This is a genomic window from Catenulispora subtropica, assembly GCF_039531675.1.
Classification (GTDB): Bacteria; Actinomycetota; Actinomycetes; order Streptomycetales; family Catenulisporaceae; genus Catenulispora; species Catenulispora subtropica.
Map to the genome: position 1 here is coordinate 1 of NZ_BAAAQM010000011.1, position 57671 is coordinate 57671.

Below are 57671 nucleotides of genomic sequence, written 5' to 3' on the forward strand. Positions count from 1 at the left end.
TGCCCGCACCCTGGCTGAACCCCAGATGCCCGCCGGAACCCATCCCGAACACCGTGGTCTTGTTGGTGTTCGGGTTGTAGACCGACCAGCTGCTGTCGGAGTTCGGCGTGTAGGCGGCGGCCGTGGACACGTTCTTGTAGCGGAGGCCGACGTAGCCGGACTTGGGCCAGCCTTCGAGGGTGGTGTTGTTGATGTTCGCGGCGGTGGGGCCGTGGGTGGGGTCGTTCGGGTTGCTCTCGGCGTAGTAGGTGAAGTCGCCCGCGGCCTTGTTCGTCCACGAGTCGAAGAGCCAGATGTGGTCGTGCGGGTAGGCCATGGCATCGCCCTGTTGCAGGTTGCTGAAGCTGCCGATGCCGACGTCGTAGTTGGTGTTGGGGGTGCCGTCGGTGTTCGTGAAGTCGGCCGGGCCCGGGTCGGTGACGACCAGGCTGGTGTTCAGGTGCCAGGCCATCGAGACGAACCCGGAGCAGTCCTCGCGGTAGGTCGCGCCCTGGGGGTCGGCGGCGTACGCGGTCTGGTCGTAGGGGACGTGGTGGTCCACCCAGAACTGGGCTCGGGCCATCATCTCGGCGGGGCTGATCGGGCCGCCGGTCGAGCTCGTGGCCTGAGCCGACGGGCTGAGGGCCACCAGAGCGGCGGCGGTGCCGACGACGGCGAGCGCGGCGATTCCGCGGCGGGTCTTCGGAGCGGGCATGGTCTTTCCTTCCTCGGATGGGTAAGCGGTGCGTCAGCTGCCGGCGTTGGCCGTCAGCATCGTGAGGACGGCGGGATCGCCGGCCGTGTCGTAGGGAGTGGGGGGATGGGCGCCGAACTCGCTGAAGCCGGCGAGGATCACCGTGGCGCCGCGCTGGACGAGGTAGTAGTGGTTGATCTGCGGGCCGGCGGCGGACTGGCCCGCGACTCCGGTCCACTTCCGCGACCAGGCCTGGGCCTGCTGCGCGGTGGCGGTGGTGACGACCGTCGCGTCGAGCGGTGCGCCGCCGCGGCGCTGGGCGTCGCGCGTCGTCTGGGCGCAGCCGTCGAGCGAGGCGGTGATGCTCTGGAACGCCCGGGTCGCCGACTGCGGGTCGCCGAACCCGAAGACGTCCTCCTGGGCCGGCGTGTGCTGGGCGCTGACGTATCCCTGCTCGTGCCACGCGGCGGCGCCGTGCACCGAGGCGCACTCGCTGATGCCGATGTCCCGGCCCTCCGGCACGGTCATGGCGACGAGTCCGCCCATCGGCTGCCAGTCCGCCACGGCGGCGTTCGGCAGCGACGGTGCGGGGATCGGCGGCGGCGCCGGGGGAGCGGGCCGGCTCGACGGCGCGCCCGGGCCGGGGCCCGCGGGCGACGAGGGTGCTGACGGGGCCGAGGACGCCGGCCCCGGACGTGCGGCGGCAGAGGAGACGGCTCCGGGACCCGCCGGCGGATGCGAGGTGACCCCGGCGAGGTCGCCCGCCGGACCGTCGGCTCCCGGCGCCTGCGGGCCGGTCGCGGTAGTCGGTGCCGCAGTGGACGCCTCGGCCGGAGCGGCGACGGAAGCCGTGGTCGGACCCGCCGCGGCCGGGGACCCGGTGCCGCCGCTGTGGCTGGAGCAGGAAGCGGCCGTGAGGCCTACACCGGCCGCTGCGAGGGCGGCGAGCAGAGTCGGCAGGCGGTGCCGCGGCTTGATGTGGTCGTTCACAAGGTCTCCCAAGGTGTCGCGTGTGAGGGCATGGCTTGGAGGTCGACGTACCAACCGGCCAGCGCCGGCGCCGAACCGACGGCCCGGAGGCACAGGCACAGCGCGGTACGGACGTCGGTCTCGGAGTCGGCGTCCGGCACGGCGAGGAAGATGGCGGTGTCCACCCCCGCCTCGCCGGGCTCGGAGCGCGCTCGGACGTGTTCGAGGAGGTCTTCCGGAACCGCGGCGGCCCACAGGATGTCGACCACCGTCTCCGGACTCAGATGCCTGGTCCTGGCCTGCGGGCCGGGGCGTAGCCCGACCAGGATCATGTGCATGTCAGGTGCCGCCTCCACAGGAGATGCACGGCCCGCCGGCGACCTGCTCGGCGGAAACGGCGTGCGCGCCGGTTCCGGTCAGGCCTGCCATCGCGAACACGGCGATCGCCAGGAGCGCCGGCGCGGTCACGCGGCGGGCGATGCGGGCAGCCCGGTCGGCGCGGTCGGCGCGGTCGGCGCGGGCAGCCCGGTCGGCGCGGTCGGCCCGCTTGGTACTGACGGTTTCAGGCATGGCGGTATCCCCCATCGGCACTGACATCGGTGATCGTCGTCGGACCGGTGAGACCGGTCCGGTGCGCCTCCCCGGTGTCGTCCCGGGCCGGCAAGAAGAACTCTTCCAAGCCCTGGCCTGCGTCGGAAGGGAAAACCGGCGGCACCAAGATGCGTGGCACCTTGGTGCCACTTCCGGTGCAGGTGGGTGGAAACGACCCGATCGAAGCAACCCTGTAAGCGCACGAGCGTCTTCCTTACGTACTTCTCCGGGACGACGCGAACGGCGGGGTGGGGATGCTGACAGACACACGGGTGGAAGTGGCGACGCTGCTGGCGCTGGGTCTCGAAGAGCGGTTGGCCGAAGTGTGGACGGCGATGTCCGCGGACCCGGGGGTCGGGGTGCCGGAGCTCAGCGAGACGTTGGGGATCAGCGAGACGCAGGTCCGTGCGCACTTGGACGAGCTGGCCGACCGGGCTCTGGTCCGGGCCTCGCAGCAGGTGCCGGGGCTGCTGCTCCCGATCACCGCGGAGGCGGCCATGGCGCAGTTGCTACGCCGTCAGGAAGAGGCGCTCACCGAACAGCAGCGCCGGATCGAGGCCCACCGGGAGCGGATCGCGCGGGCCGTCACCGCCGGACTCGGTGCCCACGACCGGGACCGACAGGTCGAGCAGGTCTCCGGCGCCGACGCCGTCCACGCCCGGTTCGAGCAGCTCGCCTACGGCACGACTTCGACCATCGACTCCCTGATGCCGGTCGTCGGCCTGCCCGAGGCCATGCTGCGCGACGCCTGGCCGCTGGACGCCGAGATCCTTCGCCGCGGCGTGGCGGTGCGCTCGCTCTATCTGGAGGCCGTCCGCAACGACGCGCCGCTGGCCGCCTACGCTCGCCGGATGCAGGCCGCCGGCGCGCAGGTGCGGACCAGCCCCACGCTGCCGCAGCGGCTGTTCATCTCCGACCGGCGCATCGCCGTCGTCCCGATGACGCCCGGGGCCCAGGGCGAGGGCGTCGCCATCGTCAGCGCGCCCGGTATCATCGCCTCGCTCCTGGAGCTGTTCGAGACGGCGTGGCGGAGCGCGGCGCCGCTGGACGTCGGCAACGCCGTCGAGGCCGCCACCGGCCTGTCCGACACCGAACGCACCCTGCTGACCATCCTCGCGGACGGGGTCACCGACGAGAGCGCGGCGAAGCGCCTCGGTGTGTCCCTGCGCACCGTGCGCCGCATCATGGCCGACCTCATGCGCCGCCTCGAAGCCGGATCGCGGTTCGAGGCCGGGATCAAGGCGGCCAAGCGGGGATGGCTGTAAGGCCTCTGATCCTCGACGCGCGGGGGCGCCGGGGATCAGAGGCCTTGTCGCATCGAGCCGGAAGCCGGCGCCGGTGCTACCCCTCGATCCGGTGCGCGGTCCAGAACGAGGTCAGGTCGACCGATGTGGCCGCCTGGGCCGCCGCCTTGAAGTCGGCGACGGTCGAGATGCCGTACCAGTGGGACTGCGCGTAGTTGCGCAGCATGGTGTTGAACGCGGTGTCGCCCATCGTGCGGCGCAGGTCGTGCAGGGCGCACTTGCCGTAGTCGTAGACCACCGTGCTGTACCGGCTGGAATGGGCGTCCCAGTAGGCCATCGAGTTGGTGATCTTCTCGTCGGCGCCGGCCCACGACCCGGTCCAGCAGCCGTCGCCGGTGATGCCCTCCTGGACGTCGGTGATGTAGTCGGTGAAGCCCTCGTCCAGCCACGGCGTGTTGTACTCGTCGTCGCCGACGATGCCGTAGAACCACTGGTGGCCGAGCTCGTGGATCAGGGCGCCGGCGCTGGTGGTGTCCAGGGTCAGGCCCGGGTACTCCATGCCGCCGAACCAGAAGTTGTCGTCGAGCACGACGTCGACCTCACCGTACGGGTACGCGCCCCAGCGGGAGGCGTGCCCGACCATCGCGGAGGTCGCGGTGGTCATCAGGCTGGCGGCGGTGGACGCGGAGACCCCGGAGGTGCGCCACATGTTCACCACGACGCCGGTGGAGGTGGTCGCGGTGGACTTGATGAAGGGCCCCGCGACCCAGGCGAACTCCCGGACGTTCGTCGCCGTCGCGGTGGTGACGGTGCGGCCGGACGCGCCGGGGGCCTCGGTGGCGGTGCCGGTGGTCGGCGTCAGCACCGAGGTCGGGTGGTCCAGGGTCACCGAGTAGTCGCTGATCAGCTGGTAGAAGCTCTCACCGTTGTTCGTGTACGGGTCGAGGTGCCAGCCCGCGGCGTCGCGCACCGCCAGCACCGGAATCGCGTTGCCGATCATGTTGTACGCGCCGTCCCGGCCGAACCGGTCGCTGCTGCCGGGGACCGCGATCGACAGGTCGAAGCCGACCGATCCGGACTGGCCCTGGGCCAGCGGCGCGGGCAGCGTGATCTTCAGGGCGGTGCAGCCCACCTCCAGCGCGCCGGCGGTGCCGCCGGTGACGTTGGAGACCTGGATCGGCTGGTCCGAAGGGCAGGAGCCGTGGTAGTTGTCCCACAGCCGCAGGTAGACCTCGTTCAGCGGGGTGGCCGCGACGTTGGTGAAGGAGATGCCCTCGTGGCCGCTCCAGTTCGAGCCCGTCGAGTCGCTCGTCAGGTTGAGCGTGTAATGACCCTGAGCAGGGGTGCGGGTGGGGTCGGGGGAGCCGCTCGGGTTCACGGTCCACACGAAGCCGGCGGTCCCGGTGTTGGAGCCCGGGTCCGTCGCGGTCACCGTGACGGTGCCCGATCCGGCGGTCGTCGGCGTGCCCGATATCAGCCCGCTGGAGGCGTTGACGGACAGGCCCGCCGGCAGTCCGGTCGCGGAGTAGGTCAGCGGGTCGTTCTGCGGGTCGGAGGCCTGGATCTGGAGGCTGACCGCGGTGCCCGCGGTGGAGGTCTGGGCGCCGGGGTTGGTCACCACCGGGTTCTGGCCGGTCGACCCGCCGCCGACGTTCAGCGCGAAGTCGTCGACGACGAAGCTGGTCTGCAGGCTGGAGTCCTCGACGCCGGTGAGGTTCAGGGTCGCGGTCTGGCCGGCGAAGGCGGAGACGTCGAAGGTGCGCTGCTGGTAGCCGTCGGCGTGGTTCAGGTTCGAGTACGTCGCCAGCGTGGTGCCGCCGAACTTGACCGTGAGCTTGTCGTACTGCGTCGACGTCGTGGTCTCGGCGGTGTCGATGTGCAGCCAGAAGGTCAGGCTGGCGGTGGTGCAGCCGGCCGGGATCGTCACCGACTGGGAGAGGGACTCGGTGGCGGAGCGGCCGTTGCCGTCGATCCAGGCGTCGCGGCTGCCGCCGTGGGCGGGCTGGCCGCTGAACGATCCGATCAGGCCGGACGGGGACGCGGTCCAGGGAGTGCTCCCGGACTCGAAGCCCGGGTTGCCGATCACCTGCGCGGGGGTGCACGTCGCGGCGGCGGCCCGGGCGGTCTGGGACGAGCTCCACGCTGTGGTGAGGAGCGCGGCGGTCAGGGCGAGGATGGTCCCGGCCGCCCCCAGACGTGTGCGTGCTGATCTCATGGTGCCTCCGGTGGGGGGACGATGAAGCGGCATCACGGAGAAGGTACTGACGGATCATCTCCTTGGCGATGACATGGCAGGATAAAGACAGGCAAAGACTGCAATGACAGGGTTCTGACGAGGGTCGGACCAGGGTGTCACGGTTCCAAGGCCGCTCCCGGAGGACCTGACCACACGTGGGCGCGCGGGTGCGGCGCGTCATCGGCGGCGGACATGGACTGTCCGAGGAACCGTGTTGTCCAGCGGTTACCGATCTGTTGCCGCCTCACTCCATGATCGATGGCGTCGGTCCGTCAGGGCCGACTCGAAGGAGAACGCATGCAGACACCGCCGGGTGGGGCGCCCAGCGGTGGCGGGCTTCCGCCGACCGATGCCGGAGGTGTGCTCCCTGCCCGGGTGCCGCTATCGGGGGTGCGTCGTTCAGCGGGCTTCGGCCGCCGCCAGTGCGGCGGTCACCTCCTCGTACTGCGGGTCGCCCAGCTCCTTCCAGAGCTGGCCGGCCTGCTGAAGGCGTTCGCGCGCCTCGGCGTGGCGTCCGAGGGCTTCCAGGGCCTGGCCCTGGTGGGTGAGGTTCTCCGCCTCGCCGATGCGGTTGCCGAAGGAGCGGGTCACGGGGAGCACCTCCTCCAGACATGCCAGGGCCTGCGCGAAGTCCCCGCGGTGCAGGAGGACGGCGCCGATGTTGGCCTGGGCGAAGGACTCGCCGTCGGGGTCGTCGAGTTCGCGCCAGACGGCGCGGCAGGCGGCGAGGTGGGACAGCGCCGCGTCGTAGTTTCCGAGGCGGTCCTCGACGGTCGCCAGATTGTTGAGGACGTTCGCCTCGGCCGATCTGCGCCCGATCTTCCGGGCCAGGGCGAGGACGTCCTCGTAGTGGGACCGCGCGAGCTCGTCGCGGCCTTGCCGCTCGTAGACGATGCCCAGGTTGCTGAGCTGCGCGAGTTCTCCCACCGCGTCGCCCATCGCCCGCCGCAGATAGAGCGCGGCGCGGATGCAGACCTCTGCTTCGTCCGGCTGGTTCAGCTGCAACAGCATCGAGCTGCGCGCGGTCAGCATGCGGGCCTCGCCCTCCCTGTCGCCGAGGGCGCGCGCACTGGCCAGGCCGATGGTGTTCAGGGCCGCCCACTCCGGATAGCGGCAGCTCGCCCGGAGGAAGCCCATGGCGAAGGCGGGGATGAGCCAGGCCAGGGTGTGCAGACCGCGGGCAGCCGCGACCGCCGTCGTCGCGGTCAGCGCCTCGGCCTCGAGGTCGAACCAGGCCAGGGCGGCTTCCTGGTCCGCGAACTCCGGGGCGGGGTGGTCCGGATCCGGCGCGGGCAGCTCCGGCCTCCGGTTGTTGGGGAACGTCGCGGCGTCCGCGCCGGCCAGAGCCGCCAACGTCCACCGCGCCAGCCGCTCCACGGCGGCGACCTGCTCGGCTTCCGGCTCCTCCTCCGCCGCCCGCTCGGCGGCGTAGACGCGGAGCAGGTCGTGGAGCCGGTAGCGGCCGGGCATCGGATGGTCCAGCAGGCACGCGTCGACCAGGACTTCGAGCGCTTCTTCCGCGACGTCCGGCGATCGCCCGAGCAGCGCGGCGGCGGCGGGAAGGCTGATCTCCGACGATCCGCACAGACCCAGCAGGCGCAGGGCTCGCGCCGGATCCACGCGGTCTGCGTCGCGGTTCCGCCCGGTCGGGAAACCGGCGCCGAGGGAGTCCGGCGCCTCCAGACTCGTGTAACTGACCTGGAAGCAGCTCCGGACGGCGACGTCCGCCAGCCGCAGCTCGTCCAGTCGCCGGCGTTCGTCGGCGAGCCGGTCCGCCAGCGTCGCGACCTTCCAGCGGGCGCGGCTGGCCAGCCGCGCGCCGGCGATCCGCACGGCGAGCGGAAGCCCGGCGCAGAAGCCGAGGACGGCGTCGGTCGCTTCCGGTTCCGCGTCGATGCGCGCCTGCCCGATGATGCGGCTCAGCAGCGTGCGCGCCTCGTCCGCGTTCAGCTCGTCCAGGTCGAGATGGGACGCGCCGTCGAGGCCGGGCAGCTTGTGGCGGCTGGTGACGAGGACGGCGCAGCTGCCGGAGCCGGGCAGGAGCGGGCGGACCTGGGCGGCGTCGCGCGCGTTGTCGAGCACGACGAGCAGGCGGCGGCCCGCGGTCAGCGTGCGGTAGCGGGCGGCCTTGGCGTCCTGGTCGGCCAGTGCCGCCTGGTCGGCCACGCCGAGGTCGCGGAGGAAGCCGCCGAGGACCTCGTCGGGCGTGCGCGGTGTGGCGTCACGACCGCGGAGGTCGATGTAGAGCTGGCCGTCGGGGAAGCCGTCCTTGACGCGGTGCGCGGTGTGGACGGCGAGGGCCGTCTTGCCGGCGCCGCCCATGCCGGTGATGGTGCAGACCGGGAGCGCCGCGGCATTGGCGGGATCGGTGGGCGTCAGGAGGGCGCACAGGTCGCGGACGTAGGCTTCGCGGCCGGTGAAGTCGGCCAGGTCGGCGGGGAGATGCGCGGGAATGTGCGGGGGAACGTGCGCCGGCCCGGGGTGCGACGCGGGCGTCGGCTCGGGTCCCGTGCTCGCGTCGAGGATCTGACGCTGGACCGTCTGCACCTGCGCGCTCGGCTCCAGCCCGAGTTCGTCCACCAGGGTCCGGCGCAGCCGCTGGTAGACCTCCAGCGCCTCAGCCGACCGGCCGCTTCCGTGCAGCACCTGCATGAGCTGCATCGAGAAGGTCTCGACGAGCGGGTGTTCCTCCACCGCCGTCGCGAGGCGTGCCGCCAGTCCGTCGTGGACGCCCAGCCGGATCGCCGCGTCGAAGTGCCACTCGAGCATCTCGCGGTGGGCTTCCGCGAGGTGCCGCGATTCGAGATGCACGGCTTCCCCGGGCACGTCGTCCAGCGGGGTCCCGCGCCACAGCCGCAGCGCCTCGCTCGTCGCCCGGTGGACCCGGGACCAGTCCTGCCGCGCCCGCGCGTCCCGGCCGTCGAGGATCAGCGCCCGGAACTCCTCGGTGTCGAGCTCCCCGTCCTCCACCCGGAACAGGTAGCCCGACGGCACCGTGCGCAACCGCTCGCCGGTCCCGTCCCCGAGGATCCGGCGCAGGCGGCTGACATGGTTCTTCAACGAGGCGGCGGCGGTCGCCGGCGGGTTCTCGCCCCACAGCACCGCCTGCAGCGCCCCCTGCGCCACCGGCCGGTTCGCCCGCAGCAGCAACACCGCCAGCAGCGCCCGATGCATGGCGCTGCCGATCACCACGGGCCGACCCTCGACCTCGACTTCCAACGGCCCCAGCAGACCGAACCGCACGCGAACCCCCTTGCCGCCCCTCCGCCCGAGAGAAGGCCGTTTTCGTGATCGAAGCGTAGCGGGTGGCCCTCGTCTGCTCAGCGCTCCCGGAATCCGCCGAGGAACCGCCGGAACAGCCCGCCCTCCCTCGGCAGCGCCGGCTGCACGGGCGGCGCCGTGGTCCGCCGCGTGGCGATGGGCTGGTCGTAGTCGGTCCGCAGGATGGCGTCGATGGTCTGCCGCTCGTCGAAGTCCTCCGACCCCTCGATCGTCGGCACGAACCCGACGAGCATCCCGTCCTTCATCACCTGGGCTTCCAGCCCCGCGGTGTCGTCGGTGTCCCACTCGGCCTGGCGTCCGCCCGGGAGCATCACCCGGATCCCGAACTGGTAGACGCTGACCTTGGCGACATGCGCGTCGACCCCCTGGTCGCGCAGGGCGTCGACGACGCGACGCGCTCGATTCTCGTCCATGCGATCAGCGTAACCGGCGTCTCACAGCCCCTGAGGGAACGTGTAGCTCTGGAACGGCACCGCCGTACCGACGTCGAGCTGGATGACGTCGTGCGCGGTCAGCGGGATGGCGCGGGGGTCGCCGGTCCGGGCCTCGCCGTTCACGAACACGGTGAGCGGGCCGTGCGCGGGGCCGACCTGGCCGGCCGTCAGCGGCTGGCCCCACATGTCGAAGAACTCGCCGAGGGTGAAGGAGACCTGGGCCGGGGCCTCCATGTGGATGATGCCGGTGGAGTCGTGGGTGTGCAGCCAGTAGATGCCCTTGCCGCCCTCGACGAACGGGTTGCCGGTGTCGTCGGCGGCCATCTGAAAGGGCGGGATGACGCCGATGCCGTAGGGGACCGCCCTCGCCTGGCCGTCGACGTAGATGCTCAGGTGGGCGTGGATGTGGAAGGCGAGCTGCTCCATCGAGCCGCTCTGGATGCCGTCGACCGGGTCGCCCTTCTGGGCCTGGGCAGGGGCCAGCACGGTCGGTGCGGAGCCGTTCTGGGACGGGGCCGGGGCCGCGGACGGGCCGGCCTCGTCGGTGGGCCAGAACGCCGCCGTCAGCGCCGCCGCGCCGAGGACGAAGGCGCAGAGACCGCCGATGACGCCGAATCGGTGGCGCCGCTGACGGCGGCGTGTCTCCGCTCTGAGACGCTCGATCTTGCGCCGTGCGTTCTCGTCGCGCCGGTTCGCGGTGCGCTTCGTGGATGCCATGGCTCCACCCCAGGACACGGATTTTTGACCAGCAACCGGAACCCGGCGCGCTGCACAATTCGTCGTCAATTCGATGGGGGCGGAACGCACGAGGAGGCATGGCCATGGGCCGATCGGAGAAGCAGCTCGACCCGCAGTCCGGACCGCTGGCCCGGCTCGCCGTCGATCTGCGCGAGCTGCGCCGTCAGGCCGGCGGGCCGACGTACCGGGAGATGAGCAGGACCGCCGGCTACTCGCCGTCGGCGCTGTCGGCCGCGGCGAGCGGCGCGAACCTGCCGTCGGCCGGGGTGCTCACGTCTTATGTGCGCGCGTGCGGTGGGGACGTCGAGGAGTGGCTGCGGCGGCGGGCCGAGGTGGCGGCGATCGCGAGGACACCCGCGTCCGCGGTCATTCCGGCGCAGGATGCGAAGCAGGAGCGGGAACCCCTCCAGGAGCGCCGGCTGGATCGACGCCTGCCACGCCGCCGGCGCTTCGCCCGCCGCACCGCCGGGTTGCTCGCGGCCGCGATCGTCGGGTCCATGGCGACCGTCGTGCCGATGGCGGTCTGGGGCGCTCCGTCCTGTCTGACGACCGACCACGGCCGCCCCGCTCCGGCCGCGAACTGCCAACCGGCGTTGTCAGCCCACTGACGGACTACGGATTCCGGATCCGCACCGGATTCAAGCGCGGGCCTCACCGGCCCGGCTGCGGCCGGACCGTCAGCGTCTGCTGCGCATACCCCACGTGACCAGCGATGTCGTGCAGCACCGTGCTGGTGACACCCAGGCCGGACGGGCCGAAGACGACAGTGGTGTCGAGCCCCGTCCAGCCGCCTTCGGGCGTGCGGTGCAGGTGGATGGTCAGGTCGACGTTGGGGAACATCCAGGCCGTCGGCGGCTGGCGCACGGCGATGCCGTTCGCGGTGTCGACCAGGGCCACATAGGAGGCCAGCGGGCTGCTCGGCTCGTCGGCGACCAGATCCAGGTCGGTGTGGACCCAGGTGGCGGCGCGTCCCGGGCGGGGTTCGACCGCCGGGCGGAGGTCCACGGAAGCGATGTATCCGCCGGGCCACACCGAGGTCAGCGGCCGGGAGGGCAGGGTCCCGGGCGCGGGGAGCGGCTCCACGGCGCCGCCGGCGACGGCGCCGGTGTCGGCGGACGCGAGCAGCCAGGCGCGGGCCCGGACCACCGGCCGTCCGCCGATCAGCGTCACGGCTTCGAGCAGCTCGATGGTGCGGCCCGGCCGGAGGGCCTCGACGCGGATCTCGCACTCGTCCAGGGCGAGGCGGCCCAGGATGTCGAAGCTGATCCTGGACACCAGCAGATCGCCGCCCGGGTGTGCGGCGCGGTGCTGGTCGAGGGCGTGGACGATGAGGCCGCCGAGCGGGCTGAAGTGCTGTTCGCCGGGATCCCAGGCGCCGCCCGCGTGCGGGGTGGGCTTGTAGCGGTGCTCGTCGATGCGCTGGTAGTAGCTTCCGGTGCTCACCCCATGATTCTTTCTCGGCTGCTGTTCTGCCGGCGCGGCAGGTCCACGCCGCGGGTCGCCGTCACGCGGTGGAGGCGGCCGCCGCCCGGCCCGCCTTCCGCCCCGAGAACAGGCAGCCGCCGAGGAACGTCCCCTCCAGCGCGTTGTAGCCGTGCATACCGCCGCCGCCGAAGCCGGCGACTTCGCCGGCCGCGTACAGGCCGGGGACCGGCGAGCCGTCCGCGGACAGGACACGGGAGTCGAGGTCGGTCTGGATGCCGCCGAGGGTCTTGCGGGTCAGGATGTTGAGTTTGACGGCGATGAGGGGGCCGGCCGCCGGGTCGAGGATCCGGTGCGGGGTGGCGGTGCGGCCGAGGCGGTCGCCGAGGTAGCGCCGGGAGTTGCGGATGCCCTGGACCTGGGCGTCCTTGCTGTACGGGTTGGCGATCTGCAGGTCGCGGGCTTCGATCTGGTGGCGCAGCGCGGCGGCGTCGAGGAGCGGCTCGTCGGTCATCGCGTTCATCTTCGCGACCAGCTCGTCCAGGATGGGGGCGACCGCGAAGTCGGCGCCCTTCTCGACGAAGGCCGCGACCGGCGCCGGGGCGCCCTTGCCGAGGAGCCGCTCGCGCAGGAAGGCCTTGCGGTCGTTCGCCGTGATGTCGGGGTTCTGCTCCGACCCCGACAAGGCGAACTCCTTCTCGACGATCTGCTGCGTGAGGACGAACCACGAATGGTCGTACCCGGCGATGTCCGGATCGGTGCGCAGGTGGCGCAGTGTTCCGAGCGTGTCGTATCCCGGCAGGCACGGCGCGGGCAGCCGCCGGCCGAGGGCGTCGAACCACATCGACGACGGGCCCGGCAGGATCCTGATCCCGTGCCCCGGCCACACCGGGTCCCAGTTCCGCAGGCCCTCGGTGTAGTGCCACATCCGGTCCCGGTTGACCAGCCGGGCGCCGGCCCGCTCGCTGATCTCCAGCATCCGGCCGTCCACATGGGCGGGGACGCCGGTGACCAGGAACCCGGGAGCCTTGCCGAGGCGCTCGGGCCAGAACCGCCGCACCAGGTCGTGGTTCGCGCCGATACCGCCGCTGGTGACGACCACCGCCTGGGCCGACAGCTCGAACTCGCCGACCGCCTCGCGGTGCGAGCTGACGCCGCGGGCCGCGTCGTCCGGCCCCAGCACCGTGCCGCGCACCCCGGTGACGGCGCCCTCGGTGACCACGAGCTCGTCGACCCGGTGCCGGTGGTGGATCGTCAGCCGCCCGGCCGCCGCGGCCTGGAGCGCATGGCGGACGAAGGGCTCGACGACGCCGGTTCCGGTGCCCCAGGTGACGTGGAACCGCGGCACCGAGTTGCCGTGCCCGTCGGCGCGCAGGTCGCCGCGCTCCGCCCAGCCGACCGTCGGCAGGAACTTCAGACCCTGGCCGACGAGCCAGGACCGCTTCTCGCCCGCCGCGAACTCGACGTAAGCGCGGGCCCAGCGGTACCCCCAGGAGTCCTCGTCGTCCCGGCGGTCGAACTGCGCGCTGCCGAGCTAGTCGTTCCAGGCGAGGTCGAAGGAGTCCTTGATCCTCAGCCGCCGCTGCTCGGGGGAGTCCACCAGGAACAAGCCGCCGAACGACCACCACGCCTGCCCGCCCAGGTTCGCCGCGTTCTCCTGCTCGACCAGCGCCACCTTCCGGCCCCGCGAGGTCAGCTCGTGCGCGGCGGTGAGCCCGGCCAGGCCGGCTCCGACGATGATGACGTCAGCGTCCACGGGGCGGTCCCCTTCCGTCGTGCGGGTGTTGAGAACGAACTTAGTGGCCACCATGTGTTCTCGCCCTGTCTGGAATACCGGCACCCGGAGGAGGACAGTCTTACTTTGTGTCGATGCCACTCATCAGCCCCTCGCGCTTCGACGGGCCACTAGTGGAACGGGACGCGGAGATCGCACGTTTGGAGCAGGCCGTGCGATCGCTGCGCTCGGGGCGGGGGACCGTCCTGGAGATCGTCGGCGATCCCGGGATGGGGAAGACCGCTCTGCTGGCCGTTCTCGCGGGGATGGTCGCCGGGTCCGGGACGCGGCTGGGCCGTGGCCACGCGGTCCGGGGCGACGCCGTCCCCGGACAGATTTTCCGGAGCGCCTGGGAGGAGCATCCCGGGCTGAACACGGTGGACCGCGGGGGTGCCGCGTTGGACCCGCAAGCGGCCAGAGCCTTGGCGACGGCCTGGGCCGCCGGGGCCGGCGGCGCGGTGCTGCTCGACGACGTGCAGTGGTGCGATCCGGGATCGGTCGAGATCGCCGTGCGGCTCGTCCGGAACCCGGTACCGGCGCCGCTCCTGCTGGCCCTGTCACACCGTCCGCGGCAGACGAGCCCGGCGCTGCTGGAGGCCCTGGACGACGGGGTCCGCGCCGGAACCGTGACCCGGATCGCCCTGTCGCCGCTGAGCGCGGACGCGATGTGCGAGCTCGCCGGCCGCTGGGCCGGAGGCTCCGCCACGGCGATCGACGAACCCCACGACCGGCGGCTGGCCGACGCGGCCGGCGGCAGCCCGCGCAACCTCCGGATCCTGCTGGCCGCCGGATGGGATCCGGTGCTGTGGCCGTTCCAGGCCGGCGGCGACCCGGGCGGGCTGCTGCGCGAGGCGGCGGCCCTGGCCTCCGAACTCGACTTCGTGTCCCCGGAAGCGGCCGTGGTCCTCCGCGGTGCCGCCGTCCTGGGGGACCCGTTCCGGCCGGAGGACGTCGCCGAGATCTGCGGGCTCCCGGCCGGCCGCGTCCTGGCGGCCCTCGGCGAGCTGTCGCAGGCCGACCTGGTGCGGGCGCGCAGCCGAGGCGAGTTCGCGTTCCGCGATCCGGTGCTGGGACACGTCACCCACGAGCACTCCAGCCTCTTCGAACAGTCGGCGGGCCACCAGCGCGCGCTGGACCTGATCGCCCGGCGGGAGACCGACGCGGCGCCGCTGGCCCGGCACGCGGAGCATCTGCTGGGCACGGCCTCGGAGACCGCCGCGCCGATCCTGGCCCGGGCCGCCGCCGAGGTGGTGGCGCGCGATCCGGCCGCCGCGGCCCACTGGTCGCGTCTGGCGCTCGAATACATCCCCCACGGCGGACAGGCGCGGGCCGAGGTGGAGATCCTGCTGTGCCGGGCGCTGATCGCCGTGGGGCGGCTGGACGAGGCCAGGACCCTGATCCACCGGGTACTGGGCCGCGTGTCGGAGCTGCCGTGGCAGCTCGCGCTGCGGGCGTACGGGGCGGCGGCGGACGTCGAGCGCCTGCTCTGCCGCTATCCCGAAGCCGAGGCCATCGCCGCCACGGCGCTGGGACTCCTGCCGGACCCCGGTCCCGGCGGCTCGCTCCCGCTTGAGGCCGTCATGATGATCTACGAGTACGCGCTGGTGCAGACGCTGCGCGGGGACCACGTCCAGGCCCGCGCGATGATCCGCGCGGCCGTGGACACCACCGCCCGGCCCGTGCACCCCACGGAAGTCGCCATCCGGTGCCTGGCCGTGTGCCAGGACGCCTATCTCGGGGACGTCGAGGCGGCCGTCCTCGGCATGCGCCTGTGCGCGAACGCCGTGGACGCGCTGGCCGATCCCGAGGCGGGCCGGTCCCCCGAGATGTTCGCGACCCTCGGCGTCGCCGAGTTCTACCTCGAACGGTTCGACGACGCCTCCCGGCACCTGAACCGGGGGCTGAAGGTCGCCAGCGACGGCACCCAGATGCACGTCGTCCTGCAACTGCTCCTCGCCCACGCCTGCGTCGACCTGTTCACCGGTCGGCTCGAGACGAGCACGCAGTGGGCGGTGCAGGCCGAACGCCTCGCCACCGCCGTCGGGTCCGACGAGGGCGTGGGCCTGGCCAAGGCGGTCCGCGCTTCGGCGATGATCTGGACCCGCGGCGAGCGCGACGTCCCGGAGATCCTGGCGCTCGCCGGCTCCGCCATCGCCGACGTCGAGTCCCACCGCAGCTGGTGGGCCCTTAGCGCGCTCGGCCTGGCGGCCCAGGTGCAGCTGCTCGCCGGCGACCCCGAAGGCGCGTTGCGCACCATGCTGGAGCGTGCCGACGGCCAGGACGTGGCGGCGGCGCAGCCCTCCCTCGAACCCTCCCTCAAGGCCGTGATGGCGATGGCCGCCCTCCGCCGAGGCGACCTGCCGGCGGCGCGACGCTGGACCGAGGACGCCGAAGCCGCCGCCTCCCGCCTCACCCTGCCCGGGCAGACCGCGAGCGCGATACGCGCCCGCGCCGCGCTCCACCTGGCCGACGGCCACCCCGACCTCGCCGTGGACCTCTTCGAGCGCGCCGCGGACCGCTTCGACCGGGCCGGCATGCCGATCCAGCGGGCCTGGACCCAGGCGATGGGCGCCGCCGCGGCCGACGCGGCCCAAGGCCGTGCCGCGGCCCTGGTGTGGCTGGACGCGGCGTCGGCGGCCGCGGACGCCCTCGGCGCCCTGCGGGTGCAGGAGGACGCGGCCCGCGCCCGCGCCGAGCTCGAAGCAGCTCGCGGCGAGGGCAAGGCGGCGCGATCGGACGGTGAAGGACCGCTCGGCATGTTGAGCGACCGGGAGCGGGAGATCGCGGCGCTCGCCGCCGCGGGTCTGCGTTCGCGGGAGATAGCGCAGCGCCTGTTCCTCAGCCCACGAACGGTTGAGGCGCACCTGGGCCGGGTCTATCGCCGCCTCGGCGTCTCCTCGCGCGGCGAACTGCCGCGGATCATCGGCAATCGGGGCGGGGACGGCGGGGGAGACGCGACGTAGCGTTGCGCCTGCTCACAACACGGTCAAAACGCAAAGTGGCCCCACGTCCTCGCCGCGGTCAAGGCAAGAGGGATGGTTCCTGGTCCACGTCAGTGGCCGCTTCCGGGAATGCCGACAGCCTCGCTCGGTGCGCCGATCGGCCACCGGGTCCGTGCCGGTGGCCGATCGGTCAGGCTCGCGTTGCCGTGATGACCTGTGTCCGGTGGCCGTCGTGCCGGGTCAGTGTGATCTTTCTGGCCTTCGCGTCGTAGACGACCTCGGTCTGGGCGGTCCGCTTGTTGTCGAGGGTCCAGTCGAACCGGGCCGTCGTGTTCTCGGTCACGGTGGCCGGCACGCTGGAGGCGGCTCCCTGTTGGGGATCCCCGCCGGGTTCGACGATGGTCGTGGCCAGGGCGGTCCCGGTCAGGGTCCAGGTGCCGGACCAGTCCTCCGGCTCTCCCGCCGCCGGGTCCGGGGCGAAGGTCCCCGACCAGGTGCCGGACTCCTGGATGCGGAGAGTGGCGGTGGCGAAGTGCGCGTCCGGCGCCGAGACGATCCACGTTCCGGCGGCGAACTTGCCCAAGGACTGGGCGAGCGGCGAACCGCCGCCGACCCCGCCGGAGGACCCGCCGGTTCCGCTCTTGCCGCCGCAGGCCGACACCACCGTCCCGATCACGGCGAGTCCGGCGATCCGCACCACGGTCCGCCGCGGCAGGACCGACCGTGCGAGCCGCCAGTCATCCAGTGAGGTCATCGATCTGTCTCCTATCGTGGGCCGAACCTGGTTGTTCCGGGAGCCATTCTCGGGTGAGGGTGAACGTGGCAGAACCCGGAATTCTCCGGGTGGGACTCGGGGATATCCCGACGGGACGTCGGTGGCCGCCGGATGGTCAGTGTTGTTCGGCTTGGTAGATCTGCTGGGCGGCGGTCACGGTGCGGGCGCGGACTGCGTCGAGGCCGCCGGCGCCCTCGCCGAGCGGCTTCCGATCCCGCTGAGCTGCCAGCCTCGCCGGTTTCGGGGGGCGGCAGAACCCGGATTCCTCCGGGGTCCGGTCCGATGGTGATTGCGCGAGGACGGGGCTGTGGCAGTGCCTTCACCCGCCCCCGTCGCCCGGCCGTCGACATCGCACGCGGTGTCGTCCGGTTCCCGGCTCAGGCGGCCCTGATGGGTGTCGCCCTGGTCGAGTCGGCGGTGATGTGCGTGCTCGCGGTGCGGCGGCGACGGTATCCGGTGGGCTGCTGGGGTTGCGTCGATGTGGTGGTCGCGATGGCAGACCGTGCTGGCGACGTGCGGGGTCTCGGTCGCCTTCACGACCTGCGGCACGGTGCGGCGTCGCTCGCGCCGGCCGCCGGCGTGGACATCAAGGTCGTGTCCGACCTGCTCGGGCACTCCGGCACCGCCATGACCCGAGACACCGACATCCGCTGCCGCGCCACCAGCGGACGCCGCCACCGTGCGCTGGCATCCGCGGACCGGTCCGACCGGAGTATCGGGTTTCTGCGGAACCCGAATCCGGTCGTCCCTGGTCCCATCCTGGTCCATGGTTCTGACAGGCCGTCAAGAGATTCGACCAACTCGAGCTGGAAGACACGAAACCCCTGGTCAGCTAAGCTGCCAGGGGTTTCGCTACGGGTGCGCCGCCAGGGACTTGAACCCCGAACCCGCGGATTAAGAGTCCGCTGCTCTGCCAATTGAGCTAGCGGCGCTTGATCTTGCCGGTGTCGCGTTGACGGGTGAAACATTAGCAGATCTCCGAGGGCGTTCGTGACCATCGGAGGCCGGGCGGCGGGGCCGTCAGGCGGCGGCCCGGTGACAGCCCTTGAGGTGGTCGTCGACCATGCCCGTGGCCTGCATCAGGGCGTAGGCGGAGGTGGGGCCGATGAACTTCACGCCGGCCTTCTTCAGCGCCTTGGCCATGGCGGTGGACTCCGGGGTGACGGTCGGGGTCTCGCTGAAGCTCCTGGGGCGTTCGGGGCGCTTGGGCGGGGCGAAGCTCCAGAGGAAGGCGTCGAGGCCGCCGTCGAGGTCCTGGACCACGTGGGCGTTGTGGATGGCCGACTCGATCTTGGCGCGGCTGCGGATGATGCCGGGGTCGGTCAGGAGGCGGTCGACGTCGGCCGGGGTGAGGGCCGCGACTTCGGCGATCCGGAAGTCGTGGAAGGCGGCGCGGAAGGCCTCGCGTTTGCGCAGGACGGTGATCCAGGCCAGGCCCGCCTGGAAGCCTTCGAGGGAGAGGCGTTCGAACATCGCGTCGTCGCCGTGGAGCGTGCGGCCCCATTCGGTGTCGTGGTACGCCGCGTAGTCGCCGCCCGTACCGGCCCAGCCGCAGCGCGCCAGGCCGTCCTCGCCGATCACCAGATCTTGCACGGGGTCCATCGTAGGGTGTGGGTCCGACAGGGGACGATGAGCGGACGCTACTGCGCGTCCGACTGCCACTTCACCGCGTGCTCGACCAGGGCCAGCAGCACGTTCACCGTCGAGTCCCGCCGCCGCGCGTCGCACAGCAGCACCGGGGTGCTGGACGGGATGGCCAGCGCCTCGCGCAGCGCGTCCTCGCTGTAGGTCTTGGCGCCGTCGAACTGGTTCACCGCCACGACGTGGGGCATGCCGCGGTGCTCGAAGAAGTCGATCGCGGCGAAGGCGTCGGCCAGGCGGCGCACGTCCGCCAGCACCACCGCGCCCACCGCGCCGCGCGCCAGCTCCTCCCACAGGAACCAGAAGCGCTCCTGGCCGGGGGTGCCGAACAGGTACAGGATCAGGTCGTCGGCCAGGGACAGGCGGCCGAAGTCGAAGGCGACGGTGGTCGCGGTCTTCGCGGGCACGCCGACCGTGTCGTCGATGCCGCGCCCCACCGAGGTCATCTCCGCCTCGGTGGTCAGCGGCTCGATCTCGGAGACCGAGCCGACCAGCGTGGTCTTGCCCACGCCGAACCCGCCGGCGACCAGGATCTTCGCCGTGGTCTGAACGGTGCTCTGCTCGTTAGCCATCGCCGCCCATTCGTGTCCCCCCGCCCATAAAGATCTGGAGAATGGTAGTGGACAACGATGTTCGACAGCATATTGGCAGTCGCGCGCGAGAAGTGTAGAACGTTTAGCAGGCCCCGCGGAAGGCCCCCGCGCAGGGCTCTGCCAAGGAGGTCGCCGTGACCGTCCCGATCGACTACGCCGAACGCATCCCCAACAACGTCGGCCTGGCCGGCGACCGCCGCCTGCAGCGCGCGCTGGAAGGCTGGCAGCCCAAGTTCCTCGACTGGTGGCGCGAGCTCGGCCCGGCTCTGCCCACCAAGGACGTCTACCTCCGCACCGCGATCGCCGTCGGCCGCGACGGCTGGGCGCACTTCGCGCACGTCCCCATGGAGCAGTACCGCTGGGGCATCTTCCTGGCCGAACGCGACCCGGACCGCGCCATCGCCTTCGGCCGCCACAAGGGCGAGCCGGCCTGGCAGCAGGTGCCCGGTGAGCACCGCGCGGTGCTGCAACGGCTGATCGTGATCCAGGGAGACACCGAACCCGCATCCGTCGAGCAGCAGCGGATTCTCGGGCGCACCGCCCCGAGTTTGTACGATCTTCGGAATCTGTTCCAGGTGAACGTTGAGGAAGGCCGCCACCTGTGGGCGATGGTCTACCTGCTCCACGCCTTCTTCGGGCGCGAAGGCCGCGAGGAGGCCGAGCAGCTGTTGCACCGCCACTCCGGCGATCATGACAGCCCTCGCATCCTCGGGGCCTTCAACGAGCAGACCACGGACTGGCTCCAGTTCTTCATGTTCACCTACTTCACCGACCGTGACGGCAAGTACCAGCTCGGCACGCTCAAAGAGTCGGGGTTCGACCCGTTGGCCCGCACCTGTGAGTTCATGCTCAAGGAAGAGGCGCACCACATGTTCGTCGGCACGACCGGCGTCCAGCGCATCGTGGAGCGCACGGCGCGGCTGATGGCCGAGCACGACACCGAGGACGTCCTCGGGTACGGCGGCATCCCCCTGCCGATCATCCAGCGCTACCTGAACTTCCAGTTCTCGGTGTCGCTCGACCTCTTCGGCTCCGAACAGTCCACCAATGCCGGCACCTACTACAGCGCCGGGGTGAAGGGCCGCTGGCAGGAGACCCGCCGCGACGACGACCACGTTCTGATCGGGGCCGAGCGCACGATGACGGTCGTCGAGGACGGCAAGCTGGTCGGCAAGTCCGTCCCGCTCCTCAATGCCCTGAATCTGGACCTCCGCGACGAGTACGTGGCCGACTGCGCGCGCGGAGTGAAACGCTGGAACCAGGTCCTGGCCGACGCCGGCCTCCCGCAGCGCCTGCACCTCCCGCACGAGGGCTTCCATCGCAAGGTCGGTGCCTACGCGGGCCACCACCTCGCCCCGGACGGCCGGATCCTCGACGCGGCGGCCTGGCAGACCCGCTCCCGCGACTGGCTGCCGACGCCCGAGGACCGCGCGGCCGTCGCATCCCTCATGCTCCCCGAATACGAACCCGGGCGTTTCGCCGCCTGGATCGCCCCGCCCCGCGCCGGCATCAACGATCGGCCGGTCGAGTTCGACTACGTGCACCTGGCCGAGGAGGGCATCGGATGACGGGCGTCGCCTTCGACACCGCGCCGGACCGCTACCGGCACTGGCGGCTGGCGATCGACGGCGCCGTCGCGACGCTGAGCCTGGCGGTCGCCGAGGACGGTGGCCTGGTGCCCGGCTACTCCCTCAAACTGAACTCGTACGACCTCGGCGTCGACATCGAGCTCTACGACGCGGTCCAGCGTCTCCGTTTCGAGCACCCGGAGGTGCGAGCGGTCGTGCTGACCGGCGGCCTGGACCGGATGTTCTGCGCCGGAGCCAACATCAGGATGCTCGCGCAGTCCTCCCACGGCTGGAAGGTGAACTTCTGCAAGTTCACCAACGAGACCCGGTGCGGGATCGAGGACGCCACGCGGCACTCCGGCCAGACGTGGATCGCCGCCGTCAACGGCCCGGCCGCCGGCGGCGGCTACGAACTCGCGCTGGCCTGCGAGCACATCGTGCTCGTGGACGACGGCTCCACGACGGTGTCCCTGCCGGAGGTGCCCCTGCTCGGCGTGCTGCCCGGCACCGGCGGCCTGACACGGCTCACCGACAAGCGCCACGTGCGCCGGGACCGTGCCGATGTGTTCGCCGCCAAGGCCGAGGGCTTCCGCGGCACGACCGCGCTGGAGTGGGGCCTGGTCGACGGCATCGCCTCGCCCGCGCGCTTCCCGGCCGAGGTGGCACGCGTCGCGAACCAGGCCGCCGCGCGCTCCGCACGTGCCGCGACCCGATCCGGCGACGCCAAGGGCATAGCCCTGACTCCGCTGGCACGGGTCGAGGAAGCCGATGCGCTGCGGTACCCGTACCTGACGATCGCGATCGACCGCGCCGAGCGCCGGGCCGACATCACGATCCTCGGCCCGGCCGACGCCCCGCCGTCCGGCGCGGAAGGCGTCCACGCCCAAGGCGCCGACTACTGGCCGCTGGCCCTCACCCGGGCGCTGGACGACGCGGTCCTCCGCCTGCGGACCAACGAGCCGGACATCGGCACGTGGACGCTGCGCACCAACGGCCGCGTCGACGCCGTCCTCGCATACGACGCCCAGCTCACGGACCTCGCCGACGACTGGCTCGTCCACGAGATCCGCCACTACTACAAGCGGACCCTCAAACGCCTCGACGTCACCAGCCGCAGCCTGTTCGCCGTCATCGAGCCCGGAAGCTGCTTCGCGGGCCTGCTGCTGGAGACGGCGTTGGCCTGCGACCGCCAGTACATGCTCGACGGCATATACGAGGACGTCGACCCGGACGCCGAACCCGCGACGCTCGTGGTGACGCCCGCGAACCTGGCGGCGTGGCCCACGGCCAACGGTCTCAGCCGCCTGGCCACCCGCTTCTGGGGCCGCGAGGACGGCATGGAGGTGGCGTCCCGCGTGGGGGAGCGCCTCGACGCGGCCGCCGCGGCCGAACTGGGACTGGTCACCTACGCCCTCGACGACCTCGACTTCGAGGACGAACTTCGGCTCGCGCTCCAGGAACGCGCCTCGCTCTCCCCGGACGCGCTCACCGGCCTGGAGGCCAACCTCCGCTTCGCCGGGCCGGAGACGATGGAGACGAAGATCTTCGGCCGCCTCACGGCCTGGCAGAACTGGGTGTTCGTCCGCCCGAACGCCTCCGGGCCGGACGGCGCGCTGTCACGCTACGGCTCGGGGGTGCCCGCGGAGTTCGACCATCGGAGGGTCTGACTACTCGCGGTCCGACGCCTCCCATGCGTGGCGGGCGGCGTCGTCCCATTCCGCGTGGCGGGTGTGGAACACCTCGACCGCCTTGGCGCCGCTCCACTCCTCCGGCAGCAGTTCGCGTGGCAGCTGCGGATCGAGGAACGGGAAGCGGCGCCACGCGTGGACCAGGCGGGTCTGGGCGCGGAGCGTCGCCGCGTCGCCCTCGGGGTGCAGGGAGCCGAAGTCGGCGACGAAGTCCTCGTAGCGGGCTTCGAGCGTGCTGAGATCCCACGCGCGCGCGACCATCGCGGGCTCGCTGCCGATCGCGCCGTGGGCGGCGGTGAAGGACAGGGCCTCGTGCAGGCCGAGGTCGTGCAGGACCGCGGCGGCCTCGGGCTCGCGCGCCGGGTGGGGGCTGATCCACACTCCGGGGTCGGGAGAGCCGAAGCCGGCCCAGGTGAGGCGGGTGCGGAGGCGCTGGCGCAGGTCGCGGCGGGGCTCGGGCACGGTGAGCAGGAGGACCAGCCAGCGGCCGTCCCAGGCCGGGGTCGCGCGGCCGAAGGCGTAGATGCGGGCGGCGCCCTCGGTGAGCAGGCGGTGGCCCTGGTCGGTCAGGGTCCACCGGACGCGGCGGCCGACGCGCTCGGAGACGATCCAGCCTTCGGCGGAGCTGCGGGTCAGGGCCTGGCGGGCCGCCTTCTCCTCGATGCCGAGGGTGGCCAGCGCCTGGACGACGGTCGAAGTCCAGGTCGGGCGGGCGCGGGGCAGGACGTACTCGCCGAGAAGCGTCATCAGGAGGGAACGGGCGCTGCCGGTGGCCAGTTCGCGACGGCGGGTCACCGGGGGCCGGGACACGTGTGGCTGCGGTGCTGACCCCTCCATGGCGGACCACGGTACCGCCACGAGTTTCGGCTGAGGGCGCGGGTTTCCGTCGCCTTGTGATCCAAGGCATATCGACCGGTCCAGCTGCGAATGAAATGCGGTGCGGGGATTTCGAGAATGATCTCTACGGAGAGTGATCAACAGCGGTGCGCAGTCCTGGTGCTATGTCCGCTTTTCGGTGCGGATTCCGTCGTTGACCAGCCTTGACGCCTCTTCCATCTATGTCTTTTCATATGCCGAACAAGCGCGCCGCTCACGGCCCGCACCCCCCCGGCACGGAGGCGATACCGAGCATGACCGAGATCATCACCCGGCCGTCGGACTCGGGAACCGCCGCCCCGACGGCGCCCCCGGCCGGCAAGCCCGAGCTGGCCCGCTCGCTCGGCCTGGTGGGCGCCGTCCTCCTCACGCTGTCCTGCCTGACGCCCGCCAGCTCGCTGTTCGTGATCGTCCCAGGCCTGTTCGCCACCCAGGGCACGGGCACCGCGCTGACCCTCGGCATCGCCGGGGTGCTGTGCGTGGGTGTCGCCTTCTGCTACTCCGAGTTCGGCACCCTGATCCCCTCCGCCGGCGGCGAGTACGCCATGGTCGGCTCGCTGATGGGCCGGGTCTCGGGCTGGCTCGCGTTCTTCCTGTCGGGCGTGGCGGCGTTCATCATCCCGCCGATCATCGCCATCGGGACCGGTGAGTACCTGCACGCCGCGATCCCGAGCCTGCCGATCAACGGCGCGGTGAGCGGCGCCGTGGTGATGGCAGCCTCGACCATCATGGGCGTGTTCGACCTGCGGGCCAACGCCTGGATCACCGGCGTCTTCCTGGTGCTGGAAGTGGTGGCCGCGGCCGTCGTGGCGTTCCTCGGCTTCAGCCACACCCACCAGTCGGTCGGCGCGCTGGTGCATCCCGTCGTCTCCGACGGTCAGCACACCTCCGCGCTGCCGCTGGCCACGATCATGGTCGGCCTCGCCGTCGCGCTGTTCGCCCTGCAGGGCTTCACCACCGCCGTCTACCTCGCCGAGGAGATCCAGGAGCCGCGCCGGAACGTCTCGCGCGCCGTGCTGTGGACGCTCGGGCTCGGCGCCGCCGTCGTCATCGTCCCGACCGTGGCCATCACGCTCGGAGCGGACGGCCCCGGGGCGCTGACCGGGGACACCTTCGACCTCATCGGCATGGTGAAGGGCTGGAGCGACTCGGCGGTCGGCAGCTTCGTCGCCCTGTGCATCGCCGCCGCGATCGTGAACGCCGCGATCGTCATGGTGATCCAGAACTCGCGGATCCTGTTCGCCTCGGCGCGCGACCGGGCCTGGCCGCAGCCGGTGAACAAGGCGCTGGGCACGGTCTCGCGGCGGTTCGGCGCGCCGTGGGTGGCGACGCTCGCCGTCGGCGCGCCCGGCACCGCGCTGTGCTTCGCCCCCGTCGACACGCTGAACGGCATCACCGGCGTGGCGGTGGCCGGGCTGTACCTGATCGTCGCCGTCGCGGCGCTGTTCGGCCGGAGCAGGGGGCACAAGGCGGGGGTCGAGGCCGCGCGGAACGCGTGGCGGATGCCGCTGTGGCCGGTGGTCCCGGTGCTGGTGATCGCCAGCCTGCTCGGGGTGCTGTTCGAGCTCTGGCGGACCCAGCCCTCCGACCTGTACTGGACGCTGGGCGCCACCGCCACGGCCGCTCTGTACTGGGTGTTCTACCTGCGGCCGCGCGGCGGCACCCGCTGGGTGATCGACGTGGACCCGGGGCAGCGCTGAGTTCGTGGGAAGCCGCGGAAGTGGGAAAACCCATTCCGGGAGGTGCCGGTCTCGCTACTATGCGTTGCTATGGGGGACGACCAGGCCGACGCCGGAGCCCGCGCACTGGCCTCCCGGATGCTGGAGCGCACCGAGGAGGTCGCTGCGGCTGTCGTCGCTCGCATCAACGCCCTGATCCCGGCTTACGCCGAACGGGTGCCGCTCGCCGAACTGCGCCGCTCGGTGGCCGAGCACTACCGGGTGGTCTTCCAGGGCCTGGTGGACCCGACCCTCGACGGTGACGCACCCGCCGACCTGGCCGGACGCGCGCGTGCCGCCGAGGGCGTGCCGATGTCGGCGGTGTTCGAGGCCTACCAGATCTTCCTGTCCTCCATCTGGGAGCACCTGTCCCAAGCCGCCGAGCGTGACGAGGTGGCGCCGCGGGTGGCGGTCCGGGCCGCGTCCGAGCTGTGGCGACGGCTTTCCGGCTTCACGGACGTGATGTCCGACAGCTACCGCGCCGAGCTGGAGGCCCGGATCCGCAGCCACGAGCAGCGCCGCTCGGCGCTGGTGCAGGCGCTGCTGGAGGGGCACCTGTCCGAACCGGAGCTGTGGGAGGCCGCGGACGTGCTGCGGCTCCCGCATCAGGGACCGTACGTGGTGATCGCGGCCCGGGTGGCCGGCGCCGGCGAACACGGCGTGGCCGGCATCGAGGACGGACTCCGCGAGCTCAGCATCACCTCGGCCTGGCGCCTGCTGCACGACGTCGAGATCGGCCTGGCCAGCCTCCCCGGCGCCGGAGACCAGCTGGACCAGCTGATCGAAGCCCTGACCAGCGGCAGCGCCGGCCGCGTCGGCATCAGCCCGCTGTTCGACGACCTCACCGGCACCGCCCAGGCGCTGAAGCTGGCGCGCATCGCCCTCCGCGGCGCGGACGGCACCGGCAAGGTCGTGGTCTTCGGCCGCGACTCCCTGTCCGTCGCCGCGGCGAGCGCCCCCGACGTGATGGCCCGCCTGGCGCGCGCGATCCTGTCCGGCCTGGAGCCGATGGCCGCCGAGGACCGGGCCGTCCTTCTGGACACGTTCGGGGCCTGGCTGAACCATGGGGGGTCCGCCGACGAGGCCGCTCGCCGGTTGTACGTGCACCCGAACACGGTGCGGTACCGATTGCGCCGCCTGGAGGAGCGCACCGGCCGGACGTTGTCCGATCCGCGGCATGTCGCCGAGCTGAGTTTGGCGTTCGAGGTGGATCGGGGGCGGGTGGCGGCTTTGGCAGAGGACGAGGGGGAGTAGGTTCCCGCTCGGAGCGGTGCCGCTTACCCCAGACCGCTGTCCCGCGTCGGCGAACGCGTATTCCGCGTCGCGTGCGGCGTCCACGTCGGGCACCTGCTCGGCCTTCCCAAGGGTGAGCCGACCTACGTCATTTATACGATTGCGCGAACTCACATATCTACGATGATCAATAGTAGAACCTGTCTCCGGGCCGGACGCGCGAGTGCCCGGCGGGGTAGCGGGGACGGATGGTTCGTCGATCCGGTCGACGGCCCCAGCGCGCCGTCGGCGGGTCGGGACGCTGGACCGCGGCGGGTTCACTGGGACCTGGCCCGCTGAGGGTCCCGTGTCGCGAGCAGGGTTCGACTCGGGAGGTGATCCCGGGCCGGACCCTCTTGTGTTCGCTACGGGTGATCGTAGGAGGCTGCGTAAGCCCCGGCCCTTGCCGCCGCTCCCGCTGCGCGTGCCGCGCGGTCGGCGGCCGCGGCGTCCAGCGGGTCACCGCTGACCAGGAAGCGGTAGTAGAGCGGCGCCGAGACCGCGCGGATGACCTCGGAGGCGTCAGTGCCCTGCGGCACCTCGCCACGTGCGATCGCCTGGTCCACGCACGGAGCCCACTCGGCGATGCGGGTCGCGTAGAAGCGGTGCAGCGCCGCGGCGGCGTCGGCATCGCAGGCCGCCGCGGTGATCACAGCTTTGAACAGGGCGCCGGACCGCGGGTCGGTCAGGGTTTTGTGGACGAGCCCGGCGTTGGCCCGCAGGTCGCCGTCGAGGGTGCCGGTCTCGGTGCGGGGCAGCGACTGCTCGGCCATGTCCAGCAGCAGATCCGCCACGAGGGCGGCGGGAGTGCCCCAGCGGCGGTAGACCGTCGTCTTGCCGATGTCCGCGCGGCGGGCGATGTCGGCGAGGTCGAGGGCGTCGAAGCCGGCCTCGATCAGGGCGTCCTCGGCCGCGCGCAGGGCGGCGGCCCTGGTGCGGGCGGTGCGGCCGCCGGGGCGGACGGTGCCGGGGCCGGCGGGGGATCCGTCCCCGGGGCCGCCGGGCACGCTCTGCTCACCACTCATAAACGGGACTCCAGTTCCTTTAGTGCCGATCCTTCTGCTACCGTCCTCGGTACATCCTAACGGAACTCAAGAACCGTTAGCGCTTCCCGGGAGACCCGCATGTCCACACTCGCCGCAGCCGCCGCACCTGTCGCGGCCTCCGCCGCCGAACGCATGTCACCTCGCCAGAAGGTGCTGCTCACCCTCCTCCTCGGCGCGCAGTTCATGATCGCCGTCGACTTCTCGATCCTGAACGTCGCCCTGCCCGAGGTCGGCGCCGGCCTCGGTTTCTCGCTCGCGAACCTCCAGTGGATCGCCACCGCCTTCGCCCTGGCCGCCGCCGGCTTCACGCTCCTGTTCGGCCGCGTCGGCGACCTCGTCGGACGCAAGCGGCTGTTCATCGCCGGGATGGCCGTGCTCGGCGGTGCCTCGTTGCTCGGAGGGCTCTCCGTCTCGCCGGGGATGCTGCTCACGGCCCGGGTGTTGCAGGGCCTTGCGACCGCGGCCGTCACGCCCGCCGGGCTCGCACTGCTGACCTCCTCCTTCGCCGAGGGCCGGCTGCGGGAGAAGGCGCTCGGTCTCAACGGCGCCCTGATGTCCGCCGGGTTCACCACCGGTGCCATCCTCGGCGGCGCGCTGACCAGTCTGCTGTCCTGGCGCTGGGCCTTCCTGATCAACGTGCCGGTGGCCGCCGCGGTGGTCGCCCTGGCTCCGCGCATAGTCCCCGACGCCCGTCCCGCCGAGCGCTCCCGCTTGGACGTCCCCGGCGCGGCCGCCGTCACCCTCGGCCTGCTGGCTCTGGTCTTCGGCCTGACCCAGGCCGGTGAGCACGGCTGGACCGGGCCGGTCGCCCTCGGCTCCCTGCTGGTCGGCGCCGTCCTGCTCGTCGTGTTCTGGTTCGCCGAGAAGCGTGCGGCCTCGCCGCTGGTCCCGCCGGCGGTCCTCACGCGCCGCACCGTCGTCTGGGGCAACGTCACCGGGTTGCTGGCGTTCGTCACCGAGACCTCGCTGGTCTTCCTGCTGACCCTGTACCTGCAGAAGGTCCTCGGCTACTCCGCGCTCAGCACCGGCCTGGCGTTCGGCGTGCTCGGCCTCGGCACCGTCCTCGGCGGCACGCTCGGCGGCCGCGCGGTCAGCCGCCTCGGAGCGCGCCGCACCATCGCCGTCGGCGGAGTGACGCAGGCCATTGCGACCCTAGCGCTGGTCGCGCTCGGGACGTCCTCGGCCGGGATCTGGCTGCTGCTCGCGGCCACCTTCGTCGGCGGCGTCGGGAACATGCTGGTGATCGTGGCCTTCATGGTCACCGCCACGTCCGGACTCCCGGCCGGGGAGCAGGGCCTGGCCACCGGCATCGCCACGATGTCCCAGCAGGTCGGGATCACGATGGGCACGCCGATCATGAGCGCGGTGGTCGCCGGGGCCTCCAGCGTGCTGCCCGGCGTCCGGCTGGCCATCGGCGTCAACGCCGCGCTCGTCCTGGTGGCGACGACGCTCGTGGTGGGAGCACTGCGCGGTCGACGGGACTGAAGGGCTCGGAGAGCAGGCGATCCCCGTGGGCATGGCGCGCGGGGATCACCTGCTCGACTTCTTCAGCGCGCCGGCGGCCGTTCCCCGGATCCTCGCGCGATCAGTGACACCGGCACCGTCACGGTCTCCACCGCCCGCTCCGGCTCGCCCAGCCGCGCCGTCATAAGCCGCAGTGCCGCCTGGGCCATCTCCGAAGTGTGCTGCGCGACCACGGTCAGCGGCGGATCGAGCAGACCGGCCAGCGGGAAGTCGTCGAAGCCGACCATCGCCGGCCGTTCCTCGCGCGGCACCTCGGCGGCCAGATGCGCCAGCACCGCGAGCGTGGTCGTGACGTTGCCGCAGACCAGCGCGGTCGCGCGCACCTCCGCCGAGAGCACGGCACGCACCGCCGCGCTGATCCGCGCCTGCTCCGTCTCCCCGCTGTGGACCAGGCCGTCCAGCGGGAGGCCGTCGGCGGTCGCGCAGGCTCGGAACGCCGCCGCGCGTTCGGCGCCGGTGAAGATGCGCTCGTGGTCGCCGATGTACGCGATCCGCTCGTGCCCGTGCGCGGCCAGCTGCCGGTAGGCCAGGCGCACGCCCTCGGAGTTGTCGGACAGCACCGCGTCGGTCGGGGGTCCGCTCACCGGCCGGTCCACCGCCACCACCGCCAGCCCTGAGGCGATCTCCGGCGCCAGGTACGAGTGGTCCGTGCCGATCGGCTCCATCAGCACGCCGTCGAACCCGCGGTGTGCCATCGACAGCACCACCGCGCGCTCCCGGGCGACGTCGTCCGCGGTCGAGGCGCCGAACACCACCAGCCCCGAGGCGTGCGCGCCCAGTTCGAACTCGGCCAGCACCGGGTTGCGCGCCGACATCTCCCGGGCGGCCACCCCGACCGTCCGGCTGGTGCCGCGCCGCAGCTGCCGCGCCTGCTCGTCCGGGCGGTAGCCCAAGGTGTCGATCGCGGCCCGCACCCTGCGCGCGAACTCCGCACCCACCGTCGGGTCCTGGTTCACCACCCGCGACACGGTGCTCAGCGCCACGCCCGCTTCGCGGGCGACGTCCACCATGGTCGGGCGGCGGGAGCGGCGCCCAGAAGACTTCGTCACGGCTTGACGATACGGCGCGATCGCCGCCGGGCGACTCGCGGCACAGGGCCGCGCTTTCCGGTTCGCCGTCGCGGCAAAGGGTTGACGGATAGCCTCGGCGGGGTGACAGAGACGGACCGGCCGGCCTCCGGGGGAGACGGCCAGGACGACGGGGACCTCGCTTCACGCCCGCGCTCGGTGGTCCACGGCCCGCTGCCGTGGATCGCGGGCGGCGTCTTGATCCTCGCGCAGCTGATGATCGTCGTGCTCGTCGGCGGACGGGCGCGCACGCTCGGCGCGGTGCTGCTGGCCGTGGCGACGCTGGCGGCGGTGGCCGCCGTCACCAGGCCGCCCGGCGGCCGGTGGCGCGCTCGCCGAGGCCGATCCCGTCCGGATCGGCGCCGACGTTGACCTCCTTGCGGGCCTCGCCGAGGGCGGCGCGCCGCCTCGTGCGGGCGCTGCGCTGTGCGGCGGCGTAGGCGCCGTCGATCATGCCGCAGGCGCCTAATACGGAGAAGCGGTTTTCGTCCGCTCCCGGATCACCCGCTCCACCGCCTCCGACGCACCGAGCGCGGCGGCTCCGGTCAGCACCGCGCCGTCGCCGAGCGCCGACACCTCCAGCCGCGGCGGGTACGGCAGCCGCTCCTGGAGCAGCGCGGCCACCCGGTGCAGCAGCAGGTCGCCGTTCAGGCCGATGCCGCCGCCGAGGATGACCAGCTCCACGTCCGCGACCGCGGCGAGCACCGCGATGTAGGCGCTGATGCGGCGTGCCACTTCGTCGACGACCGCGGCGGCGGCCGGGTCGCCGGCGCGGGCGCGGTCGAAGAGGAGCTCGGTGGTCAGTTCGGCGCCCGGTGCGGCGGCGCCCGGCCCCAGCAGTTCTGTCGCGTGCGGCGCCGCGTACTCCAGGATCGCGGCGGCGCACGGGTCGTTGTCCGCGAAGCCCTGGGCGTCGAAGGCGTTGTCCAGCTCGCCGGCCGCGCCGCTGAAGCCGCGGTGCAGGTGCCCGTGCAGGACCAGACCCGCGCCGACGCCGGTGCCGACCGACAGGAAGGCGAAGCTCTCGGCCGCGGCCCCGGTGCCGTGGGTGTTCTCGCCGAGGGCGGCCAGGTCGATGTCGTTCTCGACGGTGACCGGGACGCCGAGCGCCGCCTCCAGCTCGGCGACGACCGCGAAGCCGTTCAGGGCCGGGATGTTCAGCGCCTGCCAGACCCGGCCGGTGTGGCGGTCGACGACGCCGGGCACGCCCGCCACCGCGTACCGCACCGTCCCCGCGTCGACGCCGGCCTCCGCGATCAGCGTGGCGGCCAGCTCCGCCGCCGCGGCGACCATGCGCGGGGCGTCCAGGCCGCGCACGTCCACGTCCCGGCGGGCCGCGATCGCCGCGCCCGGACCGGCCAGCACGCCGCGCAGCCGGTGCGCGCCGAGGTCCAGCGCCAGCGCGTGCACGCCGTCCGGCTTCGGCCCGAAGAACACGGCGCCGTGCGAGGGGTCGCGTGCGGTGTCCGGCGACTCGGTGACCAGGCCGATCGCGAGCAGCTCCTCCAGCAGCACCGAGACCGTCGGCTTGGAGATCCCGGTGAGCCGGGCGATCTCGGCGCGGGAGATCGGGTGGCCGCCCTCGATCACCGACCACACGGTCCGGATGTTCATCTCCCGGAGGGTGGTCGCGGTGACGCCGGCGGCGGGCCGCGGTGCACGGGTGTTCATGCAGGGCAGCGTAGGGCGTGCGGCGTCACATGGAGCCGGTCCGCCCGACGCGCACCATCGCGCCGTCCGGGTCGACGACCGCGAACAGCGTCGGCCCGTAGACCGCCGGCACCGGGACGTCCAGGCACTCCAGGCCGTCGTGGAGCCACTTCTCGCGCAGTTCCTCGGGCTCCTCGACCCGCAGGTACCAGCCGCCGGCGTTGGTCTCGGGATCGATGTCCGGAGCCGGGTAGAAGTGGGCCTCGGCGTCGTCGTAGCGCAGGCGCAGATAGTCGTCGGCGGCGTCCACGACCGTGAAACCCAGGAAACAGTAGAACGCGCGGGTGCGTTCCAGGTCGGCACTGGGCAGGATCGGGACGGATGTCGCCATGGTCCCAGCCAAAGCCCGGCCCGGCTTCGGAGCCAGGGGTTCTCACGTGATCCTCACGCTCCATCCGGGCTTCCTCACGCCGTTTCCACGCGGCTCGCGCCCGGCGGACCGGAGATCCACGCGCCGGCCGTGGACCTCCGGACGTCGACCGGGATCAGCTGGTGAACGGCTCCCACTTCTTGCTGAAGTACCAGGTGGTCTGCGCTATGCCCGAGCAGTTGTCGGCGCCGGCCTTGCCCACGCAGCCGCCGTTGTCGCGCTGCGAAGCCCACATCGAGATCTCGTTAACGCCCTTGCTCTGGGCCCAGTTCAGCACGGTGGTCGCGTCGGCCTCGGTGAACGTCTCGGCCTTGCCGTAGTCGTCGATGCCGGGCATCTCGGTGACGCCGACCATCGCCCACAGCTGCGCGGTGGTCTTCGTCGGGTACAGCGAGTGCAGGTAGCTCTCCAGCCCGGCGCCCGCGGTCTCGGTGGCCTGGGCCATCTCGTGCGAGCCGCCGGTGTAGTAATCGAAGGTCATGATGTTGACGACGTCGACCCGCGTGCCGTTGGACTTGGCGTTGCTGAGGACGTACTTGCCGCCGGAGTCCAGGCCGTCGGTGTTGGTCGGCAGCGTGTAGGAGACCTGCAGCGACCGGCCCGCCGCCGAGGCCCACGCCTCGACCTGCTTCAGGGCCTTGTTGCGCCGGTCGATGCCGGCCTTGTTGGTCAGCGAGTCCTGCTCCACGTCGAAGTCGATGCGGTGCAGGTTGTACTTGCTGACGACGTTCTCGATCGCCGAGGCGATGGATGAGACGCTGGTGCAGCTGTCGGCGATCTCGGTGTTCGTGGTGTCGGCGGTGTAGCCGCCGAAGGACGGGATGACGTCGCCGCCGCGCGAGCGGATGGTGCTGATCGAGGAGGCGAAGGTGGAGCCGATGGGCTGGCCGGTGTCGCCGTTCCAGTAGACGGTGCAGGACCCGGACTTGCTGGTCTGCACGAACGCCATCGACAGGTACTTCGCGCCGGAGTTCTGCGCGATCGTCGCCGGGTCGTCCCCGGTGTACGCCTCGAAGTAGGGGGCGAAGACGTGTGCCGGCAGCGCCGCCGCGGCGACCGTGCTGACCGTGCCGGCCGGGCTGGCCTGCGCGGATGTCGCGCCCGCGGTCAGCGTCACACCGAGCGCCGCGGTGGAGGTGGCGACGGCCGCGGCGGCCAGCCGGAAGCCCCGGCGGCGTCCGGCGGGGCGGGGTGCGGAGAGCTCTGTCATGGCTGCGGATCTCCTTGGGGAGGGCGGTTAGTTAAGTTAACTAACGCTTCTGTCCGCGCAGAGTAGGCCGCCCGCGACAGCCCGTCAATACCCTGTCCGCCCGGCCGCCACCGGACTCGTCGAAGGGTGTGCGGCGCGCGCAATATGCTGCTCACCATGCGCGACTTGGGACGACGCCGCCGAGGCGTGGCAGCCGCGGCCGTCGTGCCGCCGGTGCTCACCGTGGTGTTGTCCGGCCTGACGGAGCGGCTGAACCTGAGCAGCCAGGTGCTCGTCTATCTGGTGGCCCTGGTCGCCATCGCGCGCCTGTGCGGCATGGTGGCCGCCTTGGTCGCGGCGATCTGGACCTCGCTGCTGATGGACTACTACTTCATCTCCCCGGTCCACACGTTCCGGATCTCGGGTGCCGACGATGTGATCGCGCTGGTGGCCTTCGTGATCGTCGCGATCACCGTCGCCTCCGTCGTCGAGTACTCGGGCAAGCTGTCCCGGCGGGCCACCCAGGCCGCCGCCGAGGCCGCCCAGCTGGAGGCCGCCGACCGGATGCGCACCGCCCTGCTCACCGCCGTCTCCCACGACCTGCGGGCGCCGCTGGCCGCAGCCCGCGCCTCCGTCGACACCCTCCGCGACCCCGCGTTCGACCTGTCGGACGCCGACCGCACCGAGCTGCTCGGCGCCGCCCACGACTCCCTCGGCCGCCTGACCCGCCTGGTGGAGGATCTGCTCGACATGTCCCGCCTGCAGTCCGGCGCTCTGAAGCCCCACCTGGAGCCGGTAGCGGCCGAGGACGTGCTCCCGCGCGCCGTCGACGACGTGCCCGCCTCGCCGGGCCGCGTCACCCTGCGGCCGCCGGCGGCGGAGGTGCCGCCGGCGAGGGCCGACGGCGCGCTGCTGGAACGCGTCCTGGCCAACCTGATCGGCAACGCCGTGAAGCACACCACCTCACCGATCGAGATATCCGTGGCGGGCACGGCGTCTCCCGTCACCGGCGCCCCGATCGTGGAGGTGCGGGTGATCGACCACGGCCCCGGCATCCCGCCGTCCGACCGCGAACGCGTCTTCCGCCCGTTCCAGCGCCTCGGCGACCGCGACAACGCCGCCGGCCTCGGCCTCGGTCTGGCTCTCGCCCGCGGCCTCACCGAAGCGATGGGCGGCACCGTCCACCCCGAGGACACGCCCGGCGGCGGCCTCACGATGGTGGTGGCTCTCCCCGCCGGCTCAGCGACCACCCCTGAGGAGGACGGCACCCGGTGAAGCGCATCCTGGTCGTCGACGACGAATCCCAGCTCCTCCTCGCCCTCCGCATCAACCTCACGTCCCGCGGCTACGACGTGGCGGTCGCCGCCGACGCTGCCGCGGGTCTGTCCTCCGCCGCCCGCCGGCCCCCGGACCTGGTCGTCCTCGACCTCGGACTCCCGGACCTGGACGGCGTGCAGGTCATCGCCGGCCTCCGCGGCTGGTCGACCGTGCCGATCCTGGTGCTCTCCGGCCGCACCGAACCGTGGGACAAGGTCGAGGCCCTCGACGCGGGCGCCGACGACTTCGTCACCAAGCCCTTCTCCATGGACGAACTCGCCGCGCGCATCAGGGCCCTCCTCCGCCGCTCCGAACCGGAGGACCCCGCGGGCCCGGTGGTGCCGGTCGGCCATCACCTGGTCGACCTGGCAGCCCACACGGTCCGTCGTGCGCCCGGCGCGCCCGAGGACGCGCCCGAGACGGTCCGCCTGACGCGCACCGAGTGGGCGGTTCTGGAGACCCTGCTGCGCCACCCCGGCCGCCTGGTGTCCAGTAAGCAACTCCTGGCGCAGGTCTGGGGCACCGAGCACGAACCGGAGAGCAGCTATCTCCGGTTCTACCTCTCCAGGTTGCGGCAGAAGCTGGAGCCGGAACCGTCGCGTCCGCGGCAGCTGTTGACCGAGCCGGGGATGGGTTACCGGTTTCAGCCCTGATATCCGTGAGCGATCCGTGAGCGATCCGTGAGCATTTTTCTCCCACCCACTAGTGCGCTGACGAAAACACCCCCGTAGCATCGCGGTCGTGCCTAGTGCCTTGGGGATAGCCAAACGGGTCATGGTCGGCCGGCCGATGCGCAACGAGATGCTCGGCGAGACCCTCCTCCCGAAGAAGATCGCGCTCCCGGTCTTCGCGTCCGACGCGCTCTCGTCGGTCGCGTACGCGACCGAGGAGATCCTCCTCGTCCTTTCCGCCGGGGGCCTGGCCCTCCTCCACTTCACCTGGTGGATCGCCCTGGCGGTCGGCCTCCTGATGCTGGTGGTCGTCGCCTCCTACCGGCAGAACGTCCACGCCTATCCCTCCGGCGGCGGCGACTACGAGGTCGCCACCACCAACCTGGGCCCGAAGGTCGGGCTCACCGTCGCCAGTGCGCTGATGGTCGACTACATCCTCACCGTCGCCGTCTCGGTCAGCTCCGGCGTCGCGAACCTGGCCTCGGCCTTCCCCGCGCTGAACGACCACGTCGTGCTGATCTCCGTCGCGGTCATCGCGGTCATCACGCTGCTGAACCTGCGCGGCGTCCGGGAGTCCGGGACGGCGTTCGCGGTGCCGACGTACTGCTTCGTCGCCGCCGTCGGCATCATGATCGTGACCGGTCTGGCACGCATCGTGTTCGGGAGCGGCCTGCACGCCGAGAGCGAGCACTACCAGATCGTCAACACCACCCACTACAACGGTGTGCTGCTGGTCTTCCTCCTGCTGCGCGCGTTCGCCTCCGGCTGCACCGCGCTGACCGGCGTCGAGGCGATCAGCAACGGCGTGCCGGCGTTCAAGCCGCCGAAGAGCAAGAACGCGGCCACCACGCTGGCCATGCTGGGCGGCATCGCCGTCGCCATGTTCGCCGGCGTCACCGCGCTCGCCCTCGCCGGCCACGTGCACGCCGCCGACGCCGCCAACCTCAGCGGCCTGCCCGCCGGCCAGGAGCCGCGCACGGTCATCGCGCAGGTCTCGCGCTCGGTGTTCGGCGGCTCCTCGCCGATGTTCTTCCTGCTGCAGGTCGTGACCGCGCTGATCCTCGTGCTCGCCGCGAACACCGCGTTCAACGGCTTCCCGGTGCTCGGCTCGATCCTGGCCAAGGACGGCTACCTGCCGCGCCAGCTGCACACCCGCGGCGACCGGCTGGCGTTCTCCAACGGCATCATCCTGCTGGCCGGCTTCGCGACCCTGCTGGTGGTGGCCTTCCACGCCTCCCCGACCCGGCTGATCCAGCTCTACATCGTCGGCGTGTTCGTGTCCTTCGTCTGCTCCCAGACCGGAATGATCCGGCACTGGAACCGGCTCCTGAAGGACACCGCCGACGTCGTGGCCCGCCGCCGCATGATGCGTTCCCGCGTGATCAACGCCGTCGGCGCCGGGGTCACGGCCGCGGTCCTGGTGATCGTGCTGGTCACCAAGTTCGCCAAGGGCGCGTGGATCGTGGTGCTGGCGATGCCGGTCATCTGGCTCGTGATGCGCGGCATCAACCGGCACTACGCGGCCGTCGCCCGCGAGCTGGCGCTGATGGAGGACGAGACCCGGGTGAGCCTGCCGGCGAACAACCACGCCGTGGTCCTGGTCTCCAAGCTCCACCTGCCGACCCTCCGCGCCCTCGGCTACGCCAGCGCCACCCGCCCCAGCCGCCTCGAAGCGGTGACCGTGCACCTGGACGACGCCGAGGTCGAGGCCCTGAAGGCGGAGTGGGAGCGGCGGAACATCCCGGTGCCGCTGACGGTGATCGACTCGCCGTACCGCGAGATCACGCGGCCGATCATCGAGTACGTCAAGCGGCTCCGCTCCGAGAACCCGGACGACGTGGTCACCGTCTACATCCCGCAGTACGTGCTCGGCCACTGGTGGGAGCAGGTGCTGCACAACCAGTCCGCGCTGCGCCTGAAGAGCCGGCTGCTGTTCCAGCGCCGCGTCGTGGTCGCGGCGGTGCCCTACCAGCTGCAGTCCGCGACGGCCCGCATCGAGCGCGCGAAGGCGCAGGCGCAGGCCGCCTCCTTCCAGACGAGTGCCATGACCAAGCCCCGGCCGCCGCGCCAGCGCACCCGCCTGCAGACGCTGACGCTGGAGAACTCCGAGCTGGAGGCCGCGTCCCTGTCCGAGGCCGTGACGCCTTCCGGCGCGACCCCGATAGCCGACTGCCCCGACCGCCAGCAGGTGTGCCTGGCCGGGACGCTGCGCACGGTGCGCCTGCGCCCGCGCGCCGGCGTCCCGGTGCTCGAAGCGGACCTGTTCGACGGCACCGGCTCGGTCACCGTGAGCTGGCTCGGGCGCCGCGAGATCCCCGGCATCGTGCCGGGCCGGCGGATCGTGGTGCGCGGGCGGGTCACGACGACCGGCGGGCGGCGCGCCGTCTTCAACCCGATCTACGAGCTGCGGCCTTCGGCCGCGGACTGAGGAGCGTCACGCGGCTGAGTCTCACAGCGACTGATAGAGCACCGACCGCGCGTCCCGCGTCCGCCGCACCAATCCGGCGCGATGCAGGATCTGCAGGTGGTACGACACGGTCGACGGGCTCAGCCGCAACCGTCCCGCCACCTCTCCGGTCGTCGCCGGAGTCGCCGTCGCGGCCAGGATCCGCGCTCGCGTCCGGCCGATCAGCTCGGCCGGACGCCGCGGCTCCGGCGCCGTGCCCGGGCCCTTGCCGCCCACGGGATAGAACAGCATCGCCGACCGCCGTATCCGTTTCTCGGCCGCGGTCATCGCGCATCCGCGGCCCGGGAACGTGGTCATCGTGTCGATGACGCACGCCACCCGCGGCGTGAACACGCTCGGCAGCAGCACCACCGACCGCTCCGGCACCGTCGTCTCGAACGTCGAACGGACCCGCAGCGTGTCGCCGTGCCAGTCGACCTTCGGGCTCAGCCCGTCCAGCGCCGCGCCGAACCCGTGCTCGCCGACGGTGCGCAGCCGCAGCATCACATCCGCCTCCATACGAGCCCTGAGACGCGGCCAATGCGGGGCCAGGACGTGGATCCAGACCTGCTGCAGCTCCTCGGCCAACCGCGCGGCGACGTGGGCCTCCCCGGCGTCGAGGGCCGTGTGCAGCACCCGCGGCAGCTCGCGTCCCACCAGTCTGGCGACCCGGCCGTCGGCCGCCACCGCCAGCTCGCCCGCGACGCGCCAGCCCGGGGTGGTGGCGATCGCGTGCAGCTCGTCGTCGGCGGAGTTCTCGAACCGGGGCGCGGGCGGGGTCAGGAAGTCCGGGACGTAGTGCCCGGCCCCCGGCTCCACACGCAGCAGCGCCGCCAGCAGGTCCAGGCGGTGGGCCAGCACCGCGTCCCGCAACGGGGCGCGCAGCGGACGCGGGACGGTGCCGCCCGCCGCGGCCAGCAGCAGGTGGACCGTCTCGCCCAGCGGTGACAGGGCGAAGCGCGAGCGGGCCAGGCCGTCGGCGCGCAACTGGATCCTGATCATCTTCGATCCCGTTCGAATTCATGGCCGCGGCGGGCGCGGCGCCGTTGGCTGGAAGACGAGCCGGCTGACACGGGAGGTTGCGATGAGGAAGAAACGGGCGGCGACCGGCCTGGCCGCCGCATTGGCGCTGACCGCCGCGGGCGTGGGCACCGGGGGCGCGGCGGAGGCGAGGACGGCGACCGGCACGACCGGCACGACCGGCGCCCTGACAGGCACGCTGAACGGAGCACCGTATGTGGTCGACGTCCCCCCGCAGTGGAACGGCACGCTCCTGCTCTGGAACCACGCCTTCGACCCCGGGGTGAGCACCGCCCAGGACGCCGACCCCGACCACGCCGAGGTCAAGGCCTGGCTGCTGGCCCACGGCTACGCGCTGGCCGGGATCCACTACGCGAACGTCGCGTATCCGACCCCGGAGGCCGTCGGCGCCGACCTGGCCCTGCTGACCTGGTTCCGGGCCCACGTCGGGCGTCCCACGACCACCCTCGTGTGGGGCCGGTCGCTCGGCGGGCAGCTCACCGCCCAACTCGCCGAGCGCGCCGCGCCGGCGTTCGACGGCGCCCTGCCGATGTGCGGGGAGACCGCCGGGCCGACCGCGAACTTCAACGCCCTGCTGGACGCCGCCTACACCCTCAACACCCTGGTGTGGCCGACGACGCCCGTGCAGATCGCCCACATCGGTGAGCCGGACGCCAACCAGGCGAAGGCGATCGGGCAGCTGATGACGGCCTGGCAGGCCCCCGACCCGCGCACCCGCGCCCGGCTGGCCCTGGCCGGGGCGCTCGCGGACATCCCGGACTGGGCCGACTCGCTCGCCCCGGAACCGACCGCGCTCGGGGACCGCGTCGACAACCTGGTCGCGTACCTGGCCTACGAGGTGCCGGGGTTCCTGTGGGGGAGCGGACGCGCGGACACCGAGGCCCGCCTCGGCGGGAACCCGTCGTGGAACATCGGAGTGGACTACCGGACCCAGCTGGCGTCGTCGGCCACCCGGGACCTGGTCGCCCAGGCCTACGCCGCGGACGGCGCCGGCGGGCAGGCCGCGCTCGACGCCGACCTCACCGCGCTGAACGGCGGCCCGAGGGTCGCGCCCGATGCCGGAGCCGTGGCGGCCCTGGCGGTGCAGGGCTCGATCACCGGCCGGATCGGCGTCCCCACCCTGACGCTGCACGACACCGGCGACGGGATCGCCCCGGTCGGCAACGAGCGCAGCTACGCCGACGCGGCGGCCCGGACCGGACGCTCGGGACTGCTGCGACAGGCGTTCGTGGCGCGCGCCAACCACTGCTTCTTCACCGGCGCGGAGGAGCTCGCGGCCCTCCAGGCGCTGATCGCGCGGGTCGGCACCGGGCAGTGGCCGGACACCGGGGCCGCGGCGCTGAACACGGCGGCGGGCGCGTTCGGGCCGGACTACCGGCAGATGTGGAGCTACTTCCAGGAGGGCACGGCCACGGTGCCGTCGGCGTTCGTCGACACGCGGCCGGCGCCCTTCCTCCGCGGCCCCCGGTAGTCAACATGTTGAAATAGAGGTTCGTGGAGGACACGCGATCCCGGCTCCGGAGCCACTCCGACCAGCTGATCCTGGCCGCCGCCCTCTGCGGCCTGGCGGCGGGCGGCATCGCCTGGTGTGCGGGGGCGCACGGCGCGGCCCGGTGGATCTGGGGCGGGGTCGCGGTCCTCGGCGCGCTCTGCTCGCTGGCCTGGGTCGTCGGCGCGCTGCGCCGGAAGCGCCTCGGCGCCGACGTCATCGCGCTGCTCGCGCTGATCGGCACTTTGCTGGTGCACGAGGAACTGGCCGGCGCCCTGATCACCGTGATGCTGGCGAGCGGACGGGCGCTGGAGACGGCCGCCGCCGGGCGCGCCCGGCGCGACCTGCGGGCTCTGCTGGAACGGGCGCCGCGGACGGTGCGGCGGCGGGTCCCCGCCGAACCCGGACCGGGAGGCGGACGGGGCGCGGCCCCGGGCGTCGAGACCGTCCCGGCCGAGGCCGTCCAGCCGGGCGACGTCGTCATCGTCGGCACCGGCGAGGTGGTGCCCGTCGACGGCGCGCTGGCCACCGCCACGGCCGTCGTCGACGAGTCGGCGCTCACCGGGGAGCCGCTGCCGGTGGAGTACTGGAGCGGCGACCGGCTGCGCAGCGGTGTGGTCAACGCCGGCGCGGCGTTCGACCTGCGCGCGGTCTCCACCGCCGCCGACGGCACCTACGCCGGCATCCTGCGGCTGGTGCGCGAGGCGGAGCGGGCGAAGGCGCCGGCGGTGCGGGTCGCGGACCGGATCGCCGCCTGGTTCCTGCCGGCGACGCTGGTCGTGTGCGCGCTGGCCTGGGCGTCGTCCGGGGAGGCGAGCCGCGCGGTCGCGGTGCTCGTCGTCGCGACGCCCTGCCCGCTCATCCTGGCGGTGCCGGTCGCGATGGTCGCCGGGCTGTCGCTCACCGCGCGGCGCGGCGTCGTGGTCAAGGGCGGCGGCGTGCTGGAGCGGCTCGCCGACGTGCGGACCCTGATCGTCGACAAGACCGGGACGCTCACGGCCGGCCGCCCCGCCCTCGGCGGCGTGATCACGGCCGAGGACGTCGCGCCCGGTGAGGTGCTGCGCCTGGCCGCCTCGCTGGACCAGGTCTCCGCGCACGTCCTGGCCGCCGCGGTCGTGCGCGCCGCCCACGAACGCGGGCTCGCCCTCTCCGCGCCGGAGGACGTCGAGGAGGTCACCGGCCAGGGCATGCGCGGGCGCGTCGACGGCCACGAGGTCCACATCGGCAAAGCCGCCTTCGCCGGGGATCCCGGCCGGGCCCACTGGGCCGAGACCGCCCGCCGCCGCTCCGACGCCGACGGCGCCCTCACCGTCTTCGTCGGCGTCGACGGTCGCGCCGTCGGGGTGCTGCTGTTCGACGATCCGGTGCGGCCGGACAGCGCCCGCACCGTCCGGGCCCTGCGGCGCGGCGGCATCACGCGGGTCGTCATGGCCACCGGGGACCGCCGCCCGGTCGCCGAGGCGGTCGGCTCGGTCACCGGCGTCGACGAGGTCTTCGCCGAGTGCACGCCGGAGTCCAAGGCGGGGCTGGTGCGGACCGAGCAGGCCCGGGCGGTCACCGGCATGGTCGGCGACGGGGTCAACGACGCCCCGGCCCTGGCGCTGGCCGACGTCGGCGTGGCCGTCGGCGCCGGCGGCACCACCGCCTCCTCCGAGGCCGCGGACGTGGTGCTCACCGTCGACCGCCTGGAGCGCCTGGCCGAGGCGAAGGCCGTCGCCCGCCGCACCAAGCGCATCGCCCTGCAGAGCGCGGGCGGCGGCATGGCGCTGTCCGGCCTGGCGATGCTCGCCGCCGCCCTCGGCCACCTGCCCGCCGCCTGGGGCGCGCTGCTCCAGGAGGGCATCGACCTGGCGGCCATCCTCAACGCTCTCAGGGTCCTGCGTCCCGCCGACGACGCGGTCCGGCTCGACGACCGCACGCAGGAGCTGGCCCGGCGCTTCGCCGCCGAGCACACCGCCGTGTGGGCGGTCCTGGACCGGATGCGCGCCGTCGCCGACGAACTGGCCGACCGGCCCTCCCGGGACGATCTGCGCCGCGTCCGGCAGCTCCACCGGGACCTGGTCGAGGACGTGCTGCCCCACGAGGAGGCCGAGGAGGAACTGCTCTATCCGGCGATGGCCGAGGCCCTCGGCGGCGTCGATCCCATGGCGACCATGAGCCGGGCCCACGTCGAGATCCAGAACCAGATCAGGACCCTGGGAACGCTGGTCCTCCGCGACGATCTCGACGCCGCCGACATCGCCTCACTCCGGCTCACCCTCTACGGCCTCTACGCGGTGCTACGACTGCACACGCTGCAGGAGGAAGAGAGTTACCTGTCGCTGGCCGACACCGCGGAACCGGCCGCCTGAGCCACCACCAGCGTGTCGATCGCGGGCTGCGCGGCGAGGTCGGTCTGCCGGTGGACGCGCTCGGCGCGCGTGACGCGCAGACCGCTCAGCCGCTCCGTGACGAGCTCCGGGGTCAGCAGGATCGCAGGATCCTGCGGCCCGCCCACGCCGTCGGCGATGTTCGTCACGTCGTGGCCGACCACGACCAGCGTCCCGCCGGGCGCCAGCGCGGCCTCCGCGTGCCGCAGCACGGTGCCGAGCTTGTCGGGGCCCAGATGCAGGTACGCGATCACGACCGCGTCGTAGGCGGCGGGCTCGGGCCGGTACTCCAGCACGTCCGCGGCGACCCACTCCACGTCCAGTCCGTGCTCCGCGGCCTGCGCCCGCCCCCGCGTCAGCGCGTTCTCGGAGAAGTCGACGGCCGTGGCCCGCCAGCCGAGGTCGGCGAGCCACAGCGCGTTGCGGCCCTCGCCGCACGCCAGATCCAGCGCGCGGCCCGGGCTCAGCGGGCCGAGGACCTCGGCCACGAAGCGGTTCGGCGCCCAGCCCCAGACGGACCGGGCCGCGCCGTACCGCGCCTCCCACAGCTCGCGGTCCTCGGAGGGCGCCATCAGACCGCGGCGCTCTCGGTGTCGCCGGCCCGGGCGGTCCCGGCGGCGTCCTTCTCGGCCAGCGCCTTGCGCACCTCGTCCATGTCCAGCGCGCGGGCCTGCGCGATCAGGTCCTCCAGCGCCGCCTCCGGCAGGGCGCCGGGGTGCGCGTACAGGGTGACGCCGTCGCGCACGATCATCAGGGTCGGGATCGAGCGGATCTCGAACGCCATCGCGAGCTCCTGCTCGGCCTCGGTGTCGACCTTGCCGAAGGTGAGGTCCCCGTGCTTGGCGGCGGCCTTCTCGTAGACCGGCGCGAACGCGCGGCACGGCGGGCACCAGTCCGCCCAGAAGTCGATGAGGGTGATGCCCTCGCCCTCGACGGCGTCGGTGAAGGTGTCCTTGGTCAGTTCCACGACGGCCACAGCCGTGCCTCCTCGCTGGTCAGGGGGCCCTCGGTCGGATACCCCGCAGGGTATAACCCGCAGTGCTTCCCCGGATATTCCAGCCCGCGTGTACGTAACGCGGAACCGTCGCGCTCTTCTAGGTGCCCCACATCCCACACAGGCGCCAGGAGGCGATCCCCATGCGGACCACGGATTCGGCACGATCCCTGCTGGCGCAGGCCTGGAAGGCCCCCCGCGAGGGCGGCGCACTGCCCGCTGAGCTGGGCGACGATCTGGAGCGGGTGCTGGGCGCGAAGCTGGCCGCCCTGCGGATCCACACCGGCGCGGCCGCCGACGCCGTCGCCCGCGCCCACGGCGCCGGCGCGATCGCGTCCGGGGCGGGGATCTTCTTCCGGGACGGCGCCCACCGGCCCGACACCGTCGCCGGGTGGCACCTGCCGGCCCACGAGGTCGCCCACGCGGTGCAGCAGGCGGACGCCGAGATCCGTGACTTCGGCGAGGCGGAAGCCGCCGCCGACCGCTTCGCCGACGCCTTCGTGGCCGGCGCTGTGCACAGCTCACCGGGTATCCCAACTATCTGACGTTCCTCACGAGCGCCGCCGCGCGGTTGGCCGCGGCCGAGCTGCACGGCCAGACGGTTGCCGGGTGCCGCGGTGCGTGATGTCCGGGCGTACGGGTAGGCGCTGTCGGCGGCGCAGATGAAGGCTCAGGCCGGCGGGCCGATGTACGGCTGAAGATCCAGTACCCTGGATCGTGTTATCAGACCTCTGATTTTATGGGTACGGCCGGGTGATGGGACATGGACGCTGCCGGGGTGCGGTTCCGGTTGCTGGGATCGGTGGAGGAGTGGGCCGCCGGGCAGCGCGTCGCGGTGCCGGTGCCGACACCGCACCAACTGCCGACGGCTCCGCGGTGGTTCGTGGGGCGGGCGCGGGAAGCGGCTCGGCTGACCGCGTTGCTCGATGAGCAGGGCACCGATCGCCCGGGAGGCTCGAGCGGCACGCCGATGATCTGCGCCATCGGCGGGGTCGGCGGCATCGGGAAGACGTGGTTGGCCTTGGAGTGGGCGCACCGCAACCTCGACCGCTTCCCCGACGGCCAGCTGTACGTCGACCTGCGCGGTTTCGACCCCGCCGGGCAGCCGATGTCCGCGCAGACCGCGTTGCGGGGGTTCCTGGCCGCGTTGGGCGTCGCGCCCGCGGACGTCCCGACGACCGCGGATGGCCGGGTCGGACTGTACCGTAGCCTTTTGGCCGGCCGCCGGATGCTGCTCCTCTTGGACGACGTCCGCGACCCGGGCCAGGTCGAGTCGCTGCTGCCGGGCAGTGCGAAGAGCACGGTGTTGCTCACCAGCCGGCAGCACCTGCCGAGCCTGCTCGTGAAGTACGGCGCGGTTCCGCTGGAACTGGGAGCGCTGACATCGGCTGAGGCGCACGCTCTGTTCGCCTGCCACCTCGGCGAGGAACGCACCGCCGCGGAGGCCGACGCCGTGGCCGAGTTGGCGAAGCGCTGCGCCGGCCTGCCGCTCGCGGTCAGCGGCGTGGCTGCTCGTGCCCTGACTCAGCCCGCGGTGCCGCTGGCGGTGCTCGCCGACGGCATCGGGATCCCGGCGACGACCAGTCTCAGCACACCGGCACCCTCACCCTCACTGCCGCTGTCACCGTCACGGCTGCATCCCGCGCTGTGCGATCCGCAGGAAGCGCGTCTGGTGCAGCGATACGCGTCTGGTCGGTATCGCATGCCCGACCCGGCTCGCCTCCTCTCCGCGCCCGCGGCCGCCGAACCCCTGCTCGCCGACGACCTGCTCGCCGACGACCTGGCCGCGTGGCGGACCTGACTGGCACACGTCGCACAGGGCTACTGCGACCGGCCGCGTCACGCCTGGTAGCGCGAAAGATGCTGGGGGCCTCGGCCGGCGAGAACCCGACCGAGGCCCACGTCCGGCGACTACCGCCGAGCGTCCGAGCTCAGTGCTCCAACGCCAGCAACAACGCCGCCGACCAGCTGAAGCCCCGCGAGTTCATCGCGGCCCCGTCGGTCGGGTTGTAGTTCTCCATGAGCGGACCGTCGCCGAGCATCCCGGCGGCGTTCGCGTGGAGCTTGTCCGTCAGGTCCTTGGCGTCCGCGGTGTAGCCGTAGCGCTTGAGGCCTTCGAGCGCGAAGTACGCCTGGTCCATCCACACCGCGCCGCGCCAGTAGCCGGTCGGCTGGTAGTACGGAGAGCTCGCCGCGACCGTCGGGAACGGCATCCGCGTGTTGAACTCGGTCGGCGCCACCAGCTTCGACCGGACCGCGGCCGCCTGGTCCTTCGTCGCGACGCCCGCCCACAACGGGATGGCGCCCTCGATGCCTCGGCCGCGGTCGGACAGCGGTCGGCCGGTGGACAGGGAGGTGTCGTAGAACCAGCCGGTGGCCGGGTCGTACATCTTCTGCTGGACCGCGGTCGTCGTCGCGGTCGCGGAGGCGCGGAACCGGGCGGCGTCGGCGGGGTGGCCCAGCCGGTCGGCCATCTGTGCCAGGATGCTGCTTTCCGCCGCCAGGTAGGAGTTCAGGTCGACGGACTCCTGGGTGAGGGAGTAGCCGACCGGCGTGCCGGCGGCGTCGGTGTTCGTCACCACCCCGGCGCCCAGCGCCGCGTCGAAGCGCGGGGCGTTGTCCATCCCGCTCTCCCACGCCGCGGCCTGCCGCTTGTCCTCGTCGGCGGCGTTCGACGGGTCGATCGTCGAGCCGTACTCCGCCAGGCCGTCGTGGTCGTGGTCCCGGTTGCGGTACCACCAGTCGTGGTACGCGACCAGCTTCGGATACATCTCGTGCAGGAAGCCGACGTCGCCGTTCCGCTGGTAGATCTCCCACACGGCCCAGGCGGCCAGCGGCGGCTTCGAGTTGCGCTCGTTCCAGTTTCCGCCGCCGTGCGCCGGGTCGTTGTAGAAGATGCAGTCGGGGATCATGCCGGCGTCCTGCGGCCGGTCCGGATCGGAGGTCGTGACCTGGTAGTCGAACATCGACCGGATCTGGGACTCGGCCAGGGACGGGTCGAACACCGCTGTTCCGACCGCCTGCTTCCATGTGTCCCACGCCCAGAGGCCGCTGAACCACTTGTTGGAGATGGACGGTGTCACGCCGTCGTGCCGCAGCGCCCCGGCCGCGCTGCGCCAGTTGGTGATCAGTGTCTCCACGGACTTCACCGCCAGCCGCCGGTCCGGGCTGTCGGGGACGCCCCGGGTGGCGGCCGCGACGTAGCCGCGCCACCGGCGGTCGTCGTCCGCGACCACGGCGGAGGGCGCTTCGAGCGTGCGCGCGATCACCGACTGCTCGGAGGCGTGGTCCGAAGCGGTGAACGTGAACGACTCGGTCCACGTCAGAGCCCGCCGGCCGTGCGGCCCCAGTGCCAGCGGCGCATTCAGGGACGTGGTGTAGGTGTCCCCGGCTACCGACGTCGTCACCGGCTCGGCGTGGGTCACCTGGAACTTCTCGGTCCCGTCGGTCAGGTAGTCCCACGTCTCGCGCACCTTCGCGAACCCGACCGCGACGCCGCTCGACGTCGCCTGCAACGAGGGAGCGCTCTTCATCGGCTCGTCGTCCGCGCGCAGCAGCGACCCGGTCCACCCCGCAGCGAGTGTCCGAGCCCGGCCGCTCGTGTCTTCGACGAAGGCCTGCACCAGGGCCGTCCGGTCGCTGGCGTACCGCAGCTCCATCGTGACGCGCAGGCCGTCGACGTCGAAGCTCTGGCGCAGTAGGCCGGGCAGCGAGGTGAAGACCGGATTGGTGGCCTTCGACAGGTCGATCGCCTGCCCGCCCTCGGAAAGCGTCAGGTGGCTGATCCCCTTGCTCAGCCACCACGGATACTCCTGCGCGACGTACAGCGGTCCGGTGAAAGCGCCATAAGAACCGGTGTCACCGACCTTCGGCAGCGCGTAGGCATGCCACGCACCGCGGTCGGCGAACACCCCGATCGGGTTCACATCAGTGTCCGGATCCCCTGGCAGCGCCGTGTTCGGCACCCCCTGGAGGTTCAGCACGTCGGCGTACGACGTGAGCAGATCCGGAGTGGCGGCCTGCGCCGCCGTAGGGGGAATCGCACAACTCGCGCCGAGCGCCAGCACGGCCACAGCTCGCACTGAACGGGACATCTTCACCTTCCTTGCTTCATGACCGCGACACCATGCGCGGCCAGATGGGAGGGGCGGCTGCCGGTCAGCAGGTCGATCGTGCCGGAGGGCACGGCGGCCAGGGAGACCTCGCAGTCGTTGTGGTTGAGCAGGAAGTAATACGAGTGGGAGTCCGACCGGCGGCAGGTGACCTCGACTCCGGCCGGCAGGTCGGCGAGCACCGGTCCGACCCCGGCGGCGGTGAGGGCCTCGTCGAGTACCGCTGCGATCCCGGTGCCGAGATCGCAGCTCACATACCAAGCCGCACCGGCTCCGAAGGCGTTGCGGGTCACCGCCGGCCGGCCGGCGAGCGGTCCGGAGCTGTACGTCCCCACGACCGAAGCCGTGGTCGCGTCCAGCCACTCACTCCAGCGCGCGGCCTTGTGGATCCGGCCACCGATCTCCACTTCGACGGCTTCGTCGTCGGGAACCGGCCACCACTCATCCACGGCGACCCCGAGCAGTCCCTTCAGCGGCCCCGGATAGCCGCCGTCGAGCCCGTCGGTGCTCTGGTGGATGTGGTCGAGCTCGTCGACGATCCCGCTGAAGAACCCGCAGACCAGCCGCCCGCCCTCGTGGACGTAGCGGGTCAGCCGTTCCGCGTCGTGCGTACTCACCGAGTACAGGTTGGGCGCCAGCACCAGCCGGTATCCGGCCAGTTCGCCGTTCGGCGGGACGAAGTCCACTGCCACGTTCCGGGCGTGCAGCACCGAGTACCAGCTCAGGATCTGCTCCTTGAGCCGTATCCGGGCCGACGGGTGGTCCTCCGCCTCCAGCGCCCACCACGAGTTCCAGTCCAGGATGATGGCGACCGCGCTCTCGGACCGGCTGCCGGCGACTTCCGCGAGCCGCTGGAGCTCGCCGCCGAACCGGACCGTCTCGCGCCATCCCCGGGACTCGGTCCCGCCGTGGGGGAGCAGGGCGCTGTGGAACTTCTCCGCCCCGGCCCGCGACGCGCGCCACTGGAAGTGCAGGACCCCGTCCGCCCCGCGTGCCACCGTCTGAAGCGACCACAGTCGCCGCAGGTCCGGGGGCTTCGGCACGTTGACCGCCCGCCAGCTCACCGCCGACGGTGCCTGTTCCATCAGCAGCCAGGGCCGGCCCTTGCCGAGCGACCGCATCAGGTCGTAGTTCATCGCGGCCGGCACGTGGGCCGTCGGATCGGCCGGATCCGGGTAGGCGTCGTCGGACACCAGGTCCTCGTGCTCGGCCCAGTTCCAGTAGTCGAGGTCCTTCATCATCGACATGAAGTTCGTCGTGACCGGGACCTCTGGCGTCACCTCCTTCAGGACGGCCCGCTCCGTGAGGAAGCAGGCGAGCAGGGCGGCGGAGCTGAACCGTCGCCAGTCCAGCAGCTGGCCCGGATTCACCGGTCCGGGGGCGGTCCGGGGCGGTTCGATCTGCTCGAAGTCCGAGTAGCGCTGGGCCCAGAACTCGGCGCCCCAGGCGAAGTTCAGGCGCTCGATGTCGTCGCCGTAGCGGTCCCGCAGCCAGCGTCGGAAGTCCCGGGCGGACTCCTCGCAGAAGCATTCCGTCACGTGGTCGCCGTACTCGTTGTGGATGTGCCACAGCGCCAGTGCCGGGTGCTTCCCGTACCGTTCGGCGATGGTTCGGGCCAGGCGTGCCGCGGCCGCACGGTAGACCGGCGACGAGGGGCAATAGTGCTGCCGCGATCCGAACTCCAGACGCACGCCGTCGGCGGTGACCGGCAGCGTCCGCGGGTACTGACGCACGAACCAGGCCGGCGGTGAGGCCGTGGCGGTGGCCAGGTCGACGGCGATCCCGTGGGCGTGGAAGAGGTCCATGAGCCGGTCGAGCCAGCCGAAGTCCCATTCCTGTTCGGAGGGTTGCAGCCGGGCCCACGAGAACACGCCCAGCGTCACGATGTTCACGCCGGCTTCCCGCATGAGCTTCGCGTCCCGCTCCCACACGGGTTCCGGCCACTGCTCCGGGTTGTAGTCCGCTCCGTAGAGCAGTCCCTCGACGCGGGTGATCATCCCTTGACCGCCCCTCCCAGCAGCCCCGACACGAACTGCTTCTGGAAGATGAAGAAGATGGCCATCAGGGGCAACGTGGCCAGGAACGAGCCGAGGATCAGGCCCGAGTAGTCCACGTGCGTTCCGCCGACCAGGGTGTAGAGCGCCACCGGAGCGGTGTACTTGTCTTCGGAGTTCAGCATCAGGAGCGGCCACAGGAAGGCGTTCCACTGGCTCATGAACGTGAAGATGGCCAGGGCGCCGAGCTGCGGCTTCACGACCGGCAGGACGATCCGGTAGAAGGTCCGGATGTCGCCGGACCCGTCGATCCGCGCCGACTCGATGAGCTCGTCGGGGAAGTCCAGGAACGCCTGCCGCATCAGGAAGATGCCGAAGGAGTTGGCCAGGAACGGCACGATCACCGCTTGGTAGCTGTTCACCCAGCCGAGGTTCGACATCATCTGGAACAGCGGGACGAGCAGCACCTGGAACGGCACCATCATCGTGGTCAGTACCAGGCCCAGCAGCAGTCCGCGGCCGCGGAACCGGTACTTGGCCAGGCCGTAGCCGGCCATCGCCGATATCAGACCGCTGCCGAGGGTGTAGATCACGGCGACGGCGAGGCTGTTGACCATCACGCGCGTGAAGCCGATCGACTCCTCCAGCGCCTTCAGGTTCGTGATCAGGTGCCCGCCGGGGACGAACGGCGGCGGGGAGTGGAAGAGCTCGTCGTTGCTGTGCGTGGCCGCGACGATCATCCAGTAGAACGGCACGACGCTGATGAAGGCGCCGACGGCCAGGACGGCGAAGACGACGAGGCGCCGGAGCGCGTGGGGGTTCAGGGTCACTTGCCTCCCCTTTCCGATCGCGTTGCTCTCGCGTCCTTCGCTGTTCTCTCTGAGGATCCGAAGAACCGGAACTGGATGACCGACAGCACGCCGATGATGAGCACCACCGCCCAGGCGATCGCGGAGGCGTAGCTGAAGTCCATCTGGTCGAAGCCGACCTTGTAGAGGTAGAGGACCGGCGTCATGGTGGCGTTGTCCGGGCCACCCTTGGTCAGCACGAAGTTCTCGTCGAACAGCTGGAGCGTGCCGATCGTGGAGGTGATCGAGCAGAACAGGATCACCGGCCGGAGTTGCGGCACCACGACCTTGCGGAACGTGGTCCACGGCCCCGCGCCGTCGATGGCCGCCGCCTCGTACTGCTCGCGGGGGATGGCCTGCAGGCCCGCCAGCAGGATCACGGCGTTGTAGCCGGTCCAGCGCCAGGTGATGGTGCCGATCAGCGACACCCGGGCCCACACCGGGTTGTTCAGCCAGTCCACCGGGCTCACTCCGAACCAGCCCAGGACCTGGTTCATCATGCCGCCGTCGGTCTTGAGCAGCACCCGGAACACCACGGCGTAGGCGACGAGCATGGTGATCGACGGCAGGAAGAACGCGATCCGCCAGGTGCCCTTGAAACGCAGCCAGGAGTTGTTGAGGACCGAGGCCAGGACCAGCGCCAGGCCGATCATCAGCGGGACCTGGAAGACCAGCAGCAGGCCGGTGTTGTACAGCGACTTCCAGAAGATCGGATCGTCCAGCATCCGCCGGTACTGCGCGAGGCCGGCCCAGGTCTGCACGCCCCCGGAGTCGTTCGTGAAGCTCTGGTAGAAGCTCGCGCAGAGCGGGTAGGCGAAGAAGACCACGAACAGGGCGGCGGCCGGGCCCGCGAACGCCCAGTGGACTACACGGAAGCTCTTGCGGCCCCGGCGCCGGACTCGCCCTTGGGGGGCGAGCCCGGCGTTGGCCGTAGGAGGTACGGTTTCCACGGCCATGAGGTCAGGAGACGGTCTGCCGGCCGGTGGCGGAGGCGATCTGCTGCGCCGCCGAGTCGAGCGCCGCCTTCGGGTCCTTGCCGCCCTGCATCACCCCGGTGGTCGCGTCGTTGATCAGGTCGCCCGCCTTGGAGTAGTCGCCGGTGTACTCGACCGGCTGGATGTCCTTGGCGAGGTCGGCGAACGTCTTGAAGACGGTCTGGCCCCCGTAGTAGTCCTGCGGGGCGGTGACGTAGGGGTCGGACAGCGCCGGATCGAAGGCGGGGAAGATGCCCTCGTTCTTGAGCATCGACACCTGGTTGGCCGAGTCCGCCAGCGCGAACTGCATGAACGCCCACGCGGTCGCCGAGTTCTTGCTCTGCGCCGAGATGCTCAGCAGCGAGCCGCCGTTGTTGGCGGTGCGGATGCCGCCCGGGGTGAAGGCCGGCAGCGGCATGGCGCTGAACTTGCCCTGCAGCTCCTTCATCTCGTCGGTGAGGGTGCCGGACCACCAGGCGGCGGTCGGGGTGGTGGCCACCTTGCCGTCCTTGGTGGCGGCGACCAGCGCGTCCCAGCCCTTCTCGTAGTCGACCAGACCCTTGTCGGACAGCTGCTTCATCACGGTCATGGCCTTCACGGCCTCCGGTGTGTTGACCGCGACCTTGCCGTCCTTGAAGTAGCCCTGGCCCTCCTGCTGGAGCATCATCCCGAAGGTGCTGTCCCCGGTCGGGTCCACCACGAGCAGCTTCTTGCCGGTCTTCTCCTTGATCTGGACGCCGGCCGCGACGTAGTCGTCCCAGGTCTTGATCGACGCGGGGTCGACGCCGGCCTGCTGGAAGATGTCGGTCCGGTAGAACAGACCGCAGGGCCCGATGTCCCACGGCAGCGCGAGGACCTTGCCCTTGTCGTCGCTGCCGGTGCGCCAGGCCGCGGCGTTGAACTGGCTCTTGTACTGCGCCGCCAGCGTGCTCAGGTCGTAGAAGCCGTTGGGGAAGGTGCCGATGTAGCTCTGCATCTTCGGGCCCTCGACCTGCAGGATGTCCGGCAGCCCGGAGCCGGACTTCAGCCCGACCGTGATCTTGTCGTACGCGTTGTCGTAGCCGATGTCGACCACGTCGATCTTCGTGCCGGGGTGCTTCGCCTCGAACTCCGGCGCCAGGCGCTTGAGCGCCTTGGCCGCCACGTCCCAGGACCAGATGGTGACGGTCCCGGACACCTGCGCCTGTGCCCCCGAACTGATCGTGGGCGCCGGCGCCTTCTTGCCGCCGCCGGTCGCACACCCGCCGGTCGCCGCGACCGCCAAAGCCGCGAAACCGGCGAGCAGTGCAGAACGCCGTGAAGTCCTCATTGACACCGAGCCCTCCTCTGCCGCAATACTGAATGCTGTATACAGCACACTGTATGACGGCCGTTCGTCAAGAGTTTCCGGTGTTTTGGAAAGAAGAGAAGGCAGGCGACCTGTGGGCCACCCCTACATCCCCAACAGCGATCCCGAGATCAAAAGGCGCATGCTCGCGGCCATCGGCGCCGAGAGCGTCGAGGAGTTCTACGCCGACATCCCCGACTCCATCCGCCTCCACCGGCCGCTGGACCTGCCCGCGCCGTTGCGATCAGAGGCGGAACTCGTCCGGCACATGGACGACCTGCTGTCCCGCAACATCCCGGCCCGGCTGAGCTTCCTCGGCGCCGGCTGCTACCGGCACCACATCCCGGCCGTCGTGGAGGAGGTCGCCAACCGCAGCGAGTTCCTCACCGCCTACGCCGGCGAGCCCTACGAGGACCACGGCCGGTTCCAGGCGCTGTGGGAGTACCAGTCGCTGATGGGCGAACTGCTGGAGATGGACGTCGTCAACGTCCCCACCTACGACGGCTTCCAGGCCGCGGGCACCGCCCTGCGGATGGCCGGGCGGGCCACCGGGCGCCGCCGGCTGCTGCTGGTCGGACCGATCGACCCGGACAAGGTGTCCAAGATCGTCGACTTCGTGCGGCCGGATCACGACGTCGAGGTCCTCGACGGCACCGAGGACGGCTGGCAGACCGCCGACCTGGTGGTCGGCGCCGACGTCGCCGCCGTCTACATCGAGGCCCCGAACTTCCACGGCGTCCTGGACCCCGCGCTGCCGTCGCTGGCCGAGCGGGCGCACGCCGTGGGCGCGCTGCTCGTCGTCGGCTGCAACCCGATCTCGCTGGGCGCCGTCGCCCCGCCCGCCGCCTACGGCGCCGACATCGTCTGCGGCGACATCCAGCCGCTGGGCATCCGCATGAGCTTCGGCGGCGGCAACGCCGGCTTCATCGCCACCCGGGACGAGGAACGGCTGGTGCGGGAGTTCCCGTCACGGCTGTTCGGCGTGATCCCGACCGTCGTCGAGGGCGAATACGGGTTCGGCGACGTGTTCTACGACCGCACCTCGTTCGCCCTGCGCGAGGAGGGCAAGGAGTGGGTCGGCACCGCCGCCGCGCTGAACGGCATCATGGCCGGCGTCTACCTGGCGCTGATGGGCCCGCAGGGCATGCGCGAGATCGGCGAGACCATCCTCGCCCTGACCCGCTACGCCCAGGAACGGCTCTCCGAGGTCCCGGGCGTCGAGGCGCCGAACCGCGACAAGGTGAGCTTCGCCGACTTCGTGCTGCGGTTCACCGGCGAGCGCACCGCGGCCGAGATCAACACCCTGCTCCTGGAGCAGGGCATCCAGGGCGGCCTGGCGCTGTCCGACACCGACGCCCTGTACTGCGTCACCGAGATCCACACCCGCGAGGACGTCGACCGCCTCGCCGCCACCCTCCAGGAGATCGTCAAGTGAGCGCGCCGTCGCCCCGCACCCCCGTCGAGCCCGCCGACGCCCGGATCGCGCCCAAGCCCCGGCTGCGCCGCTTCCACCAGGCCCGCTGGGACGAGCCGCTGATCTTCGAACTGACCAGCCCCGGCGAGCGCGGCGTCGGCGTCCCGGTCCCGGACCTGCCGGTGCCCGACCTGCCGGCCGGACTGCGCCGCTCCGAGGCGCCGGGCCTGCCGGAGATGTCGCAGCCGCACGTCCTGCGGCACTACCTGCGGCTGTCGCAGGAGAACCTCGGCGTCGACCTGAACGTCGACGTCGGCCAGGGCACCTGCACGATGAAGTACAGCCCGAAGGTGAACGACGGCTTCGTCCGCGACCCGCGGATCAGCGAGCTGCACCCGCTCCAGGACGAGAGCACCGTGCAGGGCGTGCTGGAGATCCTGTACCGGCTCGAAGGACTGCTGAAGGAGATCTCCGGCATGGACCGGGTGAGCCTGCAGCCCGCCTCCGGCTCCTCGGCCATCTACACCAACGTCTCGATGATCCGCGCCTACCACGCCGCCCGCGGCGAGGGCGACGTCCGCGACGAGGTCATCACCACCCAGTACTCGCACCCGACCAACGCCGCCGCCCCCAAGACCGCCGGCTACAAGGTCATCACCCTGATGCCGGACGCCGACGGCTACCCCGACATCGAGGCCCTCAAGGCCGCGGTCGGCCCGCGCACCGCCGCGCTGCTCATCACCAACCCCGAGGACACCGGGATCTTCAACCCGAGGATCGAGGAGTTCGTCCGGATCGTGCACGAGGCCGGCGGCCTGTGCTGCTACGACCAGGCCAACGCCAACGGCATCCTGGGCATCACCCGGGCCCGCGACGCCGGGTTCGACCTGTGCCACTTCAACCTGCACAAGACCTTCTCCACCCCGCACATGTGCGGCGGCCCCGCCGCCGGGGCCAGCGCGGTCACCGAGGCGCTGGCGCCGTTCCTGCCGCGGCCGACCGTCGAGTTCGACGGCAGCCGCTACCACCTGGACGACGACCGCCCGGAGTCGGTCGGCAAGATCCGGCCGTTCTACGGCGTGGTCCCGAACCTGGTCCGGGCCTACGCCTGGATCATGGCGCTGGGCGGCGAGGGCCTGCGCGCCGTCGCCGAGACCGCCGTCCTGAACAACAACTACCTGATCTCCAAGGTGCTGCGGATCCGGGGCGTCTCCCTGCCCTACGCCGAGGGCCAGCGCCGCATCGAACAGGCCCGCTACAGCTGGGAGCAGCTCAACGCCGACACCGGCATCCACTCCGAGCAGCTCGGCTACCGCGTCGCCGACTTCGGCACCCACTACTGGACCAGCCACCACCCCTATCTGGTCCCGGAACCGATGACGCTGGAGCCGACCGAGTCGTACTCGCAGGCCGACCTGGACGAGTACGCCGCGATCCTCGCCGAGGTCGTCCGCGAGGCCTACGAGGACCCGGAGACGGTGCGCACCGCGCCGCACAACGGGCCGATCCACCAGATGAGGGGCGACTCGCTCGACGACCCGGGGACCTGGGCCGTGACGTGGCGCGCCTACCAGCGGAAGCTCGCGTGAGGATCGGGCTCGTGATCAACCCGGTCGCCGGTGTCGGCGGCCGGGTCGGTCTGAAGGGCAGCGACGGCGCCGAGGTCCAGGAACGGGCCTTCGCGCTGGGGGCCGTGGCGCGCGCGGGGGAGCGGGCCACGGTGGCTCTGCGGGAGCTGCGCTCGCGACGGCCCGACGCGGCGGTGCTGACGGCCGCCGGGGCGATGGGGGAGGACGCGGCGCGCGAAGCCGGTCTCAGCCCGATGGTCGTCTACGCACCCGGGGACCCGACGTCGGCCGCCGACACGGTCGCGGCGGCGCGCCTGCTGGCGCCGCAGGTCGAGCTGCTGCTCTTCGCGGGCGGTGACGGCACGGCGCGCGACGTCCTCGAAGCGGTCGGCGCCACGGTGCCGGTGCTCGGCGTCCCGACCGGGGTGAAGATGCACTCGGCCGTGTTCGCGGTGAACCCGCGCGCGGCCGGTGAGGTCGCGGCGTCGTCCTCGCGGCTGCGCGACGCCGAGGTCGTCGACCGCGTCGACGGCTCGACACAGTTGTTCGGCTACCTGCGGGTCCCCGACATCCCGACACGGGTTCAGCAGCGGAAGACCGGCAGCTCCGGCATCACCCCAGACGCCGTCTCCGGCATCGCCACGGATCTGCTCGACCTGGCCGGCCCGGGCGGCCCGCTCGTGCTCGGGCCCGGTACGACCACGCGCGCGATCGCCGCCCTCTGGGGCGTCGACGTCCCCGTGCTCGGCGTCAACGTGCTCGCGGACAAGCGGCTCGTCGCCGCCGACGTCTCGGGCGACGAGCTGCTGAAGCTGGTCAGCGCCGACTCCCCCGCGCCCGCGCGCATCGCCGTCACTCCGATCGGCGGCCAGGGCTTCCTCCTCGGCCGCGGCAACCAACAGCTCTCCCCCGAGGTGCTGCGGCGCGTCGGCCTGGACCGGCTGCACGTCGTCGCCACCGAGGCCAAGCTCGCCGCGCTCGGCGGCCGGCCCTTCCTCGTTGATACCGGTGATCCCGAGCTGGATCATGAGTTCCCCGCCTACCTGCGGGTCGTCACCGGGCACCACCGCACCACCCTCTACCCCCTCGAAAGGCAATGACCATGATCGACCTGACCGGCAAGACCGCGATCGTCACCGGCGGCGCCTCCGGCATCGGCCGGGCCACCGCCACCCTGTTGGCCGAACTCGGGGCGGGCGTCGTGATCGCGGATCTCAACCCGGACCTCGGGGAGGAGGCCGCGAAGGAGATCGGCGCCGCGTTCGTCCGGTGCGACGTCTCCCAGGCCGCCGACTGCGACGCCGTGGTGGCCGCCGCCGTCGAACGGCACGGCGGCGTCGACGTGCTCTTCAACAACGCCGGGATCATCCGGCGCTCGACCGTGCTGGACATCGCCGAGGACGACTGGGACCTGGTGATGGCCGTGAACGTGAAGTCGATCCTGCTGATGAGCCGCCGGGTGGTGCCGCTCATGGCGGCGGCCGGCGGCGGCAGCATCGTCAACACCGGCTCCGGCTGGGGCATCAAGGGCGGGGCGAGCGCCATCTCGTACTGCGCCTCCAAGGGCGCCGTGGTCAACATGACGCGGGCGATGGCGATCGACCACGGCCCGGCGAACATCCGCGTGAACTGCGTGTGCCCCGGCGACACCGCCACCGGGATGCTCGCCGACGAGGCGCGCCAGCTCGGCGAGAGCGTCGACGCCTTCTACGCCGACGCCGCCGACCGGCCGCTGGGCCGCATCGGCCAGCCCCGCGACATCGCC

44 protein-coding genes, 1 tRNA gene and 3 pseudogenes (1 of these 48 running past the window's edge) are annotated in these 57671 nt (G+C 72.0%); 20 read left to right on the top strand and 28 right to left on the bottom strand.

All coding sequences use genetic code 11. The annotated features are described in order from the left end of the window. The 4 genes and pseudogenes from ABD466_RS11820 to ABD466_RS11835 form a co-directional block, all read right to left on the bottom strand. Window positions 1-694, bottom strand: a pseudogene (locus tag ABD466_RS11820) (hypothetical protein); the annotation flags it as partial. Between the two features lie 33 nt (window positions 695-727). Beyond that, window positions 728-1663, bottom strand: coding sequence for a hypothetical protein (locus ABD466_RS11825; protein ID WP_344657028.1), 936 nt, complete (start codon window positions 1661-1663; stop codon window positions 728-730). Then, a complete protein-coding gene (locus ABD466_RS11830) occupies window positions 1660-1980 on the bottom strand; it encodes a hypothetical protein (protein WP_344657029.1) in 321 nt (106 codons plus the stop codon). The genes ABD466_RS11825 and ABD466_RS11830 overlap by 4 nt, the downstream gene beginning before the upstream one ends. A gap of 1 nt (window position 1981) precedes the next feature. Beyond that, the gene (locus ABD466_RS11835; protein WP_344657030.1) at window positions 1982-2212 is read right to left on the bottom strand and encodes a hypothetical protein; all 231 of its coding nucleotides are present in this window, start codon (window positions 2210-2212) and stop codon (window positions 1982-1984) included. Window positions 2213-2487: 275 nt separating this feature from the next. Between ABD466_RS11835 and ABD466_RS11840 the strand changes: the two genes are divergently transcribed. Beyond that, window positions 2488-3498, top strand: a complete 1011-nt coding sequence (locus ABD466_RS11840; protein WP_344657031.1) for a LuxR C-terminal-related transcriptional regulator — start codon at window positions 2488-2490, stop codon at window positions 3496-3498. 76 nt (window positions 3499-3574) lie between these two features. Here the strand turns inward: ABD466_RS11840 and ABD466_RS11845 are convergent, their stop codons facing one another. The 4 genes from ABD466_RS11845 to ABD466_RS11860 form a co-directional block, all read right to left on the bottom strand. Further along, window positions 3575-5692 carry a putative Ig domain-containing protein gene (locus ABD466_RS11845; protein ID WP_344657032.1) on the bottom strand — a complete coding sequence of 706 codons (2118 nt, stop codon included), beginning with the start codon at window positions 5690-5692 and terminating at the stop codon, window positions 3575-3577. A gap of 420 nt (window positions 5693-6112) precedes the next feature. Continuing rightward, complete coding sequence (locus ABD466_RS11850; protein WP_344657033.1) at window positions 6113-8956, bottom strand: AfsR/SARP family transcriptional regulator; 2844 nt, start codon at window positions 8954-8956, stop codon at window positions 6113-6115. A gap of 77 nt (window positions 8957-9033) precedes the next feature. Beyond that, window positions 9034-9408, bottom strand: a complete 375-nt coding sequence (locus ABD466_RS11855; protein ID WP_344657034.1) for a hypothetical protein — start codon at window positions 9406-9408, stop codon at window positions 9034-9036. Window positions 9409-9429: 21 nt separating this feature from the next. Beyond that, the gene (locus ABD466_RS11860) at window positions 9430-10146 is read right to left on the bottom strand and encodes a hypothetical protein (protein ID WP_344657035.1); all 717 of its coding nucleotides are present in this window, start codon (window positions 10144-10146) and stop codon (window positions 9430-9432) included. Window positions 10147-10250: 104 nt separating this feature from the next. On the opposite strand from ABD466_RS11860, the gene ABD466_RS11865 reads away from it, so the two are divergent. Further along, entirely contained in the window at window positions 10251-10775 is a 525-nt protein-coding gene (locus tag ABD466_RS11865; protein ID WP_344657036.1) for a helix-turn-helix domain-containing protein, read from the top strand. A 43-nt stretch (window positions 10776-10818) separates the two neighbouring features. Here the strand turns inward: ABD466_RS11865 and ABD466_RS11870 are convergent, their stop codons facing one another. Then, window positions 10819-11610 carry a thioesterase family protein gene (locus ABD466_RS11870; protein ID WP_344657037.1) on the bottom strand — a complete coding sequence of 264 codons (792 nt, stop codon included), beginning with the start codon at window positions 11608-11610 and terminating at the stop codon, window positions 10819-10821. Between the two features lie 61 nt (window positions 11611-11671). Further along, window positions 11672-13399, bottom strand: a pseudogene (locus tag ABD466_RS11875) (FAD-binding dehydrogenase). A gap of 59 nt (window positions 13400-13458) precedes the next feature. Between ABD466_RS11875 and ABD466_RS11880 the strand changes: the two are divergent. After that, window positions 13459-16326 carry a helix-turn-helix transcriptional regulator gene (locus ABD466_RS11880; protein ID WP_344657038.1) on the top strand — a complete coding sequence of 956 codons (2868 nt, stop codon included), beginning with the start codon at window positions 13459-13461 and terminating at the stop codon, window positions 16324-16326. Window positions 16327-16495: 169 nt separating this feature from the next. Here the strand turns inward: ABD466_RS11880 and ABD466_RS11885 are convergent, their stop codons facing one another. The 4 genes from ABD466_RS11885 to ABD466_RS11905 form a co-directional block, all read right to left on the bottom strand. Further along, window positions 16496-17059: a hypothetical protein gene (locus tag ABD466_RS11885; RefSeq protein WP_344657039.1), complete on the bottom strand. Its 564-nt coding sequence runs from the start codon at window positions 17057-17059 to the stop codon at window positions 16496-16498. Window positions 17060-17939: 880 nt separating this feature from the next. Further along, window positions 17940-18012 (bottom strand) — tRNA-Lys (locus ABD466_RS11895). A gap of 88 nt (window positions 18013-18100) precedes the next feature. Then, window positions 18101-18673: a DNA-3-methyladenine glycosylase I gene (locus tag ABD466_RS11900; protein ID WP_344657040.1), complete on the bottom strand. Its 573-nt coding sequence runs from the start codon at window positions 18671-18673 to the stop codon at window positions 18101-18103. A gap of 47 nt (window positions 18674-18720) precedes the next feature. Continuing rightward, window positions 18721-19293 (bottom strand): GTP-binding protein, encoded by a 573-nt coding sequence (locus tag ABD466_RS11905; RefSeq protein ID WP_344657041.1) that lies wholly within the window; start codon window positions 19291-19293, stop codon window positions 18721-18723. Between the two features lie 155 nt (window positions 19294-19448). On the opposite strand from ABD466_RS11905, the gene boxB reads away from it, so the two are divergent. Continuing rightward, window positions 19449-20882: a benzoyl-CoA 2,3-epoxidase subunit BoxB gene (gene boxB / locus ABD466_RS11910; protein WP_344657042.1), complete on the top strand. Its 1434-nt coding sequence runs from the start codon at window positions 19449-19451 to the stop codon at window positions 20880-20882. After that, the gene (gene boxC, locus ABD466_RS11915) at window positions 20879-22549 is read left to right on the top strand and encodes a 2,3-epoxybenzoyl-CoA dihydrolase (protein WP_344657043.1); all 1671 of its coding nucleotides are present in this window, start codon (window positions 20879-20881) and stop codon (window positions 22547-22549) included. The genes boxB and boxC overlap by 4 nt, the downstream gene beginning before the upstream one ends. On the opposite strand, the gene ABD466_RS11920 is transcribed toward boxC, so the two are convergent. Further along, window positions 22550-23407 carry a PaaX family transcriptional regulator gene (locus ABD466_RS11920; protein ID WP_344657044.1) on the bottom strand — a complete coding sequence of 286 codons (858 nt, stop codon included), beginning with the start codon at window positions 23405-23407 and terminating at the stop codon, window positions 22550-22552. 293 nt (window positions 23408-23700) lie between these two features. Between ABD466_RS11920 and ABD466_RS11925 the strand changes: the two genes are divergently transcribed. Together ABD466_RS11925 and ABD466_RS11930 are read left to right on the top strand one after the other, a co-directional pair. After that, complete coding sequence (locus ABD466_RS11925; RefSeq protein ID WP_344657045.1) at window positions 23701-25146, top strand: APC family permease; 1446 nt, start codon at window positions 23701-23703, stop codon at window positions 25144-25146. Between the two features lie 69 nt (window positions 25147-25215). Next, window positions 25216-26418 carry a PucR family transcriptional regulator gene (locus tag ABD466_RS11930; protein ID WP_344657046.1) on the top strand — a complete coding sequence of 401 codons (1203 nt, stop codon included), beginning with the start codon at window positions 25216-25218 and terminating at the stop codon, window positions 26416-26418. 383 nt (window positions 26419-26801) lie between these two features. Here ABD466_RS11930 and ABD466_RS11935 read toward each other — a convergent pair whose 3' ends face one another. Beyond that, window positions 26802-27461 (bottom strand): TetR/AcrR family transcriptional regulator, encoded by a 660-nt coding sequence (locus tag ABD466_RS11935; RefSeq protein WP_344657047.1) that lies wholly within the window; start codon window positions 27459-27461, stop codon window positions 26802-26804. Between the two features lie 99 nt (window positions 27462-27560). Between ABD466_RS11935 and ABD466_RS11940 the strand changes: the two genes are divergently transcribed. Continuing rightward, entirely contained in the window at window positions 27561-28967 is a 1407-nt protein-coding gene (locus ABD466_RS11940) for an MFS transporter (RefSeq protein ID WP_344657048.1), read from the top strand. Between the two features lie 62 nt (window positions 28968-29029). Here ABD466_RS11940 and ABD466_RS11945 read toward each other — a convergent pair whose 3' ends face one another. Continuing rightward, on the bottom strand, window positions 29030-30055 hold the full coding sequence (locus tag ABD466_RS11945) for a LacI family DNA-binding transcriptional regulator (RefSeq protein ID WP_344657049.1): 1026 nt from the start codon (window positions 30053-30055) through the stop codon (window positions 29030-29032). A gap of 102 nt (window positions 30056-30157) precedes the next feature. Between ABD466_RS11945 and ABD466_RS11950 the strand changes: the two genes are divergently transcribed. Then, window positions 30158-30445, top strand: a complete 288-nt coding sequence (locus ABD466_RS11950) for a hypothetical protein (RefSeq protein WP_344657050.1) — start codon at window positions 30158-30160, stop codon at window positions 30443-30445. Window positions 30446-30538: 93 nt separating this feature from the next. Here ABD466_RS11950 and ABD466_RS11955 read toward each other — a convergent pair whose 3' ends face one another. The 3 genes and pseudogenes from ABD466_RS11955 to ABD466_RS11965 form a co-directional block, all read right to left on the bottom strand. Next, a complete protein-coding gene (locus tag ABD466_RS11955; protein WP_344657051.1) occupies window positions 30539-31744 on the bottom strand; it encodes an ROK family transcriptional regulator in 1206 nt (401 codons plus the stop codon). Window positions 31745-31769: 25 nt separating this feature from the next. After that, window positions 31770-32114, bottom strand: coding sequence for a VOC family protein (locus tag ABD466_RS11960; protein ID WP_344657052.1), 345 nt, complete (start codon window positions 32112-32114; stop codon window positions 31770-31772). A 160-nt stretch (window positions 32115-32274) separates the two neighbouring features. Beyond that, a pseudogene (locus ABD466_RS11965) lies at window positions 32275-33363 on the bottom strand (chitinase); the annotation flags it as partial. 156 nt (window positions 33364-33519) lie between these two features. On the opposite strand from ABD466_RS11965, the gene ABD466_RS11970 reads away from it, so the two are divergent. From ABD466_RS11970 to ABD466_RS11980, 3 genes are all read left to right on the top strand, one after another. Beyond that, entirely contained in the window at window positions 33520-34617 is a 1098-nt protein-coding gene (locus ABD466_RS11970; RefSeq protein WP_344657053.1) for a sensor histidine kinase, read from the top strand. Further along, on the top strand, window positions 34614-35312 hold the full coding sequence (locus ABD466_RS11975; RefSeq protein ID WP_344657054.1) for a response regulator: 699 nt from the start codon (window positions 34614-34616) through the stop codon (window positions 35310-35312). Before ABD466_RS11970 ends, ABD466_RS11975 begins: the two co-directional genes overlap by 4 nt. 88 nt (window positions 35313-35400) lie before the next feature. After that, entirely contained in the window at window positions 35401-37758 is a 2358-nt protein-coding gene (locus ABD466_RS11980; protein WP_425558631.1) for an amino acid permease, read from the top strand. A gap of 21 nt (window positions 37759-37779) precedes the next feature. Here the strand turns inward: ABD466_RS11980 and ABD466_RS11985 are convergent, their stop codons facing one another. Further along, window positions 37780-38778, bottom strand: coding sequence for an ArsR/SmtB family transcription factor (locus ABD466_RS11985; protein WP_344657055.1), 999 nt, complete (start codon window positions 38776-38778; stop codon window positions 37780-37782). Between the two features lie 82 nt (window positions 38779-38860). Here ABD466_RS11985 and ABD466_RS11990 point away from each other — a divergent pair, with 82 nt between their 5' ends. After that, the gene (locus tag ABD466_RS11990) at window positions 38861-40288 is read left to right on the top strand and encodes a hypothetical protein (RefSeq protein WP_344657056.1); all 1428 of its coding nucleotides are present in this window, start codon (window positions 38861-38863) and stop codon (window positions 40286-40288) included. Between the two features lie 23 nt (window positions 40289-40311). Next, a complete protein-coding gene (locus ABD466_RS11995; protein WP_344657057.1) occupies window positions 40312-42657 on the top strand; it encodes a heavy metal translocating P-type ATPase in 2346 nt (781 codons plus the stop codon). On the opposite strand, the gene ABD466_RS12000 is transcribed toward ABD466_RS11995, so the two are convergent. Both ABD466_RS12000 and ABD466_RS12005 read right to left on the bottom strand, forming a co-directional pair. Continuing rightward, on the bottom strand, window positions 42618-43247 hold the full coding sequence (locus ABD466_RS12000; protein WP_344657058.1) for a class I SAM-dependent methyltransferase: 630 nt from the start codon (window positions 43245-43247) through the stop codon (window positions 42618-42620). The two genes, ABD466_RS11995 and ABD466_RS12000, sit on opposite strands and share 40 nt — an antisense overlap. After that, window positions 43247-43651 (bottom strand): thioredoxin family protein, encoded by a 405-nt coding sequence (locus tag ABD466_RS12005; protein WP_344657059.1) that lies wholly within the window; start codon window positions 43649-43651, stop codon window positions 43247-43249. Before ABD466_RS12005 ends, ABD466_RS12000 begins: the two co-directional genes overlap by 1 nt. A 161-nt stretch (window positions 43652-43812) precedes the next feature. Between ABD466_RS12005 and ABD466_RS12010 the strand changes: the two genes are divergently transcribed. Both ABD466_RS12010 and ABD466_RS12015 read left to right on the top strand, forming a co-directional pair. Continuing rightward, window positions 43813-44214, top strand: coding sequence for an eCIS core domain-containing protein (locus tag ABD466_RS12010; protein ID WP_344657060.1), 402 nt, complete (start codon window positions 43813-43815; stop codon window positions 44212-44214). 218 nt (window positions 44215-44432) lie between these two features. Beyond that, on the top strand, window positions 44433-45470 hold the full coding sequence (locus ABD466_RS12015) for an NB-ARC domain-containing protein (protein WP_344657061.1): 1038 nt from the start codon (window positions 44433-44435) through the stop codon (window positions 45468-45470). A 130-nt stretch (window positions 45471-45600) separates the two neighbouring features. On the opposite strand, the gene ABD466_RS12020 is transcribed toward ABD466_RS12015, so the two are convergent. The 5 genes from ABD466_RS12020 to ABD466_RS12040 are packed head-to-tail and all read right to left on the bottom strand — an operon-like array spanning window position 45601 to window position 52906. Further along, window positions 45601-47763: an MGH1-like glycoside hydrolase domain-containing protein gene (locus ABD466_RS12020; protein ID WP_344657062.1), complete on the bottom strand. Its 2163-nt coding sequence runs from the start codon at window positions 47761-47763 to the stop codon at window positions 45601-45603. A gap of 2 nt (window positions 47764-47765) precedes the next feature. Next, window positions 47766-49778, bottom strand: coding sequence for a beta-galactosidase (locus tag ABD466_RS12025; protein ID WP_344657063.1), 2013 nt, complete (start codon window positions 49776-49778; stop codon window positions 47766-47768). Next, window positions 49775-50605, bottom strand: a complete 831-nt coding sequence (locus ABD466_RS12030; RefSeq protein WP_344657064.1) for a carbohydrate ABC transporter permease — start codon at window positions 50603-50605, stop codon at window positions 49775-49777. Before ABD466_RS12030 ends, ABD466_RS12025 begins: the two co-directional genes overlap by 4 nt. After that, window positions 50602-51579, bottom strand: coding sequence for a carbohydrate ABC transporter permease (locus ABD466_RS12035; protein ID WP_344657065.1), 978 nt, complete (start codon window positions 51577-51579; stop codon window positions 50602-50604). Before ABD466_RS12035 ends, ABD466_RS12030 begins: the two co-directional genes overlap by 4 nt. A 4-nt stretch (window positions 51580-51583) precedes the next feature. Next, window positions 51584-52906 carry an ABC transporter substrate-binding protein gene (locus ABD466_RS12040; RefSeq protein ID WP_344657066.1) on the bottom strand — a complete coding sequence of 441 codons (1323 nt, stop codon included), beginning with the start codon at window positions 52904-52906 and terminating at the stop codon, window positions 51584-51586. A gap of 112 nt (window positions 52907-53018) precedes the next feature. Here ABD466_RS12040 and gcvPA point away from each other — a divergent pair, with 112 nt between their 5' ends. The 4 genes in view from gcvPA to ABD466_RS12060 are tightly spaced (at most 2 nt apart) and all read left to right on the top strand, a layout consistent with a single transcriptional unit that may run on beyond the window. Further along, window positions 53019-54359, top strand: a complete 1341-nt coding sequence (gene gcvPA / locus ABD466_RS12045) for an aminomethyl-transferring glycine dehydrogenase subunit GcvPA (RefSeq protein WP_344657067.1) — start codon at window positions 53019-53021, stop codon at window positions 54357-54359. Next, a complete protein-coding gene (gene gcvPB, locus ABD466_RS12050) occupies window positions 54356-55927 on the top strand; it encodes an aminomethyl-transferring glycine dehydrogenase subunit GcvPB (RefSeq protein ID WP_344657068.1) in 1572 nt (523 codons plus the stop codon). The genes gcvPA and gcvPB overlap by 4 nt, the downstream gene beginning before the upstream one ends. Beyond that, entirely contained in the window at window positions 55924-57006 is a 1083-nt protein-coding gene (locus ABD466_RS12055) for an ATP-NAD kinase family protein (protein WP_344657069.1), read from the top strand. The genes gcvPB and ABD466_RS12055 overlap by 4 nt, the downstream gene beginning before the upstream one ends. A 2-nt stretch (window positions 57007-57008) precedes the next feature. Continuing rightward, window positions 57009-57671, top strand: the 5' portion of a protein-coding gene (locus ABD466_RS12060) for an SDR family NAD(P)-dependent oxidoreductase (RefSeq protein WP_344657070.1). It continues 84 nt past the right edge of the window; 663 of the gene's 747 nt are visible here — the first part of the coding sequence; it begins with the start codon at window positions 57009-57011; its stop codon lies beyond the right edge, outside the window.

What these genes read in the sequence shown, in the direction of transcription:
- ABD466_RS11855 (WP_344657034.1), bottom strand. Translation starts at nt 9,408, where the DNA reads ATGGACGAGAATCGAGCGCGTCGCGTCGTCGACGCCCTGCGCGACCAG.
- ABD466_RS11960 (WP_344657052.1), bottom strand. Translation starts at nt 32,114, where the DNA reads ATGGCGACATCCGTCCCGATCCTGCCCAGTGCCGACCTGGAACGCACC.
- ABD466_RS11860 (WP_344657035.1), bottom strand. Translation starts at nt 10,146, where the DNA reads ATGGCATCCACGAAGCGCACCGCGAACCGGCGCGACGAGAACGCACGG.
- ABD466_RS12020 (WP_344657062.1), bottom strand. Translation starts at nt 47,763, where the DNA reads ATGTCCCGTTCAGTGCGAGCTGTGGCCGTGCTGGCGCTCGGCGCGAGT.
- ABD466_RS12040 (WP_344657066.1), bottom strand. Translation starts at nt 52,906, where the DNA reads ATGAGGACTTCACGGCGTTCTGCACTGCTCGCCGGTTTCGCGGCTTTG.
- ABD466_RS11970 (WP_344657053.1), top strand. Translation starts at nt 33,520, where the DNA reads ATGCGCGACTTGGGACGACGCCGCCGAGGCGTGGCAGCCGCGGCCGTC.
- ABD466_RS11985 (WP_344657055.1), bottom strand. Translation starts at nt 38,778, where the DNA reads ATGATCAGGATCCAGTTGCGCGCCGACGGCCTGGCCCGCTCGCGCTTC.
- ABD466_RS12000 (WP_344657058.1), bottom strand. Translation starts at nt 43,247, where the DNA reads ATGGCGCCCTCCGAGGACCGCGAGCTGTGGGAGGCGCGGTACGGCGCG.
- ABD466_RS11930 (WP_344657046.1), top strand. Translation starts at nt 25,216, where the DNA reads ATGGGGGACGACCAGGCCGACGCCGGAGCCCGCGCACTGGCCTCCCGG.
- ABD466_RS11935 (WP_344657047.1), bottom strand. Translation starts at nt 27,461, where the DNA reads ATGAGTGGTGAGCAGAGCGTGCCCGGCGGCCCCGGGGACGGATCCCCC.
- ABD466_RS11830 (WP_344657029.1), bottom strand. Translation starts at nt 1,980, where the DNA reads ATGCACATGATCCTGGTCGGGCTACGCCCCGGCCCGCAGGCCAGGACC.
- ABD466_RS11885 (WP_344657039.1), bottom strand. Translation starts at nt 17,059, where the DNA reads ATGACCTCACTGGATGACTGGCGGCTCGCACGGTCGGTCCTGCCGCGG.
- ABD466_RS11920 (WP_344657044.1), bottom strand. Translation starts at nt 23,407, where the DNA reads ATGGAGGGGTCAGCACCGCAGCCACACGTGTCCCGGCCCCCGGTGACC.
- ABD466_RS12015 (WP_344657061.1), top strand. Translation starts at nt 44,433, where the DNA reads ATGGACGCTGCCGGGGTGCGGTTCCGGTTGCTGGGATCGGTGGAGGAG.
- ABD466_RS11880 (WP_344657038.1), top strand. Translation starts at nt 13,459, where the DNA reads ATGCCACTCATCAGCCCCTCGCGCTTCGACGGGCCACTAGTGGAACGG.
- ABD466_RS11865 (WP_344657036.1), top strand. Translation starts at nt 10,251, where the DNA reads ATGGGCCGATCGGAGAAGCAGCTCGACCCGCAGTCCGGACCGCTGGCC.
- ABD466_RS11940 (WP_344657048.1), top strand. Translation starts at nt 27,561, where the DNA reads ATGTCCACACTCGCCGCAGCCGCCGCACCTGTCGCGGCCTCCGCCGCC.
- ABD466_RS11990 (WP_344657056.1), top strand. Translation starts at nt 38,861, where the DNA reads ATGAGGAAGAAACGGGCGGCGACCGGCCTGGCCGCCGCATTGGCGCTG.
- ABD466_RS11955 (WP_344657051.1), bottom strand. Translation starts at nt 31,744, where the DNA reads ATGAACACCCGTGCACCGCGGCCCGCCGCCGGCGTCACCGCGACCACC.
- ABD466_RS11840 (WP_344657031.1), top strand. Translation starts at nt 2,488, where the DNA reads ATGCTGACAGACACACGGGTGGAAGTGGCGACGCTGCTGGCGCTGGGT.
- ABD466_RS11845 (WP_344657032.1), bottom strand. Translation starts at nt 5,692, where the DNA reads ATGAGATCAGCACGCACACGTCTGGGGGCGGCCGGGACCATCCTCGCC.
- ABD466_RS12010 (WP_344657060.1), top strand. Translation starts at nt 43,813, where the DNA reads ATGCGGACCACGGATTCGGCACGATCCCTGCTGGCGCAGGCCTGGAAG.
- ABD466_RS11835 (WP_344657030.1), bottom strand. Translation starts at nt 2,212, where the DNA reads ATGCCTGAAACCGTCAGTACCAAGCGGGCCGACCGCGCCGACCGGGCT.
- ABD466_RS11925 (WP_344657045.1), top strand. Translation starts at nt 23,701, where the DNA reads ATGACCGAGATCATCACCCGGCCGTCGGACTCGGGAACCGCCGCCCCG.
- ABD466_RS12035 (WP_344657065.1), bottom strand. Translation starts at nt 51,579, where the DNA reads ATGGCCGTGGAAACCGTACCTCCTACGGCCAACGCCGGGCTCGCCCCC.
- boxC (WP_344657043.1), top strand. Translation starts at nt 20,879, where the DNA reads ATGACGGGCGTCGCCTTCGACACCGCGCCGGACCGCTACCGGCACTGG.
- ABD466_RS11905 (WP_344657041.1), bottom strand. Translation starts at nt 19,293, where the DNA reads ATGGCTAACGAGCAGAGCACCGTTCAGACCACGGCGAAGATCCTGGTC.
- ABD466_RS12025 (WP_344657063.1), bottom strand. Translation starts at nt 49,778, where the DNA reads ATGATCACCCGCGTCGAGGGACTGCTCTACGGAGCGGACTACAACCCG.